Origin of the sequence: Pseudomonas sp. PSPC3-2 (genome assembly GCF_049897085.1) — a bacterium.
GTDB lineage: Bacteria > Pseudomonadota > Gammaproteobacteria > Pseudomonadales > Pseudomonadaceae > Aquipseudomonas > Aquipseudomonas paraveronii.
Genome location: NZ_JAFCVO010000008.1, coordinates 226692 through 281282, shown reverse-complemented (window position 1 = coordinate 281282; position 54591 = coordinate 226692). Strand labels below are relative to the sequence as shown.

The following is a 54591-nucleotide window of genomic DNA, read 5'->3' as shown; positions in this document are numbered from 1 at the left end:
GGGCAAGCCCCCTCCCACATTTGGCTACGCGTACAGCTTAGCGAACACCGTCCTGGCGCAGGGCCGCTGGGGTGAAGTCGCTGGTGGTGGCGGTGAAGCCAAAGTCATACGCCTGCTTCTCTTCGTTCTTCATGCCCAGGGCCAGGTAACGGCCAGACTGCAGGTCGTAAAGGGTTTCCAGGGCGTACCACGGCACTTGCTTGTCGTAGTAGTTCTCGGCATGGGCTTCGGCGACGCGCCACAGTTGGCCGCGACCGTCGTAGTGATCGATCACCGCCGCTTGCCAGGTGTCTTCGTCGATGAAGAAATCACGCTTGGCGTAGATGTGGCGCTGGCCTTCCTTCAGGGTCGCGACCACGTGCCACACGCGGCGCAGCTCGTAGCGTGCGAGGTCCTGGTTGATGTGGCCGGCCTTGATGATGTCGGCGTACTTGAGTTTCGGATCGTCGATCTTGTAGCTGTTGGAGGCGATGTAGATTTCTTTCTTGCCTTCCAGTTTCCAGTCGTAGCGGTCCGGCGCACCGTTGTACATGTCGAGGTTGTCGGAGGTACGCAGGCCGTCGGCGGCGGTGCCCGGCCCGTCATAAGACACTTGCGGCGCCCGGCGCACACGGCGCTGGCCGGCGTTGTAGACCCACGCCGAGCGCGGTTCCTTGACCTGGTCGAGGGTTTCGTGGACCAGCAGCACACCACCGGCCAGGCGCGCCGGCGCGGTCACTTGCTGCTTGAAGTAGAACAGCACGTTGCCGGGGTTTTTCGGGTCGAAGTCCTTCATCTTGTCGCGAAACACGAACTGGTCTTTGAAATACACCAGGCTGAACGAACCGTTGGTTTGCGGCGTGGCTTGGGTCACCAGACGGGTCACGCTGCCGCCACGGTAGCGGGTGATGTGGTTCCAGATGACTTCAACGCCGCTTTTCGGAATCGGGAACGGCACGGCGGTTTCGAAGTTTTCCAGGCCGTTGCCGCCGGACACCAGGTTGGTGGTGGTGGCGTTCTTCTTGATCGAGGCGAACACCTCGGCCGGTACGGTGGCGCCGCGATGGGTCGGGTAGACCGGCATCTTGAAGGTTTCCGGGTAGCGCTTGAACATCGCGTACTGCCCCGGCGCCAGCTTGTCTTTGTATTGCTCGACGTTTTGCGCGGTGATGGTGAATTGCGGTTGCTCACTGGCGTAAGGGTTGGCCAGGAAACCACGGGCGTCGACGGCGCCAGCATTCGTTGCCAGTGGCGACCATTTAGGAATGGTGCCTGCCGCGTTACCGGCCATTTCGGCGCCCATCGGGGTCAGGGTCGTGCCCAACTTGGCGGCCTCATCCGCCGATACCGCCGCCATGACGTTGCTCGCCAGGATCGACAGCCCAAGCACACCAACGTGCAACAGACTTTTAGTTATTTTCATGTTCTGGTTCTTCCTGAAATGCAGTGTGCTTAGAAGTTGGCGCCGACGCTCAGGGCGATGAAATCACGGTCGTCTACAGTGGAATACTTACCGCCGAAGAAGTTGGTGTAGGCCAGGCTCGCGGTGTAGGTATTCTGGTATTCAGCATCCAGGCCGAGACTGACAGCCTTGCGACCTTCTTCGAAGTTGCCGCCTGGGCCTGGCGAATAACCGCTGACGTCGTGGGACCAGGCCACGTTGGGCTTGAGGTTCACGCCAGCAAACACATCCGGGTATTCCCAGATTGCCCGGCCGCGATAGCCCCAGGAGTTGGCGGTGGTAAAGCCGTCATTGTTGCAGTTGGCCGTCAGATTACTGCGGTCAGTACCTGCGCCTGCTCCCGCAATGGTTCCCGCGTTAAGCGTCGCACACAGTGGGCCTTCCCCAGGGCCAAATACCGGATCACGCCCGTAGCGGGCTTTCGAGCTGCTTTCCAGGCCACCGACGTGGGTCATCCCCACTTCGCCCACCAGCGTCAGCCGGCTGGCGCCCATGACCTGATCAAAGAAGTGCGTAAAGGTTGTCTGGATCTGGGTAATTTCCTTGCGGCGGTAGCCATTCAGATCCTGACCTGCGGCGCCCTTGAGCGGGGAGGCGCCATTCAAGCCAATCAGCGGTGTAACGCCCGCGTACAAGATGTCGGTGGTGTTGAGCTGAACCGGTGCGTTCGGCCGGTAGCTGATCTCGCCGCTCCACGCTGTGCCGGTAGGCAAGGTCGTCGAGAAGCTCAAACCGTACAGGCGAATGTCTTCTGGATATTCGACGAAGTAGCTGGAGTTACCGGCCACGATGAGTGGACGCAGACTACTGGCTGGCGTGGACGTCAATGCGTTAGCTGCGGCGTAAGTCGCCGCCGATGCGCCCTTGGCGCTGAAAATCGGCGCACGGCTATGGTAGTTCATGAAATAAGCGCCGAACTCAGTGTCCAGCGGCTCGAAGTTGTAGTGCATGGCTACGCCGAACTGCCCGCTATCGCGTGCGTCACGATCAGCGCCGCGCTTGACCAGTACACCTTCTTCGTTAATGTCGACGCCAAACCGATTCATCAGCGGCAAACCACCGCCCGCGGTTATGACAGAGCGCTTGCTGAGCAACCGCAGGTTGTCATTGCACCCGCCCGTAATGACGTCCGCCTGGGAGAAAAATGTTCCGCAGTTATCGGTGACTGTCTTCTCCCAATCCAACTGATAGAAGCCTTCCGCCGACAAGTTTTCGGTCAGAGTCTGTGACACATAGAACATGTTGACCGGAATCAGGCCTTCCTTGATTTCGGCGCCAGGGCGACGGAACGCCGCCACGTCAATCGGGTTGACGGAGTTAATACCGCCGCCAATGAAGGTACTTTCGCCCCAGCTCACAACCTGCTTACCGAAACGCACGGAACCGGGCTCATCGGCAATCGAGTAGTTGTGATAAATGAATGCGTCGAGAATTTCCCCGCCAGAAGACCGGGCGCCCATAGGACGGCCGTTGTCACTGATGTCCTTGAACTCACGATTTTCGTCCTTGAGCTCAAAGTCATACCAGTACTTGCCCCGCACAAACACACCGGTGTCGCCGTATTTCAACTCCAGGTCGTGGATACCCTTGAAGATTTTCGAGAACGTTTCGCCGCGCTTGAAGTTCAAGTGGCCGTCATCGGAGGTCTGGGACAAGCCCTTGCCACCATTGTTGACGCCGATCAGGTCGCGGTTGGCGTTGGCTGTCGACCAACTGGCTCCCACGGAAAGGGACGAATCGAAGCTACCTTCGATTTCACCAATGTTGAAACTGACGCCGAATGCCGGCCCGGCGAGCGTAGAGGCGAGACTGACAGCCAGGGGCAATCTTGCCCGGCGCCAGAACTGGTTTACTGAGGTCATCGACGCTACTCCATGTGCATTATTGTTATGGCAGTGAGTTCTTTCTGTGATGCATGTAACGGCCGAAATACAACGATTCCAATGCCGCTCCGGCAACCGAGCCCCCGTGGCTCGAAGTGCAACATCCTTGAAAAACTCTGAGAGGGACTATAGCCAGCAGGGGGTACCGCTTGATCCCTCTAAAGTGTGATTTGCATCACCGACCCGTCTGCCACAGCCCTTTCGCCACGTCGACGAAGGCCGACGCGGCAAGGATGGCTGAAAATCGGCAAATCACAAGTGAAGCCGCGAGATAGAGCATTGCCGTGCCCGAACGAGCACGGCGAAGGGTATCAAAGGGTGGACAGGAACGTGCTGTTGTTGGCCTGCCATTCGATGATGTCGATGCGGATACGTTTTTTGTCGAGCTTGCCGACACTGGTCTTGGGAATTTCAGTAACAATGGCGATCTGGCTTGGAATTGCCCACTTGCTCAAGTGGCCCAATTCCACGAACGGCTTGAGGTGTTCCTTGAGCTCGCGAGCCCCTATCACATGGCCATCACGCACCACCAGCAAGGCAAACGGGCGCTCGCCCCACTGCGGGTCGGCGATGCCGACCACCGCTACTTCGCGTACCGCCGGGTGGCGGCTGACCAGGTCTTCGAGGGCCAGGGACGAGACCCACTCGCCACCGGTCTTGATCACGTCCTTGATGCGGTCGCGGATATCGATCACCCCAAACGCGTCGAGAGTCGCCACGTCGCCGGTGTGCATCCAGCCACCTTCCCACAGCTCCGCGCCCTTTTGCGGCTCGTTGTAGTAGCCCTCGGTCAACCACGGCGCACGCAACACCAACTCGCCCTGGGACTCGCCATCAGCGGGCAGGAAATGGCCGTCGCTGTCGATGATCGCCGCTTCCACCAAGGGCCCGGGCACACCGGCCTTGATGCGGTAAGTGGTGCGCTCGTCTTCGGTGCCGGCCATCAGCTCATCGTTAAGATGGGCGCAGGACACCAGCGGCCCGGTCTCGGACATGCCATACGCAGCCGTCAGTTGAATCCCACGGGCCTTGGCCGCTTCATACAGCGTGCGGTTGAGGGCGCTGCCGCCGATGACGATCTTCCAGCCGCCAAAGTCCACGCCCTGGGCGGCCTTGGCATTGAGCACCATCTGCAGGATGGTCGGCACACAGTGGGAGAAGGTGACCTTCTCCTTGCGCCACAGCTCCACCAGGTATTCCGGATCATAACGGCCGGGGTAGACCTGTTTCAGGCCCAGCATGGTAGCCACATACGGCAGGCCCCAGGCATGCACATGGAACATCGGCGTGATCGGCATGTACACGTCGTTGGTGCCCAGCAGGCGCACGCTGTCGACACTGCCCATGATGGTCGCCACGCCGATGGTGTGCAGCACCAATTGGCGATGGGTGAAGTACACGCCCTTGGGGTTGCCGGTGGTACCGGTGGTATAGAAGGTGGTGGCGACAGAATTTTCGTCAAAATCCTCGAAATCGTACTTCGGGCTGGCGGCGGCCAGCAAGGTTTCGTACTCCCCCACCAGATTGGGCAGCTCGGCGGTTTTCTCCGCCGCATCGGTCAGCAATAACGTTTTGTCGACGGTGGTGAGCTGCCCGGCAATGACCTGGTAGAGCCCCACGAACTCGCTGTTGACCAGCACAAAGCGGTCCTCGGCGTGGTTCATGGTGTAGAGAATCTGTTCGGGCGACAGGCGCACGTTGATGGTGTGGATCACCGCGCCGATCATCGGGATGGCGAACATGCATTCCAGGTAACGGTGGCTGTCCCAGTCCATCACAGCGACGGTATCACCGGCCTTGACCCCGGCGTCAGTGAGCACATTGGCCAGGCGAGCAACCCGCTCGATCAGGGTCGGGTAGGTGTAGCGCAGTTTGTCGCGGTAGATGATTTCCCGGGTCTTCTCGTAACGGGCCCCGGACATCAGCAGGCGTTTGATCAACAGCGGATATTGGTACGCACCTTCGGCGGGCGGGATAACACGGGTCTGCAACATACGAATCCCTTTTTATGACTGCACGGTCTTGGCTTGAAGACCTGCACTGTAGAGACGTTATGTGCTGGCCAAATCAGCCAAAGGAATGATTTGCAGCCTCCTGTGAATGCTAGCTTTGAGCCAGCATCCGCTTCGGGACATAAGCAAATAAGATCAGGAAGCACCCTTCGCTGAAAGGCGAACCTTCCGACATTCGTCACGGATAGCAACTCTTTACGCTTTGGACTTTCGTCGCACCCATCGCTAAAGGACCGCTATGCACAACGATCCCATGCACCGCACGGACACACTCAACCCGAACAAGGACTTCATCGGCGGCAAACAGAAACGGCATTGGATAGAGTTCCAATTGCTGGATGAACAGGGCGAGCCCCTGGCGAACCTGCCTTACCGTGCGATGAATGAGGCCACTCGTGAGCGTGTTGTGCCGGAGTTTCTTGGCCGCAGCGATGCCGAGGGGGTGATTCGCATCGAGGGCTTGCATCCGCTGTCTATCACGTTGTTGATGGAGGCCAACCCTTTGGCCGATCAACTGCAAACGCGTCGTTTGCGTGCTGAACGCGCAGAGCCCCCTCGGCCGGTTATCGGGGATCGTACACCGCTGTATGGCCCGCAACGCTCAGGCTTTTCGCCGATTGAGAAGCAGGCGTTGGCTGCGGGGCGCTGTTACCACTATCTGCGAATCGGTCAATTATGTGACCGACAACCAACCTTCCAGCCCCCCTTGAATGATTCGAATCAGCTACCGACGTTTCATTTCCCGGAACGAAAGTTCAACGGCTTCACCGTCAGTGGCGATGAACTGGACCGTCGTCATGTGCTGGAAGTCTGCCCATTTCGCGCCTGGTCTCTGATGTTGCATCACCAGCCTGGGTACAGCCTGGTCAATGCCTACAACCTGGGTTTGATGAGTATTCTGGCGTATAGCACGCGGGATGAACGCGAACTGGGTTCCGTCAACGAGTTTTTCGAGCAGCAATGCCTGGATTTGTCACGTACACCTCGGGTTTGGGATAACGGCCAGGCATGGCCCTGTGTGGTGGTTGATGTGCCTTTTAGTGATCGTTATTTGACGATCAAAGTCTTGGATACCGCTAAGGCAGACGTGCCGGAAGGTCACACCCAGCTGTTTTACGCTATCAATGCATCCAAGGTGTTGGTGGCGTGGCGCGGTACTGAGATGGAAGGGCTTGCTGACCTCATCACCGATGCGACCTTTCGTCCTGTGAAACCGGAGATCGCTGCGATTTGCGAGCCCAAGGTTCCTTGCCCTGACCTTACTGCTGTGGGCAATGTGCATCTTGGCTTTCGCGATGCCTTTGAGGTGGCGAGAAGAGTTTTTGATACTGATTTTGGCAAGACGATTCTTGGTGGTGCTCGCGATAAAAAATTGTTCATCTGCGGCCATAGCCTGGGCGGCGCCCTCGGCCTCATCCACGCGGCCTCGCTGAAAAACCATAACCCCCTGCTCTACACCTACGGCATGCCCCGCACCTTTACCCTCCACGCCGTACAGTTTTTGGGCGACCTATGGCACTTTCGCCATGTCAACGACATGGACGCCATTCCTCGCGTGCCCCCCGAGGCCGCGTTGGACAATTACCTATATGACGCCTATGGCCCTGTCGGCCTGCTCGCTGGGTTTAGTTGGTCGCTACGTCAAGCCGTCTCCAGCGCAGTATTCAAACATGAAGACCCGTTCAGCCATCACGGTGAGATCGCCATGTTTTTCCGTGCCGAGCAACACCAGCAACAGGAGATCACTCCATACCCTGCTTACCGAAAACCCGATGGCACGCCCTATCGCAGCACTATCGCCTACGAACTGCCGGAAAAAGCCAAGCTGTATTTGGTCCCCAGCCTGAGCGAGGACGGTGACCTGCAGGTCGAGCAGGCCACGCAGTGCCTGAACACGTCGTTGAACGCCGAAAGCCGGGCCCGGTTCTTCCCTCGTTACAGCAACCCGGCGACGGGTCGAATGCTGCGTATTGGCGATCACTTCATGTCGCAATACCAACCCTATATCCATAACCAATTACTGGAATCGATTGACGCCGAGCGCGATCCGTTGCTGGAGCGACAGGTCCAACGGCGCAAGTTCGAACAACAGCTAAAGGATTACTACGGGAGCATTCACGAGGAAGAACTGGCCCGCAATCGCGTGTTCCTCGACTTACAGCGCCTGGTAGACCACGCCCTGCATATCACCCAGCAAGTAGCAGGTGGCGCCGAGGCGCTGCGGCGCTTTAACGCCATTGCCGACCCAAAAGCTTATTACGAGAAAACCTATGGTTAAGCCGATCAACACGCGAAAGAACAAAATCCGGTTTCTGCGCCTGCTCACTGTTGTGTGCGCGATGTTTTTTAGTCTCAGTGGATGCCGTCAGGACCACAGCCTGGCCCCGCCTGCTAACAGCGAAAAAATAACCGTCACCGTAAAACTGCCCAAGGAGCTGAAAACCGAAACCATGTGGGTGATGTATCGCTCGCCCATTTGTAAGCGTGTCGACTACGGCGCCAGCGGCCAGCGCACTGAACGGGATGGTCATCACTCGGTTTACAAGGAACTGGAGCGCCAGGGGCAGAGTGATCTCTACCAAGTGGAACTTCCGAAAGATGGCGGTGGCGCGTGCCGCTGGCATCTGGCGAATGTGACATTTGGTGTGGTTTATGCTGATCCAACGCGTTTTGGCGAGAATGTGACCTCTGGGGGAGGCGGGGGCGTGGTTGTGATATTTGACTACAACGACTCGCCACGGGGAGGAGCTGATATCAAGGTTGAAGGCGATCTGACGATCAAGAAGGATTACTACCCTTGGGTGGATGAAGAGTTTTTGGGGCCTTATAAAAAAACTGTGGGCTTGGCCGGCGAGGGCAGCATTTACCTCAGTTACCAAGCATTACAGGCGCGGCAGGTATATTTCGAACCAGTCATACATTCCGATTTCATAGTTTATTCGGCGGGGCCAAAGGAAAAAAAAGAGGGAAACCACACCGTTTTCACCTATCCCGACGGCAATGTCGTGGCAGATGGTCAATCGACGCCAGACTTCTGGAAACTACAAAGCCTGCGCACAGGACGTGCCCCCGAGTGCTTTTCACGCTGGCGTTATGCCGATTGTCGGGACCCCCGCCCGCAGCTGTTACCCGACTGGCTCCCAGAACCGGATAAGCCAGGGTTTGGGCGCTACCTCATTGTGGACGAATGGGGGAAAAGACTGCCTTCGTATAGCTATAGGCTGGTCGGTAACAACGGTCAAATATTCGAGGAGAAGACGGATGTCGAGGGGCTTACCGACCCCTTACCGGAGAGCGCCCATCCAGTACGTGAAGTTGATTTCCCCAACAAGAGATGGTGATGCCGCCTATACAAAAATTGGCTTTCGAACCCGCTGGTTCCGCCAAGGACAAAACCATATTCCATCTTGGTGCCGGTCGTAAGAGAGTTCGACTCATTTCATACTGGTAAACGCCAACTTCACCCCAATCGCAATCAACACCGCTCCCATCGTCCGATCGAACCAATGCCCCATCCGCGCAAACCCTGCACGCACCCGCTGCTGGCTGAACAACATCGCCACCAGGCAGAACCACAGCGCCGTGGCCACCGCCAGGTACACGCCATAACCCGCCTGCACCGCCAGCGGTGTGTGCGGGTTGATCACCACGGTAAACAGCGACAGAAAGAACAACGTCGCCTTGGGGTTCAAACCGTTAGTAACAAAGCCTGCGGTAAACGCCCCGCGCGGAGTGCGCTCGCCAACTTCGCGGTGCAACTCGCCTGCGGCGGCAGGTTTGGCCGGTTGTGCGCGCAGGGCCTTGAAGCCGATGTACAGCAGGTACGCCGCCGCCGCCCATTTCAGTGCGTTGAATAGCACGATGGACTGGGACACGATCAAGCCGATGCCGAGCAACGAGTACCCCACGTGCAGGAAAATCGCCGAGCCCACGCCCAATGCAGTCCAGGTCCCGGCGCGACGGCCGTGGGTCACACTTTCACGGACCACCACCGCGAAATCCGGGCCGGGGCTGGCTACCGCCAACAGGTGAATCAGGGCCACGGTCAAAAACTCGGCGACGTACATACTCACTCCATTAAGTAACAGATTATTTCATCTGATAGGCTCGGTAGATTACGCCTTCGAACCCTGTCGCAAAAGGTACAGTTGATGACGAACAATCGCCGCGCCGTCTTCCTTGATCACACGTCCCTGGACCTGGGGGACCTCGACCTCAGGGAGTTGCGAAACTGCTTCAGCGACCTGCAGTTGTTTGAGCAGACTACGCCGCAGAATGTGCTCGAACGCCTGCAAGGCGCCCAAGTTGCCATCAGCAACAAGATTGCGCTCAACAGCGAAACCCTGGCGGCCTGCCCCGAGCTCAAGCTGATCCTGGTGTCGGCCACCGGCACCAATAACGTCGACCTTGAAGCCGCCCGTACCCATGGCGTCACCGTGAGTAACTGCCAGGGCTACGGCACGCCGTCGGTGGCGCAGCATACGATCATGCTGCTGCTGAACCTGGCGACGCGTTTGAACGACTATCAGCGGGACGTGAAGGCCGGCAAATGGCAACAGGCCAAGCAGTTTTGCCTGCTGGATCACCCGATCGTCGAACTCGAAGGCAAAACCCTCGGCTTGCTCGGGCATGGCGAACTGGGCAGCGCCGTCGCGCGGCTGGCCGAAGCCTTCGGGATGCGCGTCATACTCGGCGCTATTCCCGGGCGCCCTGCCCGCGCCGATCGCGTGCCGCTGGATGAACTGCTGGCGCAGGTCGACGCATTGACGTTGCACTGCCCGCTCAACGAACACACCCGCGACTTGATCGGCGCCCGCGAGCTGGCGCTACTCAAGCCCGGCGCGTTTATCGTCAACACCGCGCGCGGTGGCTTGATCAACGAACAGGCCCTGGCCGATGCCTTGCGCAATGGGCACCTGGGCGGCGCGGCGACCGATGTGCTGAGCGTCGAACCCCCGGTGCATGGCAACCCGCTGCTGGCCGGCGACATCCCGCGCTTCATCGTCACGCCCCACAATGCCTGGGGCAGTCGCGAAGCGCGGCAGCGGATCGTCGGTCAACTGGCAGAAAACGCCCGCGGCTTTTTCAGCGGCGCCCCGCTGCGCGTCGTCAGTTGATAAACTGCGCCCCTTTTCAAGGAGCAGACCATGGATCCGCGCAGTGAAGTACTGCTTCGTCAGGCCGAACTTTTTCAAGGCAACCTGCTGCTGGTGGGGTTGCCCGCCGACGATTTGCTCGGCCGCCTGCCCAATGCGCATGGCTGGTGCTGGCATGCCGGTGACCAGGCTGCGCTCGACGCACGTTTCCCCGAGCGCAGCCAGTTCGGCGTGAATGTGCCGCAGCGCGCATTTGATGCGGCAGTGATCTTCCTGCCCAAGTCCAAGGACCTGACCGACTACCTGCTCAACGCCGTGGCCGCACGCCTGCCCGACGCCGAGCTGTTTCTGGTGGGGGAGAAAAAAGGCGGTATCGAAAGCGCCGCCAAGCAGATGATCCCCTTCGGCAAGCCGCGCAAACTCGATAACGCGCGCCACTGCCAGTTGTGGCAAATCACCGTGACCAACGCGCCGCAAGCGGTGGAGCTGGAGAGCCTGGCGCAGGTCTTCGAAGTGCCGCTGGCCGAAGGGCCGCTGAAGGTGGTGAGCTTGCCGGGCGTATTCAGCCATGGCCGCCTGGATCGCGGTACCGAATTGTTGCTGGAGCACTTGGACAAACTGCCCAGTGGCCACCTGCTGGACTTCGGTTGCGGCGCTGGAGTGTTGGGCGCGGCGGTCAAACGTCGCTACCCGCACAATACAGTGACGATGCTGGATGTGGATGCCTTCGCCACCGCCAGCAGCCGCCTGACCCTGGCCGCCAACGGTCTGGAAGCCGAGGTGCTGACGGCGGATGGCATCGACGCCGCGCCGATGGGCTTGAACGCGATCCTGAGCAACCCGCCGTTCCATGTGGGAGTCCACACCGACTACTTCGCCACGGAGAACTTGCTGCGAAAAGCTGCGAAACACCTGGCAAAAGGCGGCGAACTTCGGCTGGTTGCCAACAGTTTCCTGAAGTACCAGCCACTGATCGAAGAGCACTTGGGCGTGTGTGCGATCAAGGCCGAAGGCAACGGTTTTCGCATCTATCGCGCCAAGCGCGGCTGACAGGCGTTTGAAAAAGAACACTTGCCGAATGGATTTCGCCTAGGCAGAATCCGCTCCGTCCTAGGGGAGTAGTCTCCCACGAGCGCCACGCTCGTCCGGCATACGTCAACATACTTGGTCAACAGACCATGGCGTATGCGACCCAGGAGTCCGCTCAGACGGACCGGGGTTTGACAAGACCTATGACACGCACACCTTACCCGGGGCGGGAAGGCTGTACGTGTCATAGCCGTGTCGACCCGCCCCTGGAAACCTACCTGATGCTCGATTCATTGCTCGTACCTACCGCAATCGTTGCCTTGGCCGAAATCGGCGACAAGACCCAACTGCTCGCGCTCATCCTTGCCGCACGCTTTCGCAAACCCTGGCCGATCATCGCCGGCATCATCGCCGCGACCCTGGCAAACCATGCCGCCGCCGGTGCAGTGGGTGCCTGGTTCGGTAGTTTCTTCTCGGATGCGGTGCTGCACTGGATTCTCGCGGCGAGCTTCTGCGCCACGGCGCTGTGGACCCTGGTACCGGACAAACTCGACGATGACGAAGCCAGCACCTCGCGCAAGTTCGGGCCGTTCCTGACCACCCTGATTGCGTTCTTCATCGCCGAAATCGGCGACAAGACGCAGATCGCCACGGTGATGCTGGCAGCGCAATACCCTGAGCTGTGGCTGGTGATTATCGGCACCACCCTGGGCATGTTGATTGCCAACGTACCGGTGGTTCTGGCGGGGAATTTTGCCGCAGAGAAATTGCCGTTGACCTTGATTCGTCGACTGGCGGCTACGGCGTTTTTCGTCCTGGCGATCGTGGCGGTGTACAAGGCCATGCAAAGCAGCGGCTGGATCTAAGGGTCTAAGCCTGCAAACCCAATCCAATGTGGGAGGGGGGGGCCCCCCCGATAGCGGTGATCAGTCAATGCATGCGCTAACTGACCCAACGCCATCGGGGGCAAGCCCCCTCCCACATTTGGATCTTCATAAGGCTTGGATTATCAGGACTTCTTGGCCTGTTGGTAGAGCGGCATCACCTTCGGAATCGCCGCCTGCAACGAGGCGATCCGGCTGTCGGAGGCCGGGTGAGTGCTCATGAACTCCGGTGGCGCGCCTTCCGAAGCCTTGGCCATTTTGTTCCACAACGTGATGGCCGCGTTCGGGTTGTAACCGGCGCGGGCCGCCAGCTCCAGGCCGATCAGGTCCGCTTCGTTTTCATTGCTGCGGCTGTTGGGCAAGGTCATGCCGTAGTTGGCCACGGTATCGGCCAGCGCCAGGCTGTCCTGGCCCAGGCCGAACAACGCGCCGGCGCCTTGCTTGGCCATCTCGATGCCGTAGGCTTTGGACATGGCTTCACGGCCATGTTCACGCAAGGCGTGGGCGATTTCATGGCCCATCACCGCAGCCAGTTCGTCATCGGTGAGCTTGAGGTTATCGATCAACGCGCTGTACACGAAGATCTTGCCGCCCGGCCCGCAGTTGGCGTTCATCTCATCGCTCTTGATCAGGTTCACTTCCCACTTCCACTGCGCCGCATCCGGACGGAAGGTAGGCGCCTGGGCGATCAGGCGGTTGGCGATGGCCTGCACGCGTTTGGCGTTGGCGCTGGTCTTGTCCACCAGGCCTTTGCCGCCAGCCTCACCCAGGGTCTGCTGGTAGGACTGCGCATACATCTGGTCGACTTCCTGGCTCGACAGCATGCTGAACATGTACTGCTTGCGCTCCACCCCAACGGCACCGCCGCTAGTGGTGTTGACCGACTGACACCCGGCCAGCAGCACCGCCGCCGCCAATACACTTACGGCCAATGATTTCTTCATCAACACACTCTCCCTGAAAGACGCCTTGAAAACATGGCGAGTATCCTAGGCGGTGATTTGTATCGACGCTAGATACATCAGACGTGTAGACGCTAAATTTCGGATACATCCCACATTCCCGCCACAGCAACAGGCTGGATCAATCCGATCAAAATTCAAGCCGGGGTCAGGCACTCAGGCCCATTGAGCTTGGGATCGTTGACCATGTTGGCCAAAACCCGCTCGCGCAAAGGGACAGGCTCACTGGCCAGCAACCCCTGTAATACGTGCAAGGGCGTTTCGGGGTTCAGCCACGCCTCCTGCCCCGCCGCGTCCAGAATCAACGGCCGCCGCTGACTCTGCGCCGCCTGCGTCACCACCGCTGTGCTCAACCACACTTGTTCCTGCACTGGATAGGCTTCCCAGATAGCCGCGAAAAACAGCGTCGAACCTTCCCCTGGCGTCAGCCAGTACGGCCGCTTGCGCTGGGTGCCACGCCATTCGTAGAAACCGTTAGCCGGTAGCAGGCAACGGCGTTGACGAAACGCTTCGCGAAACATCGGTTGCTCAGCCAGGGTTTCGGCACGGGCATGCGCCGGAGTACGGGAAAGATCCGTCAGCCATGGCGGCGTCAGGCCCCAACGGGCGCGCGCCAGGGTGCGCTGGCCGTCGGCGGCGCGCTGGATCAGCACCGAATCATTGGGAGAAATATTCCACTGGGCCTGCTGATCCGCCGGAAAGCCCGGCAAAGCAGCAAACGTGGGATTCCAGCGAAACAGGGCATAACGTCCACACATGGGGCAACACGACTCTTGGGTAAACCGACCGACAGCCTAACAGACCAATACATCAGGGAAGCTGTCGGGTTCATCGCTGGGCAACGGTTGCGCACAGTTATAGGTGGTGATCAGCTCGCGGGCGTAGGCAGCCTGGTCATTGTCCACCTCCAGCCCCAGCAGCCCGAAAATCGGCAACTCACCCGTACCGCCGAGCAAATGGCGCCCCACCAAGTGCGCCTCGATCCCTTCGCTGGCGAGCATCTGCTGCAGTAACTCGCCTTCCATCAGGTTTTCCGGTTCATAGATTCGCTGCATGGGCGCACCTGCTATTCGTTTTCGCTGCGCGTTTCGAGCATCCACTCTTCACCATGGACCTGCAGACTGAAAATGATCGGTCGGCAACACACATGACAGTCTTCTATATAAGTCTGGTCACCGCCGGATAAATCCACCGTGGTTTCCACCACCTCGCCACAATAAGGACAATCGTACAGCGCAGTTTCCAGCATCGCAGCCTCCCAGGTGACTTGTGCGTATAATCGCCGGTCTATTTACAGGGTTATATTTCGGCCGAGCCCATTACTCAGGCCGCACCCTGGTATTTTCTCTACTTACCCTAGCCGTTTCTAACAAGAGAGCATGATGGGCGAATTCGATACCATCCGACCTTACAACGACAGCGAAGTCCCGGCAGTGCTGGAGCGGCTGTTCAGTGACAAGGCCTTTCTGGACATCCTGACCCACTTCCGCTTCCCGCGCTTTGCCGGCGCCTTGGGCTGGCTGCTCAAGCCAATGATCGCCCGCAAGCTACGCCGTGAATTCGCCGATGTCACCACCGTGGCCACGCTGCAGGACAAAGTCGAGTATTACGTCGACCACACCATTGATCGAGCGACCGACGGCGTGACCTATACGGGCGTGGAACAGCTCAAATCGGGCACCGCCTACATTTTTTTGGCCAACCATCGCGATATCGTAATGGACCCGGCCTTCGTCAATTATGCCGTGTATCACGCCGGCCTGCCGACGCCCCGTATCGCCATTGGCGACAACCTGCTGCAAAAACCGTTTGTCAGCGACCTGATGCGCCTGAACAAGAGTTTCATCGTGCATCGCTCGATCACCGGGCGAAAGGAAAAGATGGCGGCCTACCAACTGCTGTCGGCTTACATCAACCATTCGATACGCCACGACTGTCAGTCGATCTGGATCGCCCAGGCCGAAGGCCGCGCCAAGGATGGAGATGACCGCACCGAATCGGCGATCCTCAAGATGTTTCACGTCAGCCGCAAGGACGAGCCGTTTGCCGAGGTGATCCAGTCACTGAACCTGACGCCGGTATCCATCAGCTACGAGTACGACCCGTGCGATGCCGCCAAGGCCCGCGAGTTGTACATCCGCGCCACCACCGGCACCTACACCAAGGCGCAGGGCGAAGACGATGTGAGCATTGCCCTCGGCATTACCGGCTACAAGGGCCGGGTGCATGTGAACTTTGCGCCGCCGATCACCGAGCGTTTCGAAGACACCAAACTGCTCGCCGTGGAAATGGACCGGCAGATTCTCGGGGGTTATCGCTTATTCCCGGTTCACTACCTGGCATATGCCCAGTGGAGCGACGCCGACCCGCAATTGCAGGTGCCCAAGGCAGTGGATATCTTCCCGGCCGACGAGCTGGCCAAGGCCAAAGCGGAGTGGGAGCGGCGCTTGAACGAGTGCCCGATCGAACACCGGCCGTTTCTGGTGGTGCAATATGCAACGCCAGTGCGCAATCAATATCGGGTCAAAGCGGGCATCCCGCTGTAATACACCTATCCAAACCTGTGGGAGCGGGCTTGCCCGCGATTCGGTGGTTCAGTCACAGATGTGCCGACTGTTACTCCGCTATCGCGAGCAAGCCCGCTCCCGCAGTCGTTTCAGGGCGCAACTAAAAACGTGTACTGATCCATGAGCTCAGCAGCGCGAGCCCCAGGCAGGCGAAACCAATACGATAAGCCAGGCGATGCGCCCGTTCGGTGCGCACATCCAGAAACAGCATGGGCTGGTCGATGGCGCGCTCTTCGCTTTGCGCGGCGAGCCTGGCCATGGCGCGCTGTTCCTTCAAACGGGTAATGGATAGCAGCGCAGCCCCAGGGCAAGCCACTAATAGAGCAACAACATTGATCAGCAGTCCGGGCAGCGCCATCACAAACCTCGTTGAAACAGTGCCTTGGTATCAATTCAGATACAAACCTGAACGATAGTCGCCTCCTGCGCCTAAAGCTCCCTTCCCCATTGACGGCTAATGTATCCAGTAATTTCCGGCGTCACCTGAACGTCACCTTAACCGTTCACTCTATGGCCCTTCGAACACTCGGGAGCTTGTCATGTTGCACGCGCAAAACCAGGATCGGCTGTATTTGATTGCCCCAAGCGATGAGCAAGAGGCGCTGATCGGCGGCCTCGCGTTCAACGTCCAGGACCGCCACTGGCTGGTGTATTGCGCCCTCGGCGGGCACCAGCATGCGGACCTGCCGGAGACGGATCTGCTGACCGGGATAAGCATGCTCGACTTCGCTATCGACACCGCAGCATGAAACGCCAGGCAAAAAAAACCGGGCTCAGCGCTGAGCCCGGTCTTTTGTCAACCGCTATTGCGAGCTGAGCAATTGGCCGATGCTCGGGTCCTTGAACAGACGGGTCAGGGCGTCGCTCAGGACATCACTGACCAGCTTGGTGTTGGTCTCCTGGTTAGGCGACATGCCGAAACGCTGGTTGAGGGACGCACCGTAACGGCCACTGTAGCGACGGGTACCGGCGCTGACGTCGGATTTGAACGTCGCGCCGATAGAGGCCTCGGTCACGTACAGGCCTTCTTTGGGCGACTGGTATTTCAGCTCGGCCAGTGTGATGGTCAACTGCGGAGCGCCCGGCGAGTTCGCCGGGGTAAAACCGAGCAGACGCACCGCCGCCTCAGCCTGGGCTTGCAGCTTGGGGAGCACGTCGGCGGCGCTTACCGACACCAGGGCGGTCTCCGGGTACAGGCCACCACGGGAGCCCAGGGTAGGCGAAGGACGACCATCCACCACACGCACCGACACCGGCTGACCGTGACCCACCGGAGCCAACTGCGTGGTGAGCTTAGGTTGCGGGCTGAGTTGTTGCGGGCTATTGGCGCAGCCAACCAGGGTCAAACTGGTCACAGTGATCAAACCGAACAACAGGCGTTGCAACATGCTCTTCTCTCCAGAAATCGAGTACCGACAGGCCAGCAGTATAGCGGGCGGCCCTTGCCGGGAACTAGCGTCAGTTACAACCTATGACTCACGGGCATTGCAGGGGTTCGATGTCACCAATATGTCACAGTCGATACATGCGCTCGTCATCCCCCGCAGGCATGCTTGGTCTCAATTTCAGGAGGCCGATCCCATGTCTTTTCTCTGGTCGCTGTTTACGCGCAAGCCCGTCCTTCGCCAATTTGCCCTGCTCGATGCGCAAGGCCGCTGCCAAGCCTTCAAAGAGTGCAGCCAGCCTCCGGTCGGCGAAGGCTGGGTGGAAATCGAAGAAATTCGCTTGAGCTGGATGCACCACCCACTGCCCGCCAGCGCCCGCATCAGCGCGCGCTCGGCGCAGTCGGCGCATCACCAGCCGTTGACCGCCTGACCAAACGCCTAATAAAAGTCATAAAACACGCCCTTTTCCTTAGCGTTCTTCGCTACAATCTCCCCCCGATTATAAGGACGTCTCCTGATCGGGCCTCGCAACATCGTTAATGCCTCGGCATTAGCCCCCCCAGATCGCCCACAGAGAGCCGCCCACACAGATCGTGTGAAGCTGGCGCGCTTGCTGTTTTCTTTGCAAACCACCCGCCTTTACCGAATCTGCCAGAGCTGCCATTGCGCTCGGCCACTTGAGTTGTTTGCCCGTTTTGCCGCATGCCGGCAAGGTTTTCCGGGCCAGGTGCCAGGCTGGGCAGCCCTTTTTTGAGGTTCACGTCTTCAAAAGAGCGTGAAAAAAACGGGTTTTCACAACTTCACAAGAGTGTGGCGAGCAAATGAATAGTTTGGCGTTAGTACAAGCACCATCAGCGTCTGGAACAGCCCAATCACACAGGACCGAGTACTCCTTAAAAACCGGAGCTTGAGCCTGTCCGCTACGGATTGATTGCATGAATCGCACGCCGTTGACCATAAGTCGAATTGCCACAGTCGCCCATGAATGCGTTCATAGGCAGATTAGCCCGGCAGGAAGCGTGCGCTGAACTTGCAAAGAATTGCGAAACGGACATGGCGATCCTGGCCATGGGTAACCTGGGGCAACACGTGAACCGCCCCGTCACTCCTGGCAGCCATGCCGTCAATTTGGTGCTGCAGATTTTGGAGACGCGTTAAATGGCGCATAACGAAGCAGTCGACGTAGTACTGGTAGGGGCCGGCATCATGAGTGCCACCCTGGCCGTACTGCTCAAAGAGCTCGACCCCGGCCTCAAGCTGGAAGTCGTTGAGCTGATGGACTCGGGTGCCGCGGAGAGTTCCAACCCGTGGAACAACGCCGGTACCGGCCATGCCGGGCTGTGTGAGCTGAATTACACACCCCAGGCCGCCGACGGTTCCATCGACATCAAGAAAGCCGTCCACATCAACACCCAGTTCGAGGTGTCGAAGCAGTTCTGGGCGTACCTGACCAAAAAAGGCACCTTTGGCTCGTCCAAGTCCTTTATCACCCCAGTGCCGCACCTGAGCTTCGTGCAGGGCGACAAAGGCGTGGCATTCCTCAGGAAACGCTTTGAAACCCTCAGCCAGCACCACGCATTTTCGGATATGCGCTATACCGAAGACCGCAACGATATGGCCGAGTGGATGCCACTGATGATGCCGGGCCGCCCGCTCGACGAAAAAATCGCCGCAACCCGCGTGCAGAACGGCACCGACGTCAACTTCGGCGCCCTGACCAACCAGTTGCTGGGCCACCTGACCAGCTCGCCTGATGCGCAGGTCAAGTACAGCAAACGCGTGACCGGCCTCAAGCGCAATGGCGCAGGCTGGACCGTGAGCATCAAGGATGTCAACAGCGGCAACAGCCGCGACGTGGACGCCAAGTTCGTGTTCCTCGGCGCCGGTGGTGCAGCCCTGCCGCTGCTACAAGCCTCGGGTATCGAAGAAAGCAAAGGCTTCGGCGGCTTCCCGGTCAGTGGCCAGTGGCTGCGTTGCGATAACCCGGAAGTGGTCAAGCACCACCAGGCCAAGGTCTACAGCCAGGCCGCCGTTGGTTCGCCGCCGATGTCCGTGCCGCACCTGGACACCCGCGTGGTCGACGGCAAGACGTCCCTGCTGTTCGGGCCTTACGCCGGTTTCACCACCAAGTTCCTCAAGCACGGCTCGTTCCTTGACCTGCCGATGTCGGTACGCGCCGGTAACATCGGCCCGATGCTGGCCGTGGCCCGGGACAACATGGACCTGACCAAGTACCTGGTCAGCGAAGTGATGCAGTCCATGGAACAGCGCCTGGAATCCCTGCGCCGCTTCTACCCGCAAGCAAAAGCCGAAGACTGGCGCCTGGAAGTGGCCGGCCAACGGGTGCAGATCATCAAGAAAGACCCGAAAAAAGGCGGTGTGCTGCAATTCGGCACCGAGTTGGTCGCGGCCAAAGACGGCTCGCTGGCGGCGCTGCTGGGCGCGTCCCCGGGCGCTTCGGTGACGGTGTCGATCATGCTCGAACTGATCGAGCGTTGCTTCCCGGCCAAAACTGCGGGCGAGTGGGCGGCCAAGCTGCACGAGATCTTCCCGGCCCGTGAAAAGGTCCTGGAGACTGACGCCGAGCTGTACCGCAAGATCAACGCGCAGAACAACATCAGCCTGGAACTGGTTGAGCACAACAACGAAGCTGAAAGCTACGCTTAAGGCCTCGAGATAAAAAAGCCCCGCTTCTCGATCTGAGAAGCGGGGCTTTTTTTCGCCTGCGATCAGCCGCGGGCGTTATCGATCAGCTCAATGTACTCGGCGGCGTTGCGCTGGTCCTTGATCAGGTCGACAAAGGTCTGGCCATGCTCGTCCTTGCCGTCGAGGTCCAGGCCGGCTTCCTTGAAGAAGCCCAGGAAGCGCTCGAAGTCGTCGATGCGCAGGCCACGGTAGGCCTTGGTCAGCTTGTGCAGGGACGGTGAAGTCGCGTCGACCGGCTCGAAGTTCAGGAACAACTTGATTTGATCGTCGCCGATCTCGTCACCAATCACCTGTTTCTTATCTTTACGCATTACCGACTCCAGCCTGCAGACATTTACACGGGGGGGTTAAAGTCTACCTGCGAGGCGCCGGCTTCGAAAGCACTGAGAACCACTGTGGGAGGGGGCTTGCTCCCTCCCACAGTGGTTCTTCAGTGATCTCGCTACTTGGAGCGAACGGCGCCGGTGTGCAAATCCGCCCAGATATGCCCGTTGGCATAACTGAGGAACTGCACATACACCGTGTCATTGCGCAGCAGGTCGACGATCATGCGGTATTGGACCGCAGGGTAGGACAGGGTCAGGGTTCTGGTCTTGTCGTCGAACACCGGCTTTTTCAGGCTTTTACTTTCGGCGTCAAAATTGAGGATCACCTGAGCGATGGTCGCGCCTTTGTTCAAGGACTTACCCTTGAGGCGAATCATCAACGGCGACGTCACGGGGATCGGCTGTTGCGTGGATTGACGCTGGTTACCCACCACCACCGCGTACTCGGTGACTTGCAACAGTTGCTGCTGATCGGGCGCTGCGGCGCGCAGGGCCAGGTCGTCCGGCGGCAGGAATTGGCTGTGCATCGGCGCCGGGGCGGCGGCCAGCGGCAGGCTGAGGCTCAGCGCCAGGGCGGCGCAGGTGCGAATCAATAGGCTCATAGGCCGCTCCGGGAAAGATAGCCCAGCACTGTAGCTCAATCGAACTGGGCAAGCATCCAGCGTTGATACTCGGCCACATCGGCATCGCCTTCGCGAGGTGCCCAGTCGGCCAATTCGCCCTCGCCCACCGGTCGATACGGCCCGGCCTTGCACTCGAACATCACCGTGTCAGGCGCCAGCACGACCAAGCCGTGGAATACCCCCGGCGGCAGATCGATGCCCGAACACTCGCCGCCCGCCTGCATCACACGCTTGGCGATCACTTCACCGCTGTCGCCGAACACCAGCACACCCAGGCGCCCCTGGAGCACCAGCAGGGTTTCTGCCTTGTCCGCGCTCAGGTGCCGATGAGGCGGCACGTAGGTGCTGGGTTGCAAGCCCACGGCGAGGCGATGGCAGGGCTCTTCCATTTCGTGGAAGTTGTGGTGGTGTCGGCCACGAGGGCTGGCGGCCGCTTTCTCGGCCAATTCAGCAAACAGCGTCTGATCAAGAAAGCGAGTCATGCATTACATCCCTTTAACGGCGTAAATCCCATTGGCATTACGCCAGTAACCTTTGTAGTCCATGCCATAACCGAAGATGTAGCGGTCGATGCACGGCAGGCCGACGAAATCGGCTTTCATCTCAGGCCGAGCCTTACGGTCGTGGTCTTTGTCGATCAGCACGGCGGTGTGGACTTTGCGGGCACCGGAGTGTTTGCAGAAGTCGATGATCGCGCCCAGGGTGTGCCCTTCATCGAGGATGTCGTCGATGATCAGCACGTCGCGGTCCATGAACGAGACTTCCGGCTTGGCTTTCCAGAACAGGTCGCCGCCGCTGGTTTCGTTGCGATAACGCGTGGCGTGCAAGTAGGACGCTTCCAGCGGAAAGTGCAGATGGGTCAGCAATTTTCCAGCGAAGATCAGACCACCATTCATCACGCAGAAGACCACCGGGTTGGTGTCGGCCATTTCGCGGTTGATCTGTGCGCCGACCTTGGCGATCGCCTCTTCGACTTGCGCTTCGGTGTACAGGCAGTCAGCCTCGCGCATGATTTGACGGATATGCTCGAGATCAGCGGACATGGCGCTCTCCAGGGGGTGCTGTGGCAAGAAAAGCGGGCAAAGGTACGCATGTGAAGCGCAACGTTCAAGCCTTAATGGACTAACGTGCTAGATGTCTATAGGACAACACCCTCGGATAGATTAATCTAGGCCGTTTTTTTTGCCCGCCGCCGGAGCCTTTCCCATGCCCACTCGCGAGATCCGCCATCCGCTGATCCGACACAAGCTCGGCCTCATGCGCCGCGCCGACATTAGCACGAAGAACTTCCGTGAGCTTGCTCAGGAAGTCGGAGCGTTGCTCACCTACGAAGCCACCAAAGACCTGCCCCTGGAAAGCTACGAGATCTGCGGTTGGGCCGGTCCCGTCCAGGTCGAGAAAATCGCCGGCAAGAAAATCACCGTAGTGCCGATCCTGCGCGCCGGCATTGGCATGCTCGAAGGCGTACTCAGCCTGATCCCGGGCGCAAAAGTCAGCGCCGTGGGCGTCGCCCGCAATGAACAAACACTGCAGGCCCACACCTACCTGGAAAAACTCGTACCGGAAATCAACGAGCGCCTGGCGATGATCATCGACCCGATGCTCGCCACCGGCAGTTCCATGGTTGCCACCATCGACCTGCTGAAGAAGGCCGGTTGCAAGGACATCCGCGCCATGGTGCTGGTCGCCGCGCCCGAAGGTATCGCCGCCGTCGAGAAGGCTCATCCGGACGTGCAGATCTACACCGCGTCCATCGATGAGCGCTTGAACGAACACGGCTACATCATCCCAGGCCTGGGCGACGCCGGTGACAAGATCTTCGGTACCAAGCAGAAGGACGCGTGAGCATGCAGGATGAATTCAACGACCCGCTTTGGCGCCAGATCCTGTCTGGCGCACAAATGCTCTTCGTAGCATTTGGCGCGTTGGTGTTGATGCCGCTGATCACAGGTCTCGATCCAAACGTCGCACTGTTCACCGCAGGCCTGGGCACGTTGCTGTTCCAGGTGGTGACCGGACGGCAGGTGCCGGTGTTTCTGGCGTCGAGCTTTGCCTTTATCACCCCGATCATTCTCGCCAAGGGCCAGTTCGGCCTGGCGGCGACCATGGGCGGGGTGATGGCGGCCGGTTTCGTTTATACCTTCATGGGCCTGGCGGTGAAGATCAAGGGCACCGGTTTCATCGACCGGCTGCTGCCGCCGGTGGTGATCGGCCCGGTGATCATTTCCATCGGCCTGGCGATGGCGCCGATTGCCGCCAATATGGCGATGGGTAAATCCGGCGACGGCGCCGAGTTGATCCATTACCAGACGGCGATGCTGATCTCGATGCCGGCGCTGCTGACCACAGTGATCGTGGCCGTGTTCGGCAAGGGCATTTTCCGCCTGGTGCCGATCATCTCCGGCGTGCTGGTGGGCTTTGCCATGGCGTTCTACTTTGGCGTGGTCGATACGGCCAAAATTGCCGCCGCACCGTGGTTCGCCCTGCCCCACTTCACCGCGCCGGAATTCAACTGGCAGGCGATCCTGTTTATCGTCCCGGTGGCCCTGGCGCCGGCGATCGAGCATATCGGCGGTGTGATCGCGGTGGGCAGCGTGACCGGTCGCGACTACCTGAAGAAGCCCGGCCTGCACCGCACCCTGCTGGGTGACGGCATTGCCACCACAGCCGCCGGCCTATTTGGCGGCCCGCCGAACACCACCTACGCCGAAGTGACCGGCGCAGTGATGCTGACCAAGAACTACAACCCGAAAATCATGACCTGGGCGGCGGTGTTTGCCATCAGCCTGGCGTTTATCGGCAAGTTCGGCGCACTGCTGCAGAGCATTCCGGTACCGGTGATGGGCGGGATTCTGTGCCTGCTGTTCGGCTCGATTGCTGCCGTGGGCATGAACACGCTGATTCGCCACAAGATCGACCTGGGCGAAGCGCGCAATCTGGTGATTGTGTCGGTGACGCTGGTGTTCGGGATTGGCGGTGTGCTGGTCGGCACCGGCAACGGCCCGGACGATTTCGGCCTGAAGGGCATCGCCCTGTGTGCGGTGGTGGCGATTGGTTTGAACCTGCTGCTGCCGGGCAATGACGGCTGGAAGCACAAGAAGCCGGATGACCCGCTGATCTAACCAGCACTGCAAAACTGAATGTGGGAGGGGGCTTGCCCCCGATGACGGAATGTCAGTCGACATCTAAACGACTGATCTACCGCTATCGGGGGCAAGCCCCCTCCCACATTTTTAGATCTTCAGTGTGACTTAGAGCTCGCCTAGGCCATCGATCAGCGCCTGGTTCTGCTCCGGCGTACCGATGCTGATCCGCAGGAACTGGTCAATCCGCGCCTGCTTGAAGTGCCGCACAATCACCCCTTGCTCACGCAACTTGGCCGCCAGGCCGGCGGCGTCGTGCCGTGGGTGACGAGCAAAGATGAAGTTGGCCGCCGACGGCAGCACTTCAAAACCTTTCTCCTCCAACTGCCCGACGACCTTTTCACGGCTGTCGATCACCCACCGGCACGTCTTCTCGACGTACTCACGGTCATCGAACGCCGCCGCCGCGCCGACAATCGCCAGGCGATCGAGCGGATAGGAGTTGAAGCTGTTCTTGACCCGCTCCAGCGCCTCGATCAGGTCCGGGTGGCCCACGGCCAGGCCCACGCGCAAACCGGCCAGTGAGCGCGATTTGGACAAGGTCTGGGTGACCAGCAGGTTCGGGTAGCGATCCACCAGACCGATGGCGGTTTCGCCGCCGAAGTCGACGTAGGCTTCATCCACCACCACCACCGAATCCGGGCTGGCCTTGAGGATCTGCTCCACCGCGTCCAGCGTCAGTACGCAGCCGGTCGGCGCATTCGGGTTAGGGAAGATGATCCCGCCGTTCGGCCTGGCGTAGTCCGCTACGCGGATCTGGAACTGCTCATCCAGCGGCACCGGGTCGGACTTGATGCCGTAGAGGCCGCAGTACACCGGATAGAAGCTGTAGCTGATATCCGGAAACAACAGCGGCAGGTCGTGCTGGAACAGCGCGTGGAAGATGTGTGCCAGGACTTCATCGGAACCATTGCCGAGGAACACTTTGCCGGCGTCGATCGCGTAAAAGCGGGCCACGGCCTGCTTGAGCAGGTCGCTGTTAGGGTCCGGATACAGGCGCAGGTTGTCGTTCAACTCGGCCTGCATGGCCGCCAGCGCCTTGGGCGACGGGCCGTAGGGGTTTTCATTGGTGTTGAGCTTGACCAGCTTGCTCAGCTTGGGCTGCTCACCGGGTACGTAAGGCACGAGGTCCTTGACGAAGGGGCTCCAGAATTTGCTCATGTCTCAGTTCCCCTTATTGTCTTCAAGGATGCGGTATTCGGCGCTACGTGCGTGGGCGCTCAAGGATTCGCCACGGGCCAGTACCGAGGCGGTCTTGCCCAGCTCGGAAGCGCCTTGTGGCGAGCAGAAGATGATCGACGAACGCTTCTGGAAGTCATACACCCCCAGTGGCGACGAGAAGCGCGCGGTGCCGGAGGTCGGCAACACGTGGTTGGGACCTGCGCAGTAGTCGCCCAGGGCTTCGCTGGTGTGGCGGCCCATGAAGATCGCCCCGGCGTGACGAATCGACGGCAGCCAGGCTTGCGGGTCGGCCACGGACAACTCCAAGTGCTCCGGTGCGATGCGATTGGCCACTTCGATGGCCTGCTCCATGTCGCGCACCAGGATCAGCGCACCACGGCCATTGATCGACTTCTCGATGATCTCGGCGCGGTCCATGCTCGGCATCAGCTTGTTGATGCTGGCGGCGACCTGGTCGAGGAACTCGGCGTCAGGGCTGACCAGAATCGCTTGGGCGTCTTCGTCATGTTCGGCCTGGGAGAACAGGTCCATGGCGATCCAGTCCGGGTCGGTCTGGCCGTCACACACCACGAGGATTTCCGAAGGGCCGGCGATCATGTCGATACCGACCTGGCCAAACACGTGGCGCTTGGCGGTGGCGACATAGATGTTGCCGGGGCCGACCACTTTGTCGACCTTCGGCACGCTTTCAGTGCCGTAGGCCAACGCCGCGACAGCCTGGGCGCCGCCGATGGTGAACACGCGGTCGACACCGGCGATGCAGGCTGCCGCGAGGACCAGCTCGTTGATTTCACCGCGCGGCGTCGGCACCACCATGACCACTTCGGTCACACCGGCGACCTTGGCCGGAATCGCGTTCATCAATACCGACGACGGGTACGAGGCTTTACCGCCCGGCACGTACAGCCCGGCGCGATCCAGCGGCGTGACCTTCTGGCCCAGCACGGTGCCGTCGGCCTCGGTGTAGCTCCAGGAATCCTGTTTCTGCTTCTCGTGGTAACTGCGCACCCGCGCCGCCGCGAGTTCCAGGGCTTCGCGCTGCGGCACGGTAATGCGCGTCAGGGCCAGCTCCAGGCGTTCGCGGGGCAGGATCAGGTCCGACATGGACTTGACGTCCAAACCGTCGAACTGGCGGGTGAAGTCCACCAACGCGGCGTCACCGCGCTCGCGCACGGCCTTGATGATGTCGAGCACCCGCTGGTTGACCGAGTCGTCGGACACACTTTCCCAACTCAGCAGATGATCCAGATGATGGGCGAAATCCGGGTCGGCAGCGTTGAGTCGGGCAATTGCAGTGGACGTGGTCATAGCGAGGGCCTCATAGGATTGGCAAAAACTCAGGCGCCCGAAGGTGCGCTGACATTCAATAACGAATCGCGTTGGTGCTGCGGTCGTGCCAGGCAAGGCGCGGGACGCCGGTAAGGGTTGTTTCCTTACCAAGTCCCGCAACGCAGCATGGCGCGGCCACAGTACCAACCCGTAGGGCCTTGCCTCAAAAGGCAGGCTGCTACGCGTGGCTAGGTATTGAAAAAGAATCTTCTACTAACATAACTTGCCTTTTGGGGTAAGGCGCGATTCGTTATTGAACGTCAGCGCACCTTCCCAGCAGTCGTTTTCCGCTTGGGCACCTGAGAATTCTGGCTATGAGGCGGATAGACGGGCGCAGCCGTTTGGCTACGCGGGTGAGTCAACCGCGGTGTCGAGACTCCACTGCGTTGCGCAGGGTGTCGATCAACGCCTGGATACGCGCGTGCTGCATCTTCATCGATGCCTTGTTGACGATCAGGCGAGAGCTGATGTCAGCAATGAAATCCTGGGGCTCCAGGCCGTTGGCGCGCAGGGTGTTGCCGGTGTCGACCACGTCGATGATCTTGTCGGCCAGGCCGATCAGCGGTGCCAGCTCCATCGAGCCGTACAGCTTGATGATATCGACCTGGCGGCCTTGCTCCGCGTAGTAACGCTTGGCGATATTGACGAACTTGGTGGCCACCCGCAGGCGCCCCTTGGGCTCGACGTCACCGACCCGGCCAGCGGTCATCAGCTTGCACAGGGCAATACGCAGGTCCAGTGGTTCGTACAGGCCCTGGCCACCGTATTCCATCAATACGTCTTTACCGGCGACACCCAGGTCGGCGGCACCGTGTTCAACGTAGGTCGGCACATCGGTAGCCCGCACGATCAGCAGGCGAACGTCGTCCTGGGTCGTAGGGATGATCAACTTGCGGCTCTTGTCCGGATTCTCGGTCGGCACGATGCCCGCTTCAGCCAGAAGCGGCAAAGTGTCGTCAAGGATACGGCCCTTGGACAGTGCGATGGTCAACATGGGAAACGTCAGTCCTTCATCAGGCTATTGCGGTCTGGTCGCAAACGGCGCCAGACACAGATCGAGGCCATTACAGCCTCGATTTGAAACAAATCAGCTAACCGCAAACTGTGGCGAGGGCGCTTGCTCCCGTTGGACTGCGTAGCAGTCCCGCTCTTGGGGCCGCTTCGCGACCCAGCGGGAGCAAGCTCCCTCGCCACAATTGCAGTCCTTGGACTAGCCCGGTACCCGGCGGATCTTCGCGCCGAGCATCTGCAGTTTTTCTTCGATGCACTCGTAGCCACGGTCTATGTGGTAGATGCGGTCGATCAGCGTGTCGCCCTCTGCGCACAGTGCGGAGATCACCAGGCTGGCCGAGGCCCGCAGGTCGGTGGCCATGACGGGCGCGCCTTTGAGCTTGTCGATGCCGGTCACAATGGCCGTGTTGCCTTCGACCTGGATCTTCGCGCCCATGCGGTGCAGTTCATACACGTGCATGAAGCGGTTTTCAAAGATGGTCTCGATCACGGCACCGGTGCCTTCGGCAATCGCGTTCAGGGAGATGAACTGCGCTTGCATGTCGGTCGGGAACGCCGGGTACGGGGCGGTCCGCACGTTGACGGCTTTTGGCCGCTTGCCGTGCATGTTCAGCTCGATCCAATCTTCACCGGTGGTGATTTCAGCGCCGGCTTCCTTAAGTTTTTCCAGTACGGACTCAAGGATGGTCGGATCAGTGTCCTTGACCTTGACGCGACCACCGGTGACGGCGGCGGCGACCAGGTAGGTCCCGGTCTCGATGCGGTCCGGCATCACCTTGTAGGTGGCCGAATGCAGGCGTTTTACACCTTCAATGGTGATGGTGTCGGTGCCGGCGCCGCGGATGTTGGCGCCCATGGCGATCAGGAAGTTGGCCAGGTCGACCACTTCCGGCTCGCGCGCGGCGTTTTGCAACACACTGCGACCGTTAGCCAGGGCCGCGGCCATCATGATGTTCTCGGTACCGGTCACGCTCACGGTATCAAAGAAGAAGCTGGCGCCACGCAGGCCGCCTTCCGGCGCCTTGGCCTTGATGTAGCCGCCTTCGACGTCAATGGTAGCACCCATGGCTTCAAGACCACGGATGTGCAGGTCCACCGGACGCGAACCGATCGCGCAACCGCCAGGCAGGGCCACTTCGGCTTCGCCGAAACGGGCGACCATCGGGCCAAGCACCAGGATCGACGCGCGCATGGTTTTCACCAGCTCATACGGGGCGATCAGGGTCTTGATGGTGCGCGGGTCGATTTCAACCGACAGTTTTTCGTCGATCACCGGCTCAATGCCCATGCGACCGAACAGCTCGATCATGGTGGTGATGTCGTGCAGGTGCGGCAGGTTGGCCACGGTCACAGGGCCATCGCACAGCAGGGTCGCTGCCAGGATCGGCAAGGCGGAGTTTTTCGCACCGGAAATGCGGATCTCGCCATCAAGGCGGGCACCGCCGGTAATAATCAATTTATCCATAAGAATCTCGACGCCTTGGGGGCTCAGGTGCGCTCGGCCCAGGCCGCGCGGCTGAAAAATTTCATAGTGACCGCATGGATGCTGCCATCGGTGATCCACGGGTTCAAATGGGCATAGACCTGCTGTTGACGCTTGACCGGGCTCAGCGCCGCCAGTTCATCGCTAATCAAATTCAGCTGGAAGTTGCAGCCTTCGCCTTCAACTTCTACGTTCGTTTCCGGCAGCTTTCCTTCAAGGAAGCTCTTAACTTCTAGGGCCTGCATGCTCAACCTCTATCGGCGCCCAGTGCGCACGGGTCGCACATCATACAAAAAAGCCCCGCGCCTGCGAACCCCGCATAGCAGGACTCTGACGGGGGGCTTCCTTGAAAATGTGTATTAAGGATGCGCCAACAGCTCGGTCAGACCGTAAACCTCGGCAATTTCACGCATGTCATCGGGCAGCGCACTTATGCTGACCGGTTTTTTGGCTGCCTCGGCATCACGTATAAAGCACAGCAGTAACGACAAACCGACGCTGCTGGACTTGCTCACCGCCGAGCAATCGAGCACCAGCGACGGCGCGGTGCTCGCTTTGATCAGCGCCTGCCCCTGCTTGCGCAAGTCCGGCCCGGTGCGGTAATCCAGCACACCGCTGAGGAACAACTCGCCGGCGTCGCCGATACGAACAGCCGCCTCGGTCATTGCGCGGGCTTCCCAGCAGCTTTATCGGTCTCTTCCTTGGCCTTGGCCACTTCACCAGCCCAACCATTGATGGTCTTGTCCAGGTCGTTGCCATTGCGCTGCATCGCATCAGCGAACTGGTCACGGAACAGCTTGCCGATGTTGATACCGTTGATGATCACGTTACGCAGCTTCCACTCGCCGCTGACCTTTTCCAACGTGTACTGCACAGGATAGATCGCGCCGTTGCTGCCCTTGACGGTCATGCCGACACTGGTGCGATCGCCCGACTCATCCTTGGCGGGATCGACAGTGATCCCCTGGTTGTTGTATTCGAGCAGGGCGTTACCGTAGAACTGGAACAGGCCCTTCTTGAAGTTTTCCTGGAATGTCTGCATCTGCGCGGGCGTGGCCTTGCGCGAATACTTGACCGTCATGATGCTGCGCGAAATACCTTCGGCGTCCACGACCGGGCCGACAATGGTATTGAGCGAGTCGTAAAACTTAGTCGGGTCTTGCTTGTACTGTTCTTTATTGGCGGTCAGGTCAGCCAACATTTTGCTGGTCGTGTCCTGCACCAGTTCGTGCGCAGAACCCGCCGCGTTGGCCATCAACGGCAGTGCTGCAAGCAGTACCAGCAGACCACGTCGCAAGGTAGAGATCATGAACAGAGTCCTCATTTGGCGTCTTTATTGACCGTATTGAGCAGGAATTTACCGATCAGGTCCTCAAGCACCAGCGACGACTGTGTGTCGTGGATGGTCGAGCCATCCTTGAGCAGAGCAGTTTCACCACCCACGCTGATCCCGATGTATTTCTCGCCCAGCAAGCCCGCAGTGAGGATAGACGCAGTAGAGTCGGTTGGTAGGTTATCTACCTTCTTGTCCAACTGCATCGTCACTCGCCCGGTGAAGCTGTCGCGATCCAGATCGATTGCCGAGACCTTGCCGATGGTCACACCGGCCATGGTCACTTTAGCTCTGACAGTCAAACCGGCGATATTGTCGAAGTACGCGTAAAGTTTATAAGTATCGGCGGTGGGGCTGGCCGAAAGGCCACTGACTCGCAGGGCCAGCAACAGTAAAGCCAGGATGCCAGCCAGCAAGAAAAGGCCGACACCGATTTCCACAGTGCGGTTTTGCATCAGAAGTCTCCAAACATCAAGGCGGTCATAATGAAGTCAAGGCCCAGTACCGCCAGCGAGGCGTACACAACGGTCTTGGTGGTGGCGCGACTGATCCCTTCTGAAGTGGGCTCACAGTCATAGCCTTGGAATACGGCGATCCAGGTCACGACAAAGGCGAAGACAATGCTCTTTATAATGCCATTGAGCACGTCGCCGTTGAAGGTCACGCTGTTTTGCATGTTGGCCCAGTAGGAGCCGTCGTAGACCCCCAGCCAGTCCACCGCAACCCATGAACCGCCCCAGATACCCACCACGCTGAAGATCATCGCCAGCAGCGGCAGGGAAATGAAGCCGGCCCACAGGCGCGGTGCAACAATGTACTTGAGCGGGTCCACACCGATCATCTCCAGGCTGGACAACTGCTCGGTGGACTTCATGTTGCCGATTTCGGCGGTCAGCGCAGAACCGGCGCGCCCGGCGAACAACAGGGCCGCGACGACCGGGCCGAGTTCACGCAACAGCGTCAGGGCGACCATCTGCCCCACCGCCTGTTCCGAGCCGTAGCTGGACAGGATATTGAAGCCTTGCAACGCCAGCACCATGCCGATGAAGAGCCCGGAGACCACGATGATCACCAGGGACATCACACCGACGGCGTGCAGTTGCTTGATTAGCAGACCGAAGCTGCCGCCAATGCCACCACGGCCGAGCAAGGCGTGGAACAGGAAAATCGTCGAACGGCCGAGCACTTCGATGATGTCGATGCCGGAACGACCGAAAAGGCGCACCTTCTCGATAAGAGATGTCTTGCGCATCAGCGCTTCCCCAGAAGATCTGAGCGGTAGTCCGCTGCCGGAAAATGAAAAGGCACCGGGCCATCGGGATCGCCGGTCATGAATTGGCGAATGCGCGGGTTGTCAGCGTTCATCAGTTCTTCCGGCGTTCCCTGCCCCAGCACCTGGCCATCACCGACCACATAGAGGTAGTCGGCGATGCTCGCGGTCTCGGCCAGGTCGTGGGAGACCACGATACTGGTAATCCCCAGCGCATCGTTGAGCAGGCGGATCAGGCGCACCAGCACGCCCATGGCGATCGGGTCCTGCCCCACGAAGGGTTCGTCATACATGAGAATCTGCGGATCGAGGGCAATAGCACGCGCCAATGCGACACGACGCTTCATGCCGCCGGACAGTTCGTCCGGCATCAGGTCGAGGGCTCCGCGAAGGCCCACGGCTTGCAGTTTCAGCAGCACAATGTCACGAATCATTTCATCGGACAGCTGAGTATGCACCCGCAGCGGAAACGCGACGTTTTCGAACACATCGAGGTCGGTGAACAGCGCACCGCTTTGGAACAGGACCCCCATGTGCTTGCGCGCATCGAACAGATCGCTGCGCGACAGCGTCGGCAGGTTCTGGCCATTGACCCATACTTCGCCGGCGTTGGGGCGCAATTGCATGCCCATCAGGCGCAACAGGGTGGTCTTGCCGCAACCGGAAGGCCCCATGATGCCCGTGACCTTGCCGCGGGGAATGCGAATATCGACGTTATTGAAGATGCTGCGCGTCCCGCGCTTGAAGGTAAGGCCCTTCAGCTCGACCGCGTAGGCGTTATCGGCACTCATCTAAACTCCTTGGGATGCAGCCTTTCACTCAGACACCACGTTTGCGACAAACGTTTGCAACGGTTGCGCAATATATAGTTAGCCACATGGGCTGGGTGGACCGAGCTGGCGGCGAACTATATCACTGCTGGTGCAGAGCCCCCAAGGCCGGAACAGCGCTTGTTCAGATTGGGGACAGGGAAAAAACGTTGCTGGCTATGTTACCGAGGAAGGAGTCTGAAGCGCCTGACGACTAAAGGCTGACGAACTTGCGTGAGGGAATTGATCATTACCGTTATAATCGCCGACTTTTCGTCAGGCTATACGATTTCAGACATGAGCCAATCCAGCGACCTTATCCAATCCGCACAACGCACCATCCGCCTCGAGCTTGAAGCCGTAGAAGGCTTGTTGGCCCATATCGACGCAGATTTCGTGCGCGCCTGCGAGATGATTCTGGCCAGCAAAGGCCGCGTTGTCGTGGTCGGCATGGGCAAGTCCGGTCACGTCGGCAACAAGATCGCCGCCACCCTGGCAAGCACCGGGACCACAGCGTTTTTCGTCCACCCGGCCGAAGCCAGCCATGGCGACATGGGCATGATCACCAAGGATGACATCATCCTCGCACTGTCCAACTCCGGCACCACCAACGAAATCGTGACCCTGCTGCCGCTGATCAAACGCCTGGGCATCCAGATGATCAGCATCACCGGCAACCCGGAGTCGACACTGGCCAAGGCCGCCGAAGTAAACCTGAATGTTCACGTGACCGCTGAGGCCTGCCCGCTGAACCTGGCACCGACCTCCTCCACCACCGCCGCGCTGGTCATGGGCGATGCCTTGGCCGTGGCGCTGCTGGAAGCGCGCGGTTTTACGGCGGAAGACTTCGCGTTTTCCCATCCGGGCGGTGCGCTGGGCCGACGCCTGCTGTTGAAAGTGGAAAACGTCATGCATTCCGGCGATGAACTGCCCCAGGTACAGCGCGGTACCCTGCTGAAGGACGCGCTCATGGAGATGACCCGCAAGGGCCTGGGCATGACCGTGGTCCTGGAAGCCGACGGACGCCTGGCCGGCGTCTTCACCGACGGAGACCTGCGCCGCACCCTGGACCGCACTATCGATATCCACACCGCCACCATCGATGCGGTGATGACCCCCCACGGCAAGACTGCACGCGCGGAAATGCTGGCGGCCGAGGCCCTGAAGATCATGGAAGACCATAAGATCGGCGCGCTGGTGGTGGTCGATGGCGACGACCGCCCGATTGGCGCCCTGAACATGCACGACTTGCTGCGTGCGGGAGTGATGTAAATGACCAGCGACCTGTTGCAACGCGGCAAACACATCAAGTTGGCGATTTTCGACGTTGACGGCGTGCTGACCGATGGCCGCCTTTACTTCCTCGAAGACGGCAGCGAATTCAAGACGTTCAACACCCTCGACGGCCAGGGCATCAAGATGCTCATGGCGGCGGGCGTGCAAACAGCGATTATCAGCGGTCGAAAAACCCCGGTTGTGGAACGCCGCGCACAAAACCTGGGGATTCCTCACCTGTATCAGGGCCGGGAGGATAAACTAGTCGTCTTGGACGAGCTGCTTGGCCAACTCAACCTAAGCTATGAGCAGGTTGCCTATCTGGGCGACGACCTGCCCGACCTGCCGGTGATCCGCCGGGTGGGCTTGGGCATGGCTGTCGCCAATGCGGCGGCATTTGTTCGCGAGCATGCCCACGGCATCACCACGGCCCGTGGCGGCGAAGGCGCCGCCCGCGAGTTCTGCGAGTTGATCCTGCGTGCCCAGGGCAGCCTTGAAGCGGCCCACGCCGCCTACCTATAGAGCGTTTTATGCTGAGCAAAAAGATTCGCAACTTCCTGCTATTCGGGGTCATCGCCGCGCTGCTCCTGGCGGTTGGCTACTGGAATATCAGCCCGGAGCGCTTTCTCGACCAGCCTGTTGCGCAGGCTGACCAAGGCGCTATCGACTATTACGCCACCAATGCCTACAGCGTGCAGTTCCTACCTGACGGCAAAGTGCAGTACGAAATGACATCGGACAAAGTCGAACACTTGAAGGCATCCGAAGTCACCCTGCTGACCAACCCCGACCTGAATCTGTACCGCGGCACCGAATTCCCCTGGCACGTCACCAGCAAGCGTGGCGAAGTCAACCCGGACGGCACCGAAGTGGAACTGATCGACTCGGTACGCGTCGCACGGACTGACGCGCAGAACCGCGACACCATCATTACCAGCAGTCGCATGACCGTATTCCCACAGAAGCAATATGCGCAGACCGAGCAAGACGTTAGAATCGACGGCGCTGGCGGTGTATCGACTGGCAAGGGAATGAAAGCGTATTTGAAAGAAAGCAGGATACACCTGCTATCGAACGTAAGAGGACAGTATGAGGCTCGTTAAAACCCTCCCTATTTTGCTCGGTCTGGGCGCAGCACTGGGAAGCGTGAGCGCCTGGGCTCTGCCGAACGATAGCCAGCAACCGATCCACATTTCGGCCGACGATGCACAGCTCGATGACAAACAAGGCGTCGCGACCTACACCGGTGGCGTGATCATTACCCAGGGCTCGATGAAGATCACCGGCAACACGGTGACGCTAACTCGCACCCCTGCTGGCGACATCGACGTTGTGACTTCCGTGGGCAACCTGGCTTACTTCGAACAGAAGCAGGCGCCCGCCGATACCGCACCAATGAAGGGCTACGGCAAAACCATCCAGTATCACGCCCAGCAAAACCGCATCGTGCTGATCGACCAGGCCAAGGTACTGAGCCCCGACGGCAACTCCACGGAAGGTGAAAAGATCACCTATGACACCGTGAAGCAGATCGCCAACGCCGGTCGCGCCAACGGCAGCAAGGTCACCGCACCACGCCCACGTATCGACATGGTTATCCAGCCGAAGAAGAAGGCCGAGTAATGGCAACCCTGAAAGCCCAGCATCTGGCCAAGGCCTATAAAGGCCGTCAGGTCGTGCGCGACGTCAGCCTGTCGATCGACAGCGGCCAGATCGTCGGCCTGCTTGGCCCCAACGGTGCCGGCAAAACCACTTGCTTCTATATGATCGTCGGCCTGGTTCAGGCAGACCAGGGTCGCGTGTTGATCGACGACCTGGACGTCAGCCACCAGCCGATGCACGGCCGCGCGCGCGCCGGTATCGGCTATCTCCCCCAGGAGGCGTCGATCTTCCGCAAACTGTCGGTCGCCGATAACATCATGGCGATCCTCGAGACCCGTAAGGAACTCGACCGCGACGGCCGCCGCAAGGAGCTGGAAAGCCTGCTGCAGGAGTTCCACATCAACCACATCCGCGACAACCTCGGCATGAGCTTGTCCGGTGGTGAACGTCGCCGCGTGGAGATTGCCCGCGCACTGGCCACTGCGCCGAAGTTCATCCTGCTGGACGAACCTTTTGCCGGTGTCGACCCGATCTCGGTTGGCGACATCAAGCAGATCATCCATCACCTCAAGGCCAAGGGCATCGGTGTACTGATCACCGACCACAATGTCCGCGAGACCCTCGATATCTGCGAAACTGCATATATCGTCAATGATGGGCAACTGATCGCAGAAGGCGATTCGGCCACTATTCTGGCCAACGAACTGGTCAAGGAAGTGTATCTGGGCCACGAGTTCCGCCTGTAAGCCTGCCGGTAGAAAATGGCGGTGGCAGGCCGTTCGCCAAGGTGCGCGGGAGTCAATGAAAACCTCCGGATTTTTATTGTTACCGCGCTCTAGGCAAAGCCCCCGATATCAGGCATATAATTTGCTTATGTTTGGCGCTCACGCGCCCTGTCGTGGATGGCGCATTGCGCCGGCGAATAAGGTGTTAAGCCCCTGCCATGAAACCATCGCTAGTCCTGAGAATGGGCCAGCAGCTGACGATGACACCGCAGCTGCAACAGGCCATCCGCCTGCTCCAATTGTCGACACTGGACCTACAACAGGAAATCCAGGAAGCCTTGGAGTCCAATCCGATGCTCGAACGCCAGGAAGAAGGCGACGACTTCGATAATGCAGACCCACTGGCCGACAACGTCGAGCAAAAACCCAATTCCGACGTGCAGGAACCCTCTTACCAGGAAACCGCCCCTACGGTGGATAACCTGGAGGAAGGCGAATGGAACGAACGCATCCCCAACGAACTTCCCGTGGACACCGCCTGGGAGGACGTCTACCAGACCAGCGCCAGCAGCCTGCCGAGCAATGATGACGACGAGTGGGATTTCACCACCCGCACCTCAGCCGGCGAGAGCCTGCAGAGCCACTTGCTGTGGCAATTGAACCTGGCGCCGATGTCCGACACCGATCGCCTGATCGCCGTGACCCTGATCGACTGCATCAATAACCAGGGTTATCTGGACGAGACGCTCGAAGAGATTCTTGAAGCCTTCGACCCGGAACTGGACATCGAGCTGGACGAAATCGAAGCCGTCCTGCACCGCATCCAGCAGTTCGAGCCCGCCGGCATTGGCGCACGCAACCTTAGCGAGTGCCTGTTGCTGCAATTGCGCCAACTGCCCGCCAAGACCCCTTGGCTCGCTGAAGCCCAGCGCCTGGTCACCGACTACATCGACCTGCTGGGCAGCCGCGACTACAGCCAACTGATGCGCCGCATGAAGCTCAAGGAAGACGACCTGCGCCACGTCATCGAGCTGGTGCAAAGCCTCAACCCGCGTCCGGGCTCGCAGATCGAGTCCAGCGAAGCCGAATACGTCGTCCCCGATGTAATCGTGCGCAAGGACAACGAGCGCTGGCTGGTGGAACTGAACCAGGAATCGGTGCCGCGCCTGCGGGTCAACCCGCAATATGCCGGTTTCGTGCGTCGTGCCGACACCAGTGCCGACAACACCTTCATGCGCAACCAGTTGCAGGAAGCGCGCTGGTTCATCAAGAGCCTGCAAAGCCGCAACGAAACCCTGATGAAAGTGGCCACCCAGATCGTCGAGCACCAGCGCGGCTTCCTGGAATACGGCGACGAAGCGATGAAACCCCTGGTTCTGCACGACATCGCAGAAGCGGTGGGCATGCACGAATCGACGATTTCCCGGGTAACGACGCAAAAATTCATGCATACCCCGCGGGGTATATATGAGCTGAAGTACTTTTTCTCCAGCCATGTCAGCACCTCCGAAGGCGGCGAATGCTCGTCCACGGCGATCCGCGCGATCATCAAAAAACTGGTTGCCGCGGAAAATCAGAAAAAGCCGTTGAGTGACAGCAAGATCGCTGGTTTACTGGAGGCACAAGGCATTCAGGTCGCCCGTCGAACCGTCGCCAAGTACCGCGAGTCCCTTGGGATTGCGCCTTCCAGCGAGCGTAAGCGTTTGATGTGACGGGCAGGCCACAGCGTTCCAGTGGCGGGTATTCCTACCCGTCGCTTTATGCACTGGCAACGAAGGAGAAGCTGTATGCAAGTCAATATCAGTGGACACCAACTGGAAGTGACCGAAGCGCTGCGCACTTATATCGGCGAAAAACTCAAACGAATTGAGGGGCATTTCGACAAGATCACCAACGTGCAAGTCATTATGACTGTCGAAAAGCTGAAGCAGAAAATCGAAGCCACCTTGCGTATACCCGGCGGGGAAGTCGTCGCCAATGCTGAGCATTCTGATATGTATGCCGCCATTGACGACCTGACCGACAAGCTGGATCGCCAAATCAAAAAGCATAAGGAAAAGCAGCAGAGCCTCCTTCAGGGCACCGGCCGCTAACACTCCCCACCCATGATCCGACTTGAAACCATCCTGACTCCCGGCCGTTCCGTTGTGAACGCGCCGGGGGGCAGCAAGAAGAAAGCCCTCGAACAGATTGCCAACCTGATCAGCAAACAAGTGCCTGAATTGGAGATGCAAGATGTCTACGAGGCTCTGATTGCCCGTGAAAAACTCGGCTCGACCGGTTTTGGTAACGGCATCGCCATTCCTCACTGCCGCCTCAAAGGCTGCGAGACACCTGTCAGCGCCCTGCTGCACCTGGACGCTCCCATCGATTTCGACGCCATCGACGGTGCGCCGGTCGACCTGCTGTTTGTGTTGCTGGTCCCGCAAGCCGCCACCGATGCACACCTGGAACTGCTCCGGCAGATTGCAAGCATGCTCGACCGCAAGGAAGTACGCGACAAACTGCGCAGCGCCAGCAGCAATGAGGCGTTGTATCAGGTTGTCCTGGATGAACAAAACGGGCATTAATCATGCGTTTGATCATCGTCAGCGGCCGCTCCGGCTCAGGTAAAAGCACCGCCCTCAATGTTCTTGAGGACAACGGTTTCTATTGCATCGACAACTTGCCCGCAGGCCTGCTGCCGGAGTTGGCGGAGCGCGCACTGATCCACACCGAACTGGCACAGCCGTTGGTGGCCGTTTCGATTGATGCCCGCAATCTGCCCAGCCACCTCTCGCGCTTCCCGGAACTGCTCGAGGAAGTCCGTGCCAAGCACATTCACTGCGATGTGCTGTACCTGGATGCCGACGAAGAAACCCTGCTCAAACGCTTCTCCGAGACTCGTCGACGCCACCCCCTCAGCAGCCCACACCGTTCGCTGGCCGAAGCCATCGAGGACGAGACCACGCTGCTGGGGCCGATCATTGACCTCGCCGACCTCAAGATCAACACCACCAGCCTCAACCTGTACCAACTACGCGATGCGATCAAGCTACGCCTGCTGAACCAGCCTGAACCCGGCACGGCCTTTCTGGTCGAGTCGTTTGGCTTCAAGCGCGGTATGCCGGTGGATGCCGACCTGGTATTCGATGTGCGCTGCCTGCCCAATCCTTACTGGAAGCCTGAGTTGCGTGATCAATCAGGGCTGGACCAGCCTGTGGCGGACTATCTGGCCGCGCAACCGGATGTCGAGGAGATGTTCCAGGACATCTCCAGCTACCTGCTCAAATGGTTGCCGCGCTTTGCCGCGAGCAATCGGGCCTATGTCACCATTGCCATCGGCTGCACCGGCGGCCACCACCGTTCCGTCTATCTGACCGAACGCCTGGGCCAGACGCTGCAACAAACCCTCAAGAACGTCCAGGTTCGCCACCGAGACCTTAGCTGAAAGGAACACCCCCGCGATGCCCGCTCTGGAAATTGAAATCATCAACAAGCTGGGCCTGCACGCCCGGGCCTCAGCCAAGTTCGTCGGCATCGCCGGGCAGTTCCCCTGCCAGGTCCGCGCTGGGCGCACCCCAGAATCCATGGTCGACGGCAAAAGCATCATGGCGATGATGATGCTGGCCGCCGGCAAGGGCACCAAGATTCATTTGAAGACGGAAGGCGAGCAAGAGCAGGAAGCGATGGACGCCCTGGTCAAGCTGATCAATAACTTCTTTGATGAGGGTGAATAAGCCCACCCTTTGAGACAGCGGCTGAAGCCGCAACAGCTTCAGCCCAGCGCGGTATCCATCACCATCATCAAACAGAACCCAATGCACAATCCCAGGCTGGCGAGCTGTTCATGGCCATTGCGCCGCGACTCGGGGATCACCTCGTGAGTGACCACCAGCAGCATCGCGCCGGAAGCCAACGCCAAGCCTAGCGGTAGCAACACTTCTGCCAGGCTCACCAACCAGGCGCAAAGCACGGCAAATATCGGCTCGACCAGACCCGAGGCCGCACCGATCAGGAACGCCTTGACCCGCGACATCCCTGCCCCGGCCAACACCAACGCAATCACTAGGCCTTCGGGCACATCCTGCAAGGCAATGCCCATGGCCAGGCTGTCGGCATCCGGCATACCGCCGCCCGCCGAAACGCCCACGGCCATACCCTCCGGGATGTTGTGCGCAATGATGGCAAATACGAACAGCCAGATGCGTGGCGGGATCACCGGGTGCTCCGGCGTGCCGACCAGCATTTCCGGGCTGGCACCGGAGACCTTGCGGTCGACCAGGTACAACCCGAACGCCCCCAGCAGGATGCCAACGCTGATCAAGCCACTCGCGCCCCACGGGGTGAGCCCCAGGCCTTCAGCCGCCGCAATGCCCGGTACGATCAGTGAAAACGCTGTCGCCGCGAGCATCACTCCGGCACCGAAACCCAGCAAGGTATCGCTCAACGCTGCCGGCATGCGCCGGATAACCAACACAGGCACGGCGCCCAACGCGGTGCCGAGCGCGCAGATCGCCCCACCCTGCAGGGCTCGCAGGATGCGCGGCTCCAAGTCCAGCCAGGCGAATCCTTGAGCCACCAGCAATGCAGTACCTGCCAATAGCAGCAGCGAGCCAAACGTATAACGAAACATTCGCACGCCGCTGATCGCCAGTGTTTCAGTGCCCATAGTCAGCCTTAAGTCTTGGTAGAGAGGGTGATATCAGGCCAGGGCGGCCTGGTAGCGGGCAGCAACTTCCGGCCAGTTGATAACCCTGTAGAAAGCATTGATGTATTCAGGCCGACGGTTCTGGTAGAGCAGGTAGTAGGCGTGTTCCCACACATCCAGGCCGAGGATCGGAGTGTTGCCGTTCATGAGCGGGCTGTCCTGGTTGCCGCTGCTCTCCACCACTAAGGTCTTTTGCGGGGTGACGCTCAGCCAGGCCCAGCCGCTGCCGAAGCGCGTCAACGCGGCTTTGGTGAAGGCGTCCTTGAAACTGTCGAAGCCGTCCAGTTGCTCATCGATCGCCTGGCCCAGCGCGCCCTCGGGTTTGCCGCCACCTTTGGGCGACATTACCGCCCAGAACAACGAGTGGTTGGCATGACCACCGCCTTGATTGATCACCGCAGCGCGCAGTTTCTCGGGCAGTTGCTGGACGCTCGATACCAGCTTATCTACCGGCCAGCCCGCAAACTCGGTGCCCTCCACGGCGGCATTGAGGTTGTTGATATAAGCCTGGTGGTGCTTGGTGTAGTGAATTTCCATGGTTTGCGCATCGATATGCGGCTCCAGGGCATCGTAGGCGTAAGGCAAGGCAGGCAAGGTGTAGGACATATCAGTGTGCTCCGTATTGAGGAGGGGTCGGTTGCGCCGCAGTACCGCCCAGCAAGCGATGGGTACGGGGGTATTCGCCGTAATCGCTGATGAAGTTCAACAGCTCGACGTAGGTTTTGCTGCTCTGGCGCAGCGCCGCATCACGCAGTTGCGGGCTCAGACGCCGGTCCTGCAGGGTCTGTAACAGGCGCTGGTGGATGGCGCAGAGGTATTCTGCGCTTTCTTCCGGCTGGTTCAGGCGCAAGTGCAGGTCCGCCAGGTTGTGATGGGAAATGACACAGGCGGCCACTGCTTCGTCGGCGTTCGCCCAGCGTTCGAACAACACTTGAGCCAGGGCCAGGGCCTGCAAATAGGCTTCGCGAGCGTCGACCAGTTCGCCCTGCATAAAGCAGCGATTGGCCCGTTCGATCGTGCGTTTCCAATGCTCCATGGTGAGCCTCCAAAGCAGGGTCGATGATTACACGCCGCCAGCCGTGAGCTTTTCCGGGTCCAGCAGGACCTCCAGTTGGCTGCGCGGCAAGTCCGTGTGTTCGAGGGCGACATCAATCACCGGACGACCTTGCTGATAGGCTTGCTTGGCGATTTCAGCGGCCTTTTGGTAACCAATGATCGGGTTGAGTGCGGTGACCAGGATCGGGTTGCGCGACAGCGCCTCCTTGAGCTTTGCCTCATTGACCTTGAAGCTGGCGATGGCCTTGTCCGCCAGCAGGCGGCTGGAATTGGCCAGCAGTTCGAGGCTGCTGAGCAGGTTCTGGGCGATGATCGGCAGCATCACGTTCAGCTCGAAGTTGCCGGATTGGCCGGCAATGGTGATCACCGTGTCATTGCCGATGACTTGCGCGGCGACCATGGCCGTCGCCTCCGGGATCACCGGGTTGACCTTGCCGGGCATGATCGAAGAGCCAGGCTGCAACCCCTCCAGTTCGATTTCACCCAGGCCTGCCAGCGGGCCGGAGTTCATCCAGCGCAAGTCGTTGGCGATTTTCATCAACGACACAGCGATAGCTTTCAACTGGCCGGAGACGGCGACGGCGGTGTCCTGGGAGCCGATCAACGCGAACAGGTTCTTGCCCGGGGTGAATTGCACGCCGGTCAAGCTGCTCAGTTGCTGGCTGAAACGCACTGCGAACTCCGGGTGCGCGTTGATCCCAGTGCCGACAGCCGTACCGCCCTGGGCCAGGGCTTGCAGGCTCGGCAGCAAGTCCTGTAGATGAGCGATATTGGCCTTGAGCTGCTGCGCCCAGCCATTGAGCACCTGACTCATGCGCACCGGCATGGCGTCCATCAGGTGCGTGCGGCCGGTCTTGATGAATGGGTGGACCTCTTCGGCCTTCTGTTCGATGACTTGCACCAGGTGCTGCAACGCCGGCAACGTTTGCTCATGCAGCACCAGCGCCGCGCTGACGTGGATAGTGGTTGGGATGACGTCGTTGCTGCTTTGGCCGCAGTTCACGTGATCGTTGGGGTTGACCGCCTCGCCGAGCAAACGGCTGGCCAGGGTCGCGATCACTTCATTGGCGTTCATATTGGAACTGGTGCCGGAACCGGTCTGGAAAATATCCACCGGGAAGTGCGGCATGAAATCGCCTTCCAGCAAGCCTTGAGCGGCATCGACGATAGCCTTGCCCTGCCCTTCGCTGATTTGCTTGAGGTCGACGTTGACCTTGGCCGCTGCAACTTTGGCCAGGATCAGCGCACGAATGAATGGCGCCGGCATGCGCTGGTGGCTGATCGGAAAGTTGTTCACCGCGCGCTGGGTTTGCGCGCCGTAGAAGGCCTCGGCGGGGACTTGCAGTTCGCCCATGCTGTCACGTTCGATACGGCTATTACTCATCGGAAGATCCTTGCACCCAGTCAGAAACGGAAATCGAAGGCAGCAATTCGCACGTCGCCAATTGCCAGGCAAAGCTCTGCCAGCGCTTGAGGCGGCAGGCACAGCGGGAGAGTTTTTCCAGGTCGCGCAGCGGGCGCCAGGCCTGGTCCAGGCACTGGGATCGCCAATGCCACGGCAAGGCGATGTCGGTGGCGGTGTCGATCAGCAGACGGAAGGCCGTTTCAGCGATCGTCCACGGATGGGTCGCGGTGCAACACGCGAGGTATCGACCTTCATTGAGGTAGTGTTCGATCAGGCGCGGCTCATTGGGATCGAGGCAGCAGCGAATCCGACGACTCATCCAACGCCAGCTTTCCAGGTAGGGGTCCTCATGCAGGACAGCACTCATGATCCGCACTCACTTGATAATGATATTTATTATTAAATGATATTGAGAATCAAAACAAGAGCGCCAAGCCAATCAACCTGAAACGCAGCCACAAAAAAGGCGCGCCATCTGCAAGATGGCGCGCCTTTTGGTGAAACGTCGGAAGGATTAGCTACCGGCGACCGTCATCCGCTCGATCAGGACCGAACCTGTACGGATATTGCTGCGCAGCTCCAAGTCGTTACCCACGGCAACGATCTGCTTGAACATGTCGCGCATATTGCCGGCAATGGTCACTTCCTGGACGGCAAACTGGATCTCACCGTTTTCTACCCAGAAACCCGCCGCACCGCGGGAATAATCCCCCGTGACCATGTTCAAGCCCTGGCCCATCAATTCGGTCACCAACAGGCCGCGCCCCATGCGCCGCAAAAGCGCCGCCTGGTCCTCTTCGCCGTGGGTCACGAACAGGTTGTGCACACCGCCAGAGTTCGCAGTGCTCGGCAGGCCGAGTTTTCGCCCGGCATAAGTGCCCAGCACGTAGGAGACCAACTCACCGTTTTCGACGAACGGCTTGGCATAGGTCGCCAGGCCATCGCCGTCGAACGACGAGCTGCCCATGGCACGCATCAGGTGCGGACGCTCATCGATGGTCAGCCACTCCGGAAACAGCTTCTGGCCAATCGCACCTTCGAGGAACGACGATTTGCGGTACAGGTTGCCGCCGGAAATCGCCCCCAGGAAACTGCCGAACAGGCCACCGGCCAGTTCGGCCGAGAACAGCACTGGCACTTCACAGGTCGGTACCGGGCGCGCGCCCAGGCGGCTTGCGGCACGTTGCGCAGCACGCCGGCCGATGCTGACCGGGTCGGCCAGCAAGTCACCCTGGCGGTTCACGTCGTACCAGTAATCACGCTGCATCTGGCCGTTGGCTTCGGCGATCATCACGCAGCTCAGGCTGTGGCGCGTCGAGGCATAACCGCCGATAAAGCCATGGCTGTTGCCATACACGCGGCAGCCCTGATGGGTGCTCAAGGTGGTGCCGTCGGCGTTCTTGATCCGGGGATCGGCATCAAACGCCGCCGCTTCGCAGGTCAGCGCCTGCTCGATGGCTTGTTCCGGGGTGATGTCCCAGGCATGGAACAGGTCGAAATCCTGCAGATCCTTGGCCATCAACGCCTTGTCGGCCAGACCCGAGCTTTCATCCTCAGACGTGTGCTTGGCAATCGCCAATGCGGCGGCCACCGTCTCGCGAATCGCCTCCGGCCCACTCGCCGACGTGCTGGCCGAGCCTTTGCGCTGGCCTACATACAAGGTGATGCCAAACCCCTGGTCGCGGTTGAATTCGACGGTTTCGACTTCCCGCTGACGCACCGACGTCGACAGCCCCTGCTCCAGGGACACAGCCACCTCGCAGGCACTGGCCCCCTGGCGCTTGGCCTCGGCAAGGATCTGCTCGACTTGTTCCTGCAGTGCCGGTAACGCTTGCGGACCGACGCTTTGGGCTGCACTCATGGTTTTCTCCACTCAAATTCTGCTTTCGGTTACGGCCATCGAGCGACCGGGCCGGACAAGCGGCCCCCGACTGGTTATCATGGCGGCGTTTCTTTGCGGACTGCCACCATGGTTGATTCTTACGACGACTCCCTCGATGGGGAGAAAAGCAAAACCCAGGTCAAACGCGAGCTGCATGCTCTGGTTGACCTCGGCGAGCGCCTTACAACGCTCAAGCCTGACTTGATTGCAAAACTGCCGCTGACCGACGAAATGCGGCGGGCTCTGCAGGATGCACCCAAGCACACCGCGAATATCGCGCGTAAACGGCACATCATGTTTATCGGCAAGCTGATGCGCGATCAGGACACTGACGCGATTCTGACCCTGCTCGATCAACTCGATGCCTCCACTCGCCAGTACAACGAACGCTTCCATAACCTGGAACGTTGGCGTGACCGCCTGATCTCGGGCGATGACGCGGTGCTGGAGAAATTCGTACTGGACTACCCGGACGCGGATCGCCAGCAACTGCGCTCCCTGATCCGTCAGGCCCAGCACGAACTGGCGCAAAACAAGGCGCCGGCCACCAGCCGTAAAATGTTCAAGTACATCCGTGAGCTGGACGAGACTCAACGCGGCCTGCGTTGATCCTCTTCCCCGGGTGGCGGTCTTCGCCACCCGAAGCTCCCGCTCTTACGACCCCGTGCCACCCACGGTGATCGCATCAATTTTCAAGGTTGGCTGACCCACGCCCACCGGCACCGACTGCCCATCCTTGCCGCACGTGCCCACGCCGCTGTCCAGCGACAGGTCGTTACCGACCATCGACACCTTGCTCATGGCTTCCGGCCCGTTACCAATCAACGTCGCCCCTTTGACCGGCGCGGTAATCTTGCCGTCTTCGATCAGGTACGCCTCGCTGGTGGAGAACACGAACTTGCCGCTGGTGATGTCGACCTGACCGCCGCCGAGGTTGGCGCAGTAGATCCCGCGTTTCACCGAGGCGATGATTTCCGCCGGGTCGCTTTCGCCTGCAAGCATGTAGGTGTTGGTCATGCGCGGCATCGGCAGGTGCGCGTAGGATTCGCGGCGACCGTTACCGGTACGTGCCACGCCCATCAGGCGGGCGTTGAGCTTGTCTTGCATGTAGCCCTTGAGCACGCCGTTTTCGATCAATGTAGTGCATTCAGTCGGGGTGCCTTCGTCGTCGATGCTCAACGAGCCACGGCGACCGGCCAGGGTGCCGTCATCGACAATGGTGCATAGCTTGGAGGCGACCATCTCGCCCATGCGCCCGCTATAGGCCGAACTGCCCTTGCGGTTGAAGTCGCCTTCCAGGCCATGCCCCACGGCTTCATGGAGCAATACGCCGGACCAGCCCGAGCCCAACACCACCGGCAAGGTGCCGGCAGGTGCAGGGATGGCTTCCAGGTTGACCAACGCCTGGCGCAGCGCTTCGCGGGCATAGCCCATGGCGCGGTCCTCGGCGAGGAAATAACGGTAGTCGGTACGCCCGCCACCGCCGTGGCCTCCGCGCTCGCGGCGGCCGTTCTGTTCGACGATCACGCTGACGTTAAAACGCACCAGCGGCCGCACATCTGCCGCCAGACCACCGTCGGTGGACGCCACCAGGATGCGTTCCCACACCCCGGCCATGCTCACGGTGACTTGCTGGATACGCGGGTCGAGGGCGCGGGTCGCGGCGTCGATACGCTTGAGCAGATCGACTTTTTCTGCACGGCTGATCACTTCCAGGGGGTTATCCGGCGCGTACAACTGAGCCACGTCCTGGGTGCTGAATGCCTGCACCGTGCCGTTCTGGCCAGCGCGGGAAATCGAACGGGCGGCACGGGCAGCCAGGCCCAGGGCTTCCAGGGTGATCGCGTTGCTATAGGCGAAACCGGTTTTTTCACCGGATTGCGCACGCACGCCGACGCCCTGATCGAGGTTGAAACTGCCTTCCTTGACGATCCCATCTTCTAGGGCCCACGACTCGGAAATCTGCCCCTGGAAATACAGGTCGGCCGCGTCGATGCCCGGCCCGGCGAGATCGCCCAGCACGGTTTGCAGGCTTTCGATGGTCACGCCACCGGGTGCCAGGAGGTGTTCACTGACTGAGGACAACAACTCGCTCATAGGTTTGGCCTTAAATTCATCGTTCTGAAGCAGGCCGCTGCGCGCCCCGCGAGAAAAAACGCCGGTGGTTGACCACCGGCATGCGCGCCCGTATCGACGCCTGTTCACTGCTGTCGCGTTCGGCCAGCAACACCGCTTCGCCTTGATCCTGTTGCGTCAACACGCGGCCCCATGGATCGACAATCGCCGCATGCCCATAGGTTTCCCGTGGCCCCGGATGAACCCCGCCCTGGGCGGCCGCCAGCAGATAGCACTGGGTCTCGATGGCCCGCGCACGAATCAGCACATCCCAATGTGCGGCGCCGGTCACCGCAGTGAAGGCCGAGGGCGCGGTAATCAGTTCAGCCCCCGCTGCGCGCAACTCGCTGTACAGCTCCGGAAAGCGCAGGTCGTAACACACCGTCAGGCCCAAGCGGCCGACCGGTGTATCCGCCACGACGACGTTGCTCCCGAAAGCATAGTCATCGGACTCACGATAGCGACCGCGCGCATCCGCCACGTCGACATCGAACAAATGCAGCTTGTCGTAGCGGGCGACGATCTCGCCATGGTCATCGATCAACAACGAGCAGGCGTTGGCCTTGGCGTTCGGTTGGTCCTTGGGCGGCAGCGGCAAAGTGCCGGCGACTATCCATAAGGTGAGGTCGCGGGCGGTCTGTTTCAACCATGGCAGGATCGGCCCTTCGCCCAGCGCCTCGGCGCGACCGATGTCAGCCACATCACGGCGGCCCATGGCGGCGAAGTTTTCCGGCAGCACCACCAGCCGCGCTCCCTGGGCCGCCGCTTGCTCCAGCAGGCGCCGGGCCTGGGCCAGGTTGGCCAGCACATCGCTCTGGCTGACCATTTGAATTACCGCAAAGGACATCGGCCGACACTCCATAAATGGCATGCAGCCATGCTACTCCACAGGCTCTCAGTTTGGCTTTTCAAATGGCTTGTCGAAGGTGATTTTCGGGTCTTTCCATGGCCCTTCCACTTTGTACTGCACGCTGGCAAAACGCGAAACACGGTCGCCAATCAGCTTGTCGATCAGGAACAGCGCGCCACCAATGGCCGGTGCACCGACAATCAGCGCGGCGATCGGCAGGTTATTGGTCACCGGCAGGGTCACCAGCAGTTTGGCATCTACGCGATCAGCCACCAGGTCCAAGGTGCCATTGAGTTCCAGATTGCTCGACGGCCCCGTCAGGGTGATCGGCTCGCGCGTCACAAACACCCCGTTGCTGGCCGCGAGCAAGCCTTTGACCCGGTCATAGCTCAAGCCTTTGCCGAGTAGGTCGGAGAAGTCCAGGCGCAGCCGGCGGCCGATCGAGTTGAAGTTAAGCAGGCCGAACACCCGCAACGCCTGGGCGCCGCCTTCCACTTCAACGAACTGACCTTTGCGGAACGTTGCATCCAGGCTGCCGGAAAAACGCTTGGGTCCGACCCAAGCGGGCGAGCCCGCCCAACGGCCGTCCACATCCAGGTGAAAGTCTTCACTGGTCACGGTAGGTGCATAGCCCCACCCCTTGAGGACATCGGCAATGTTCTTGCCATCCAGGCGCCCTTTGTACCAACTACTGCTGTCACCCGCAGCCCCCTCCCAACCGCCTGCCCCCTTGAGCTGCATGCCCTTGAGGCCCAGGTCCAGGTTGTTGAAGGCCAGGCCCTTGGCGGTCGGCCGGATCTTCAACGACCAGGCGCCGATCAGGTCCGGCCCCTGGAACAGTTGATCGATGCTGATATCCAGCGCTGGAATAACCTTGGGATCGATGTCGGCCAATGGGTCGGGCGCATTCTCATCCGCCTGTACCGTTGGGTCCAAGGCCGGCAATTTCACGTACTGCAGGTTGACCGCAATCGGCGCGCCTTTGGCGTCCAGCAGGTTGACCGTGCCCTTGGCCTGCTGGCTGTCAAACTGCAGGCCCCAGGCCGCGGGTTTGCGGTCCAGTTGGAGGTTGACCTGGTCGAACTGCTGCCCAAAGCCGGTCAACTTGCCCACCTTGAAGTCGGCACCGCTCAATAGCTGTTTCGCGCTGCCTCCCGGGTCGTTGCCCGCGTAGCGATCGACGAGTTTCTTCCACGGTTCGATGTCCAACTCCGACAACACACCGCGAATGCGTAGGCCTTTGCCACCGGGCAGCAGCGCATCGCCATTACCCAGAAACAACTCGCCGCGGCCTTCGCTGAACTTGTCCGGCGGCGCCGCAAAGGTGAAGTTCGCCAGATCGCCGTAATCGAACCAGTAGCGGCGTTCGGCGCCCTGCAAGGTCATGCGGAACACGCTGTCACGGCCCTGGCTGGCCGGCATGCCGAACGGCGCCGGCAGGTCCACCGCCACACCTTTGAGGTTGGAGCTGACCATCAACTGGCTGTCAGCACCGTCCAAATTGAGCTGCAACTGGTACGGAATATCGCCGGACACTGGCAGCGACTGGCTGACTTTCAACCAGTCCGTCAGGCGCTTGACCGTGACCTGGCCTCTGGCGGTGACGCGGGTACTGATCTTGCCCGGCTTGCCATCCGCAAAGATCTGCGCGCTGATCGGCCGATCGAAGGCTTGCGCCGTGATGTTCTGCCCGCTCAGGCCCTTGGCGCTGTCGAAGCGGAAATCGCCCTTGAGCTGGTTCAGGTCCAGGGTCGGCTCGGCCAATTGCAGGCGCGCCTTGTCGGTCTGGAAATCCACCACGATCTTCGGCTCGGTGCCCTTGGCCAACGGGACATCCAGATCCAGCTTGCCCTGCAGATCGCCCTCGCCTTTCCAACCGGCAAAGGTCGCAGCGGTGCCTATCGGCGCTTCCTGGAGGATTTTCAGGCCATCACCCAGGCCGCCGGCAAAACCACCGGTGAGCAGCAGGTGGCTATCCTTGCCCGCAGGCGCGTGAGGAATATTGACGTAGACGTCCTTGACGCCGGTGTCGAGCAGTTGGCCCTTGCTGGCCAGGATGCGGACACCGCTTTCCTCGACAAACACTTCGCCGTTGACCTTGCTCACATGGGGCCAACCCGGCTGGAACGCCAATTCAGCATCATGCACTTTGAAAAACAGGCTGATATTGCGCGAGGCGGGCAATGCGTCGTGATTCAACGAGCCTTGATACTGGAAGAAGCCTTCATCGACCGCGCCCTTGAGAATCGCAGTGCGCAGCCATTCATCCAGCGCCGGGCTCAGCACCGCCGGCAGGTATTTAGGCGTGAAACGCCCGTCGCCGTCGACCATGCCGACCCGCAGGTCCATGTAGTCTTCCTGGCTATTGTCGAAATGCAGGCGAATCAGGAAGTCGGCGGCGACCTTGCCCTCCTCGCCCAGCACCTTGATATACGGTGCGATCAAGGTGAAGCCTTGCTGGTCGAGCTTCCAGGTCAGGCGCGCATTGGCCTGGATGTACTGCCAGGGCTTGGCAAAGATCGGGTCGAGATGCAGAGAAAAGTCCTTGCTGTCCATGCGCAACTCGCCCTGTCCCAGGTCGCCGCTGATGCTGCCGGAAATGTTACGTGCGGCAGGGGCACCGAAGTAGGCGTCAAAGCCTATCCGGTCGAGGTTGGCGGCAAAGCTGACTTTCTGATCGGTCGTGTCCTGTGGGCGAAAATCCACCAACACATTGCGCAGCACGCCGGTGGCCTTAAGGTGTTCGATCGTCTTGGCGAATCCTTCCGGCAATGGCGCCAGAGCATTCAGCAGCGGGGTGATCGGGGTCAGGTCGAGGCGGTCGGCCTGCAGCTTCCAGACTTCCTGCTCCTTGTCGGTGGCCAGGCGTTGCTGCAATTGCAGGCGCGATTCCCAGCGGGTATCACCGAGGTTCATCGCCAACGAATCGAACAGCACCTTGAGGCCGCTCTCACTGCGTTGCAGGTAAGCGGTCAGGGCGAGGTTTTCAATGTGTACCGGCTTGCGATCCGCGTAGCTGCCCTTCACTTGCGGCGAGTTGAGGCGCACCACCGCGCTTTGCACGGTGCCTTTGGCCCAGGTCAGCCAGAATTCGCCGCCAGCCTTGAACTGCGTGAGTTTCCATTGCTGGGTCAACCTGGCCGGAATCCATGTGGCCCAATCGCTCTGGGGCAAGCTCAGGTAGGCCTGAACCTCAGCGTCTTTCCAGGCACTGGCGCGGATTTGCGTGCGCAGGCTCAGGGCCAGGGGCTGGCCATCCGGCAGGGTCAGGCGGGCGTCCAGGCGTTGGCGGGTGGTGCCGGTTTGCAGGCTCAGGCCCACATACGTGAAGGTCAGCGGCGCCTGGTCGAACGGCTGCAACGTGACCTGGCTATCCAGCAACGAGACCCGCTGGACGCTCTGCATGCGGTTGAGCAACTGCTCCGGGGCCAGCGGCTGGTCGTCCTGCACCGGCAGGCCTTGCAGCGCCCAGTGGCCATCCTTGTCCTCCTTGACGCTCAGTTGCAGGCCGCTGACTTCCAGGTGGGCGATGCGCACGTCGCGCGCCATCAGGCTGGCCCAGATGTCCGGTACCACTTGGACCTGGTCCAGGCGCAAGGCATTGCTGCCCTCGCCCACCATTACGTCGTGGGCCAGCAACACAGGCGCGAAACCGCTCCAGCGGCCTTCAAGACGACCGATCTGCAGCGGCATGTCCAACGCGGCCTGGGCCTTGGCTTCGATTTCGGCGCGGTATTCGGCGACCAACGGGGTCAATTCACGCCCAAGGCTCACGTACACCGCCGCCAATACCAGCAGCAAGGCGCACAGGCCCAGGCCCCAGCGGGTCAAAGCGGCAAAAAAGCGTATCAGACGCTCCATGTCAGGCGACCCTCAAGGCAGTAGTCGGACCACAGATCAAGGTCTGTCGGAATCAGGGAAAACAAATGAATGAGGATCAGAGCAGCACCACGTCGTATTGTTCCTGGGAATACATGGTTTCGACCTGGAACCGAATAGTACGACCGATAAACCCCTCCAGTTCGGCCACGTTACCGGACTCTTCATCCAGCAGACGGTCGACCACTTTCTGGTTGGCAAGCACTCTATAACCTTCAGCCTGGTAGGCTCGCGCCTCTCGTAGGATTTCCCGGAAAATCTCGTAGCAAACCGTTTCAGGCGTCTTCAATTTACCGCGTCCCTGGCAACTGCTGCATGGCTCGCACAGCACTTGCTCCAGGCTTTCGCGGGTGCGCTTGCGGGTCATTTGCACCAGGCCCAACTCGGTGATGCCGATGATGTTGGTCTTGGCGTGATCACGCTCCAGTTGTTTCTCGAGGGTGCGCAGCACCTGACGCTGGTGTTCTTCATCTTCCATGTCGATGAAGTCGATGATGATGATCCCGCCCAGGTTGCGCAGGCGCAATTGGCGGGCGATCGCAGTGGCCGCTTCGAGGTTGGTCTTGAAGATGGTCTCTTCAAGGTTGCGATGCCCCACGAACGCACCGGTGTTGACGTCGATGGTGGTCATGGCTTCGGCCGGATCCACCACCAGGTAGCCACCGGACTTGAGCGGCACCTTGCGTTCGAGGGCCTTCTGAATTTCGTCTTCGACGCCGTACAGGTCGAAGATCGGCCGCTCGCCTGGGTAATGCTCCAGGCGGTCAGCAATTTCCGGCATCAGCTCGGCAACGAACTGCGTGGTGCGTTGGAAGGTTTCCCGCGAGTCGATGCGAATCTTCTCGATCTTGGGGCTGACCAGGTCACGCAAGGTACGCAAGGCCAGGCCCAGGTCTTCATAGATGACACTGGGGGCGCCGACGGTCTTGATCTGTGCGCCGATCTGGTCCCACAACCGCCGCAGATAGCGGATATCCATGAGGATTTCATCGGCACCGGCGCCTTCAGCGGCGGTGCGTAGAATAAACCCACCCGCTTCCTTGATGCCCTCGGCGGCAACGCAGTCGCTGACCACTTTTTTCAGGCGCTCGCGCTCTGCTTCGTCCTCAATCTTCAGCGAAATGCCGACATGCGCGGTGCGCGGCATGTACACCAGGTAGCGCGAAGGAATCGACAGTTGGGTGGTCAGCCGCGCACCTTTGGAGCCGATGGGGTCCTTGGTGACTTGCACCACCAGGCTCTGCCCTTCATGCACCAGGGCGCTGATGCTTTCCACCGCCGGGCCTTCACGCAGGGAAATTTCCGAAGCATGGATAAACGCGGCACGGTCCAGGCCGATGTCGACGAAGGCGGCCTGCATGCCCGGCAATACGCGCACGACCTTGCCTTTATAGATGTTGCCGACGATCCCGCGTTTCTGGGTGCGTTCGACGTGAACTTCCTGCAGAACACCGTTCTCTACCACCGCCACGCGCGATTCCATCGGCGTGATATTGATCAGAATCTCTTCACTCATGGCTGGGTCTCGTTCAGGCGTTTTCACAATAGTGACCGGTCGCTTAAGGCTGGGCGCTGTGTACGAGGCTCAGCGCACGGTAAGGTTTTGCCAACAGGGTATGCCGAATTGGCCAAGCAACTGAGCGGTTTCGCACACCGGCAGGCCTACCACGGCGGAATAACTGCCAGTGAGCCCGGCCACGAACACCGAGCCTAGCCCTTGGATAGCATAGCCTCCGGCTTTGTCCTGGGGTTCTCCACTGTGCCAGTAGGTTGTAGCCTCCTCGACAGAAATCCCCCGAAAAAGTACCCGACTGCTTACACATCGGGTTACACAGCGCTGACCGTCCGTGAGGGCAATGGCCGTCAGCACTTCATGTTCACGCCCTGCCAGAGCCAGCAACATGGCCAGGCCGTCGGCCAGATCCACTGGTTTGCCAAGGATCTGGCCATCAACGATCACCGCCGTGTCGGCGCCCAGCACGCAGCCCCCCGAGGTTTCCCCTAGGGCAGCAAAACCCGCCGCCGCCTTGGCACGCGCCAGGCGCTCGACGTAGGAAACGGGAGATTCGTCCGTAAGAGGCGTTTCATCAATCGCGGCGCTGACCACGGTGAAGGGCACACCGATCTGGGTCAGCAGTTCACGCCGCCTTGGGGAGCCCGAGGCCAGATAAAGCGAATTCATTGCAGACTCTCCCTGTGGGGTTCGATAACCAGGCAGAGCCTCGCAATCCATTCAATTGATTTTATAGCGACGACATAACCCGCGCAGACCGAAACTGACCCACGGCCACAGCAACGCACTGACCAGGGCCGGCAACACCAGCGCCAAGGTCGGCTGCCGGTTACCGGTCAAGGCACTGAGCCATAGCTGCACCAACTGCGCCAAGCCGAAGATCACCAGGATCACCAGGCACTGTTGCCACATGGGGAACATGCGCAGACGCTGCTGCAACGAAAGCACCAGAAAAGTGATCAGGGTCAGGATCAACGCGTTCTGCCCCAGCAAGGTGCCATAGAGCACATCTTCCGCCAAGCCCAGAAACATCGCCGTGACCATGCCCACTTTATCCGGCAGGTTCAGCGACCAGAATGCCAGCAGCAAAGCCAGCCAGAGCGGGCGCAGGATTTCCATGAACTG

At 60.0% G+C, this 54591-nt stretch carries 58 protein-coding genes and 1 riboswitch (1 of these 59 cut by a window edge); of the genes, 22 read left to right on the top strand and 36 right to left on the bottom strand.

Going from position 1 to position 54591, the window contains the following annotated elements; genetic code table 11:
- Nucleotides 1-37: 37 nt before the first annotated feature.
- From ACP7CJ_RS15960 to ACP7CJ_RS15950, 3 genes are all read right to left on the bottom strand, one after another.
- Nucleotides 38-1402, bottom strand: coding sequence for a DUF1329 domain-containing protein (locus ACP7CJ_RS15960; RefSeq protein WP_276196559.1), 1365 nt, complete (start codon nt 1400-1402; stop codon nt 38-40).
- 29 nt (nt 1403-1431) lie between these two features.
- Nucleotides 1432-3303 carry a DUF1302 domain-containing protein gene (locus tag ACP7CJ_RS15955; RefSeq protein ID WP_276196558.1) on the bottom strand — a complete coding sequence of 624 codons (1872 nt, stop codon included), beginning with the start codon at nt 3301-3303 and terminating at the stop codon, nt 1432-1434.
- 332 nt (nt 3304-3635) lie between these two features.
- On the bottom strand, nt 3636-5318 hold the full coding sequence (locus ACP7CJ_RS15950) for a fatty acid--CoA ligase (protein WP_276196557.1): 1683 nt from the start codon (nt 5316-5318) through the stop codon (nt 3636-3638).
- Between the two features lie 256 nt (nt 5319-5574).
- Here ACP7CJ_RS15950 and ACP7CJ_RS15945 point away from each other — a divergent pair, with 256 nt between their 5' ends.
- On the top strand, nt 5575-7614 hold the full coding sequence (locus tag ACP7CJ_RS15945; protein ID WP_426100691.1) for a lipase family protein: 2040 nt from the start codon (nt 5575-5577) through the stop codon (nt 7612-7614).
- Nucleotides 7607-8677, top strand: coding sequence for a hypothetical protein (locus tag ACP7CJ_RS15940; protein WP_426100693.1), 1071 nt, complete (start codon nt 7607-7609; stop codon nt 8675-8677). The genes ACP7CJ_RS15945 and ACP7CJ_RS15940 overlap by 8 nt, the downstream gene beginning before the upstream one ends.
- Before the next feature lie 93 nt (nt 8678-8770).
- Here the strand turns inward: ACP7CJ_RS15940 and ACP7CJ_RS15935 are convergent, their stop codons facing one another.
- A complete protein-coding gene (locus ACP7CJ_RS15935; protein ID WP_247404134.1) occupies nt 8771-9403 on the bottom strand; it encodes a LysE family translocator in 633 nt (210 codons plus the stop codon).
- An 84-nt stretch (nt 9404-9487) separates the two neighbouring features.
- Here ACP7CJ_RS15935 and ACP7CJ_RS15930 point away from each other — a divergent pair, with 84 nt between their 5' ends.
- The 3 genes from ACP7CJ_RS15930 to ACP7CJ_RS15920 all read left to right on the top strand — a co-directional run bounded on the left by ACP7CJ_RS15930 (nt 9488) and on the right by ACP7CJ_RS15920 (nt 12327).
- Nucleotides 9488-10453 (top strand): 2-hydroxyacid dehydrogenase, encoded by a 966-nt coding sequence (locus ACP7CJ_RS15930; protein ID WP_426100695.1) that lies wholly within the window; start codon nt 9488-9490, stop codon nt 10451-10453.
- A gap of 30 nt (nt 10454-10483) precedes the next feature.
- Entirely contained in the window at nt 10484-11482 is a 999-nt protein-coding gene (locus tag ACP7CJ_RS15925; protein ID WP_426100697.1) for a methyltransferase, read from the top strand.
- Nucleotides 11483-11532: 50 nt separating this feature from the next.
- Nucleotides 11533-11654, top strand: a riboswitch (yybP-ykoY riboswitch).
- Between the two features lie 88 nt (nt 11655-11742).
- Nucleotides 11743-12327, top strand: a complete 585-nt coding sequence (locus ACP7CJ_RS15920; RefSeq protein WP_276197899.1) for a TMEM165/GDT1 family protein — start codon at nt 11743-11745, stop codon at nt 12325-12327.
- A gap of 143 nt (nt 12328-12470) precedes the next feature.
- On the opposite strand, the gene ACP7CJ_RS15915 is transcribed toward ACP7CJ_RS15920, so the two are convergent.
- The 4 genes from ACP7CJ_RS15915 to ACP7CJ_RS15900 all read right to left on the bottom strand — a co-directional run bounded on the left by ACP7CJ_RS15915 (nt 12471) and on the right by ACP7CJ_RS15900 (nt 14556).
- Complete coding sequence (locus tag ACP7CJ_RS15915) at nt 12471-13289, bottom strand: M48 family metallopeptidase (RefSeq protein ID WP_276196551.1); 819 nt, start codon at nt 13287-13289, stop codon at nt 12471-12473.
- A 155-nt stretch (nt 13290-13444) separates the two neighbouring features.
- Nucleotides 13445-14065, bottom strand: coding sequence for an SOS response-associated peptidase (locus ACP7CJ_RS15910; protein ID WP_247395962.1), 621 nt, complete (start codon nt 14063-14065; stop codon nt 13445-13447).
- Nucleotides 14066-14101: 36 nt separating this feature from the next.
- Entirely contained in the window at nt 14102-14362 is a 261-nt protein-coding gene (locus ACP7CJ_RS15905) for a putative signal transducing protein (protein ID WP_276196550.1), read from the bottom strand.
- A gap of 11 nt (nt 14363-14373) precedes the next feature.
- The gene (locus tag ACP7CJ_RS15900; protein ID WP_276196549.1) at nt 14374-14556 is read right to left on the bottom strand and encodes a CPXCG motif-containing cysteine-rich protein; all 183 of its coding nucleotides are present in this window, start codon (nt 14554-14556) and stop codon (nt 14374-14376) included.
- Between the two features lie 133 nt (nt 14557-14689).
- Here ACP7CJ_RS15900 and ACP7CJ_RS15895 point away from each other — a divergent pair, with 133 nt between their 5' ends.
- Entirely contained in the window at nt 14690-15853 is a 1164-nt protein-coding gene (locus tag ACP7CJ_RS15895; protein ID WP_276196548.1) for a 1-acyl-sn-glycerol-3-phosphate acyltransferase, read from the top strand.
- Between the two features lie 121 nt (nt 15854-15974).
- On the opposite strand, the gene ACP7CJ_RS15890 is transcribed toward ACP7CJ_RS15895, so the two are convergent.
- On the bottom strand, nt 15975-16232 hold the full coding sequence (locus ACP7CJ_RS15890; RefSeq protein ID WP_276196547.1) for a hypothetical protein: 258 nt from the start codon (nt 16230-16232) through the stop codon (nt 15975-15977).
- A 181-nt stretch (nt 16233-16413) separates the two neighbouring features.
- Here ACP7CJ_RS15890 and ACP7CJ_RS15885 point away from each other — a divergent pair, with 181 nt between their 5' ends.
- On the top strand, nt 16414-16623 hold the full coding sequence (locus ACP7CJ_RS15885; protein ID WP_276196546.1) for a hypothetical protein: 210 nt from the start codon (nt 16414-16416) through the stop codon (nt 16621-16623).
- Nucleotides 16624-16677: 54 nt separating this feature from the next.
- Here the strand turns inward: ACP7CJ_RS15885 and ACP7CJ_RS15880 are convergent, their stop codons facing one another.
- On the bottom strand, nt 16678-17262 hold the full coding sequence (locus tag ACP7CJ_RS15880; protein WP_276196545.1) for a YajG family lipoprotein: 585 nt from the start codon (nt 17260-17262) through the stop codon (nt 16678-16680).
- A 193-nt stretch (nt 17263-17455) separates the two neighbouring features.
- Here ACP7CJ_RS15880 and ACP7CJ_RS15875 point away from each other — a divergent pair, with 193 nt between their 5' ends.
- Both ACP7CJ_RS15875 and mqo read left to right on the top strand, forming a co-directional pair.
- Nucleotides 17456-17689: a hypothetical protein gene (locus tag ACP7CJ_RS15875; protein ID WP_276196544.1), complete on the top strand. Its 234-nt coding sequence runs from the start codon at nt 17456-17458 to the stop codon at nt 17687-17689.
- Between the two features lie 728 nt (nt 17690-18417).
- Nucleotides 18418-19926 (top strand): malate dehydrogenase (quinone), encoded by a 1509-nt coding sequence (gene mqo / locus ACP7CJ_RS15870; RefSeq protein WP_426100699.1) that lies wholly within the window; start codon nt 18418-18420, stop codon nt 19924-19926.
- A 62-nt stretch (nt 19927-19988) separates the two neighbouring features.
- On the opposite strand, the gene ACP7CJ_RS15865 is transcribed toward mqo, so the two are convergent.
- The 4 genes from ACP7CJ_RS15865 to ACP7CJ_RS15850 form a co-directional block, all read right to left on the bottom strand.
- The gene (locus ACP7CJ_RS15865) at nt 19989-20276 is read right to left on the bottom strand and encodes a PA4642 family protein (RefSeq protein WP_276196542.1); all 288 of its coding nucleotides are present in this window, start codon (nt 20274-20276) and stop codon (nt 19989-19991) included.
- Nucleotides 20277-20407: 131 nt separating this feature from the next.
- Nucleotides 20408-20893 (bottom strand): hypothetical protein, encoded by a 486-nt coding sequence (locus tag ACP7CJ_RS15860; RefSeq protein ID WP_247395972.1) that lies wholly within the window; start codon nt 20891-20893, stop codon nt 20408-20410.
- A gap of 35 nt (nt 20894-20928) precedes the next feature.
- Entirely contained in the window at nt 20929-21396 is a 468-nt protein-coding gene (locus tag ACP7CJ_RS15855; protein ID WP_276196541.1) for a WbuC family cupin fold metalloprotein, read from the bottom strand.
- A gap of 3 nt (nt 21397-21399) precedes the next feature.
- Nucleotides 21400-21957, bottom strand: coding sequence for a hypoxanthine-guanine phosphoribosyltransferase (locus tag ACP7CJ_RS15850; protein ID WP_276196540.1), 558 nt, complete (start codon nt 21955-21957; stop codon nt 21400-21402).
- 163 nt (nt 21958-22120) lie between these two features.
- Between ACP7CJ_RS15850 and upp the strand changes: the two genes are divergently transcribed.
- Nucleotides 22121-22759, top strand: coding sequence for a uracil phosphoribosyltransferase (upp, locus tag ACP7CJ_RS15845; RefSeq protein ID WP_247395974.1), 639 nt, complete (start codon nt 22121-22123; stop codon nt 22757-22759).
- Between the two features lie 2 nt (nt 22760-22761).
- A complete protein-coding gene (locus tag ACP7CJ_RS15840; protein ID WP_247395975.1) occupies nt 22762-24036 on the top strand; it encodes a uracil-xanthine permease family protein in 1275 nt (424 codons plus the stop codon).
- A gap of 129 nt (nt 24037-24165) precedes the next feature.
- Here the strand turns inward: ACP7CJ_RS15840 and hisC are convergent, their stop codons facing one another.
- From hisC to ACP7CJ_RS15790, 10 genes are all read right to left on the bottom strand, one after another.
- Nucleotides 24166-25218, bottom strand: a complete 1053-nt coding sequence (gene hisC / locus ACP7CJ_RS15835) for a histidinol-phosphate transaminase (protein WP_276196539.1) — start codon at nt 25216-25218, stop codon at nt 24166-24168.
- Nucleotides 25219-25221: 3 nt separating this feature from the next.
- Entirely contained in the window at nt 25222-26547 is a 1326-nt protein-coding gene (gene hisD / locus ACP7CJ_RS15830) for a histidinol dehydrogenase (protein WP_276196538.1), read from the bottom strand.
- A 379-nt stretch (nt 26548-26926) separates the two neighbouring features.
- Nucleotides 26927-27562: an ATP phosphoribosyltransferase gene (gene hisG, locus ACP7CJ_RS15825; RefSeq protein ID WP_017845970.1), complete on the bottom strand. Its 636-nt coding sequence runs from the start codon at nt 27560-27562 to the stop codon at nt 26927-26929.
- Between the two features lie 216 nt (nt 27563-27778).
- Nucleotides 27779-29044 (bottom strand): UDP-N-acetylglucosamine 1-carboxyvinyltransferase, encoded by a 1266-nt coding sequence (gene murA, locus ACP7CJ_RS15820; RefSeq protein WP_247395978.1) that lies wholly within the window; start codon nt 29042-29044, stop codon nt 27779-27781.
- Nucleotides 29045-29067: 23 nt separating this feature from the next.
- Nucleotides 29068-29307, bottom strand: a complete 240-nt coding sequence (locus tag ACP7CJ_RS15815; RefSeq protein ID WP_247395979.1) for a BolA family protein — start codon at nt 29305-29307, stop codon at nt 29068-29070.
- A gap of 114 nt (nt 29308-29421) precedes the next feature.
- Nucleotides 29422-29727 (bottom strand): STAS domain-containing protein, encoded by a 306-nt coding sequence (locus ACP7CJ_RS15810; protein WP_276196537.1) that lies wholly within the window; start codon nt 29725-29727, stop codon nt 29422-29424.
- Entirely contained in the window at nt 29724-30371 is a 648-nt protein-coding gene (locus ACP7CJ_RS15805; protein WP_276196536.1) for an MlaC/ttg2D family ABC transporter substrate-binding protein, read from the bottom strand. Before ACP7CJ_RS15805 ends, ACP7CJ_RS15810 begins: the two co-directional genes overlap by 4 nt.
- Before the next feature lie 11 nt (nt 30372-30382).
- Nucleotides 30383-30850 carry an outer membrane lipid asymmetry maintenance protein MlaD gene (gene mlaD / locus ACP7CJ_RS15800; RefSeq protein ID WP_247395982.1) on the bottom strand — a complete coding sequence of 156 codons (468 nt, stop codon included), beginning with the start codon at nt 30848-30850 and terminating at the stop codon, nt 30383-30385.
- Nucleotides 30850-31647, bottom strand: a complete 798-nt coding sequence (gene mlaE / locus ACP7CJ_RS15795) for a lipid asymmetry maintenance ABC transporter permease subunit MlaE (protein ID WP_247395983.1) — start codon at nt 31645-31647, stop codon at nt 30850-30852. The genes mlaD and mlaE overlap by 1 nt, the downstream gene beginning before the upstream one ends.
- Nucleotides 31647-32456, bottom strand: coding sequence for an ATP-binding cassette domain-containing protein (locus ACP7CJ_RS15790; RefSeq protein ID WP_276196535.1), 810 nt, complete (start codon nt 32454-32456; stop codon nt 31647-31649). The genes mlaE and ACP7CJ_RS15790 overlap by 1 nt, the downstream gene beginning before the upstream one ends.
- A gap of 315 nt (nt 32457-32771) precedes the next feature.
- On the opposite strand from ACP7CJ_RS15790, the gene ACP7CJ_RS15785 reads away from it, so the two are divergent.
- From ACP7CJ_RS15785 to ACP7CJ_RS15740, 10 genes are all read left to right on the top strand, one after another.
- A complete protein-coding gene (locus ACP7CJ_RS15785; protein WP_276196534.1) occupies nt 32772-33746 on the top strand; it encodes a KpsF/GutQ family sugar-phosphate isomerase in 975 nt (324 codons plus the stop codon).
- On the top strand, nt 33747-34271 hold the full coding sequence (locus ACP7CJ_RS15780; RefSeq protein ID WP_017738753.1) for a KdsC family phosphatase: 525 nt from the start codon (nt 33747-33749) through the stop codon (nt 34269-34271).
- 8 nt (nt 34272-34279) lie between these two features.
- Nucleotides 34280-34852: an LPS export ABC transporter periplasmic protein LptC gene (lptC, locus tag ACP7CJ_RS15775; protein ID WP_276196533.1), complete on the top strand. Its 573-nt coding sequence runs from the start codon at nt 34280-34282 to the stop codon at nt 34850-34852.
- Nucleotides 34839-35372 (top strand): lipopolysaccharide transport periplasmic protein LptA, encoded by a 534-nt coding sequence (gene lptA, locus ACP7CJ_RS15770; RefSeq protein WP_247395988.1) that lies wholly within the window; start codon nt 34839-34841, stop codon nt 35370-35372. Before lptC ends, lptA begins: the two co-directional genes overlap by 14 nt.
- On the top strand, nt 35372-36097 hold the full coding sequence (lptB, locus tag ACP7CJ_RS15765; protein ID WP_049709979.1) for an LPS export ABC transporter ATP-binding protein: 726 nt from the start codon (nt 35372-35374) through the stop codon (nt 36095-36097). The genes lptA and lptB overlap by 1 nt, the downstream gene beginning before the upstream one ends.
- Before the next feature lie 197 nt (nt 36098-36294).
- Nucleotides 36295-37788, top strand: coding sequence for an RNA polymerase factor sigma-54 (locus ACP7CJ_RS15760; protein WP_247395989.1), 1494 nt, complete (start codon nt 36295-36297; stop codon nt 37786-37788).
- Nucleotides 37789-37863: 75 nt separating this feature from the next.
- Nucleotides 37864-38169: a ribosome hibernation-promoting factor, HPF/YfiA family gene (gene hpf, locus ACP7CJ_RS15755; RefSeq protein WP_247395991.1), complete on the top strand. Its 306-nt coding sequence runs from the start codon at nt 37864-37866 to the stop codon at nt 38167-38169.
- A 12-nt stretch (nt 38170-38181) separates the two neighbouring features.
- The gene (gene ptsN / locus ACP7CJ_RS15750; protein WP_247395993.1) at nt 38182-38646 is read left to right on the top strand and encodes a PTS IIA-like nitrogen regulatory protein PtsN; all 465 of its coding nucleotides are present in this window, start codon (nt 38182-38184) and stop codon (nt 38644-38646) included.
- Between the two features lie 2 nt (nt 38647-38648).
- Nucleotides 38649-39506, top strand: coding sequence for an RNase adapter RapZ (gene rapZ, locus ACP7CJ_RS15745; protein ID WP_276196532.1), 858 nt, complete (start codon nt 38649-38651; stop codon nt 39504-39506).
- A 16-nt stretch (nt 39507-39522) separates the two neighbouring features.
- A complete protein-coding gene (locus ACP7CJ_RS15740; RefSeq protein WP_276196531.1) occupies nt 39523-39795 on the top strand; it encodes an HPr family phosphocarrier protein in 273 nt (90 codons plus the stop codon).
- 38 nt (nt 39796-39833) lie between these two features.
- Here ACP7CJ_RS15740 and ACP7CJ_RS15735 read toward each other — a convergent pair whose 3' ends face one another.
- The 6 genes from ACP7CJ_RS15735 to pmbA all read right to left on the bottom strand — a co-directional run bounded on the left by ACP7CJ_RS15735 (nt 39834) and on the right by pmbA (nt 45088).
- Nucleotides 39834-40727: a ZIP family metal transporter gene (locus ACP7CJ_RS15735; protein ID WP_426100701.1), complete on the bottom strand. Its 894-nt coding sequence runs from the start codon at nt 40725-40727 to the stop codon at nt 39834-39836.
- Between the two features lie 33 nt (nt 40728-40760).
- Nucleotides 40761-41372: a superoxide dismutase gene (locus tag ACP7CJ_RS15730; protein WP_426100703.1), complete on the bottom strand. Its 612-nt coding sequence runs from the start codon at nt 41370-41372 to the stop codon at nt 40761-40763.
- 1 nt (nt 41373) lies between these two features.
- Nucleotides 41374-41802, bottom strand: coding sequence for a hypothetical protein (locus ACP7CJ_RS15725; protein ID WP_247395999.1), 429 nt, complete (start codon nt 41800-41802; stop codon nt 41374-41376).
- A gap of 27 nt (nt 41803-41829) precedes the next feature.
- Nucleotides 41830-43206, bottom strand: coding sequence for a class II fumarate hydratase (locus ACP7CJ_RS15720; protein WP_426100705.1), 1377 nt, complete (start codon nt 43204-43206; stop codon nt 41830-41832).
- Nucleotides 43199-43594 carry a FagA protein gene (locus tag ACP7CJ_RS15715; RefSeq protein WP_426100707.1) on the bottom strand — a complete coding sequence of 132 codons (396 nt, stop codon included), beginning with the start codon at nt 43592-43594 and terminating at the stop codon, nt 43199-43201. Before ACP7CJ_RS15715 ends, ACP7CJ_RS15720 begins: the two co-directional genes overlap by 8 nt.
- Nucleotides 43595-43741: 147 nt before the next feature.
- The gene (gene pmbA / locus ACP7CJ_RS15710; RefSeq protein ID WP_247396002.1) at nt 43742-45088 is read right to left on the bottom strand and encodes a metalloprotease PmbA; all 1347 of its coding nucleotides are present in this window, start codon (nt 45086-45088) and stop codon (nt 43742-43744) included.
- Between the two features lie 108 nt (nt 45089-45196).
- Between pmbA and yjgA the strand changes: the two genes are divergently transcribed.
- The gene (gene yjgA / locus ACP7CJ_RS15705; protein WP_247396003.1) at nt 45197-45718 is read left to right on the top strand and encodes a ribosome biogenesis factor YjgA; all 522 of its coding nucleotides are present in this window, start codon (nt 45197-45199) and stop codon (nt 45716-45718) included.
- Nucleotides 45719-45763: 45 nt separating this feature from the next.
- Here the strand turns inward: yjgA and tldD are convergent, their stop codons facing one another.
- From tldD to mreD, 6 genes are all read right to left on the bottom strand, one after another.
- Complete coding sequence (gene tldD, locus ACP7CJ_RS15700) at nt 45764-47206, bottom strand: metalloprotease TldD (protein ID WP_253393415.1); 1443 nt, start codon at nt 47204-47206, stop codon at nt 45764-45766.
- A 16-nt stretch (nt 47207-47222) separates the two neighbouring features.
- On the bottom strand, nt 47223-48071 hold the full coding sequence (locus ACP7CJ_RS15695; protein WP_276196527.1) for a carbon-nitrogen hydrolase family protein: 849 nt from the start codon (nt 48069-48071) through the stop codon (nt 47223-47225).
- A 48-nt stretch (nt 48072-48119) separates the two neighbouring features.
- Entirely contained in the window at nt 48120-51935 is a 3816-nt protein-coding gene (locus tag ACP7CJ_RS15690; RefSeq protein ID WP_426100709.1) for a YhdP family protein, read from the bottom strand.
- A 76-nt stretch (nt 51936-52011) separates the two neighbouring features.
- The gene (gene rng, locus ACP7CJ_RS15685; protein ID WP_010567681.1) at nt 52012-53469 is read right to left on the bottom strand and encodes a ribonuclease G; all 1458 of its coding nucleotides are present in this window, start codon (nt 53467-53469) and stop codon (nt 52012-52014) included.
- A gap of 69 nt (nt 53470-53538) precedes the next feature.
- Entirely contained in the window at nt 53539-54135 is a 597-nt protein-coding gene (locus ACP7CJ_RS15680) for a Maf family protein (RefSeq protein WP_276196525.1), read from the bottom strand.
- A gap of 51 nt (nt 54136-54186) precedes the next feature.
- On the bottom strand, nt 54187-54591 hold the 3' portion of the coding sequence (mreD, locus tag ACP7CJ_RS15675) for a rod shape-determining protein MreD (protein WP_276196524.1). The gene runs 84 nt beyond the window's last position; only the last 405 of its 489 coding nucleotides appear in the window; the start codon falls outside the window, past its right edge — the gene reads right to left on this strand; it ends in the stop codon at nt 54187-54189.

What these genes read in the sequence shown, in the direction of transcription:
- lptB (WP_049709979.1), top strand. Translation starts at nt 35,372, where the DNA reads ATGGCAACCCTGAAAGCCCAGCATCTGGCCAAGGCCTATAAAGGCCGT.
- mlaD (WP_247395982.1), bottom strand. Translation starts at nt 30,850, where the DNA reads ATGCAAAACCGCACTGTGGAAATCGGTGTCGGCCTTTTCTTGCTGGCT.
- hisD (WP_276196538.1), bottom strand. Translation starts at nt 26,547, where the DNA reads ATGACCACGTCCACTGCAATTGCCCGACTCAACGCTGCCGACCCGGAT.
- ACP7CJ_RS15735 (WP_426100701.1), bottom strand. Translation starts at nt 40,727, where the DNA reads ATGGGCACTGAAACACTGGCGATCAGCGGCGTGCGAATGTTTCGTTAT.
- ACP7CJ_RS15860 (WP_247395972.1), bottom strand. Translation starts at nt 20,893, where the DNA reads ATGAGCCTATTGATTCGCACCTGCGCCGCCCTGGCGCTGAGCCTCAGC.
- ACP7CJ_RS15815 (WP_247395979.1), bottom strand. Translation starts at nt 29,307, where the DNA reads ATGCAGGCCCTAGAAGTTAAGAGCTTCCTTGAAGGAAAGCTGCCGGAA.
- ACP7CJ_RS15890 (WP_276196547.1), bottom strand. Translation starts at nt 16,232, where the DNA reads ATGGCGCTGCCCGGACTGCTGATCAATGTTGTTGCTCTATTAGTGGCT.
- rapZ (WP_276196532.1), top strand. Translation starts at nt 38,649, where the DNA reads ATGCGTTTGATCATCGTCAGCGGCCGCTCCGGCTCAGGTAAAAGCACC.
- upp (WP_247395974.1), top strand. Translation starts at nt 22,121, where the DNA reads ATGCCCACTCGCGAGATCCGCCATCCGCTGATCCGACACAAGCTCGGC.
- ACP7CJ_RS15905 (WP_276196550.1), bottom strand. Translation starts at nt 14,362, where the DNA reads ATGCAGCGAATCTATGAACCGGAAAACCTGATGGAAGGCGAGTTACTG.
- ACP7CJ_RS15945 (WP_426100691.1), top strand. Translation starts at nt 5,575, where the DNA reads ATGCACAACGATCCCATGCACCGCACGGACACACTCAACCCGAACAAG.
- lptC (WP_276196533.1), top strand. Translation starts at nt 34,280, where the DNA reads ATGCTGAGCAAAAAGATTCGCAACTTCCTGCTATTCGGGGTCATCGCC.
- lptA (WP_247395988.1), top strand. Translation starts at nt 34,839, where the DNA reads ATGAGGCTCGTTAAAACCCTCCCTATTTTGCTCGGTCTGGGCGCAGCA.
- ACP7CJ_RS15960 (WP_276196559.1), bottom strand. Translation starts at nt 1,402, where the DNA reads ATGAAAATAACTAAAAGTCTGTTGCACGTTGGTGTGCTTGGGCTGTCG.
- ACP7CJ_RS15865 (WP_276196542.1), bottom strand. Translation starts at nt 20,276, where the DNA reads ATGCGTAAAGATAAGAAACAGGTGATTGGTGACGAGATCGGCGACGAT.
- ACP7CJ_RS15900 (WP_276196549.1), bottom strand. Translation starts at nt 14,556, where the DNA reads ATGCTGGAAACTGCGCTGTACGATTGTCCTTATTGTGGCGAGGTGGTG.
- ACP7CJ_RS15880 (WP_276196545.1), bottom strand. Translation starts at nt 17,262, where the DNA reads ATGTTGCAACGCCTGTTGTTCGGTTTGATCACTGTGACCAGTTTGACC.
- ACP7CJ_RS15840 (WP_247395975.1), top strand. Translation starts at nt 22,762, where the DNA reads ATGCAGGATGAATTCAACGACCCGCTTTGGCGCCAGATCCTGTCTGGC.
- murA (WP_247395978.1), bottom strand. Translation starts at nt 29,044, where the DNA reads ATGGATAAATTGATTATTACCGGCGGTGCCCGCCTTGATGGCGAGATC.
- hpf (WP_247395991.1), top strand. Translation starts at nt 37,864, where the DNA reads ATGCAAGTCAATATCAGTGGACACCAACTGGAAGTGACCGAAGCGCTG.
- ACP7CJ_RS15805 (WP_276196536.1), bottom strand. Translation starts at nt 30,371, where the DNA reads ATGATCTCTACCTTGCGACGTGGTCTGCTGGTACTGCTTGCAGCACTG.
- ACP7CJ_RS15695 (WP_276196527.1), bottom strand. Translation starts at nt 48,071, where the DNA reads ATGTCCTTTGCGGTAATTCAAATGGTCAGCCAGAGCGATGTGCTGGCC.
- ACP7CJ_RS15955 (WP_276196558.1), bottom strand. Translation starts at nt 3,303, where the DNA reads ATGACCTCAGTAAACCAGTTCTGGCGCCGGGCAAGATTGCCCCTGGCT.
- ACP7CJ_RS15950 (WP_276196557.1), bottom strand. Translation starts at nt 5,318, where the DNA reads ATGTTGCAGACCCGTGTTATCCCGCCCGCCGAAGGTGCGTACCAATAT.
- ACP7CJ_RS15780 (WP_017738753.1), top strand. Translation starts at nt 33,747, where the DNA reads ATGACCAGCGACCTGTTGCAACGCGGCAAACACATCAAGTTGGCGATT.
- ACP7CJ_RS15690 (WP_426100709.1), bottom strand. Translation starts at nt 51,935, where the DNA reads ATGGAGCGTCTGATACGCTTTTTTGCCGCTTTGACCCGCTGGGGCCTG.
- hisG (WP_017845970.1), bottom strand. Translation starts at nt 27,562, where the DNA reads ATGTTGACCATCGCACTGTCCAAGGGCCGTATCCTTGACGACACTTTG.
- ACP7CJ_RS15875 (WP_276196544.1), top strand. Translation starts at nt 17,456, where the DNA reads ATGTCTTTTCTCTGGTCGCTGTTTACGCGCAAGCCCGTCCTTCGCCAA.
- ACP7CJ_RS15810 (WP_276196537.1), bottom strand. Translation starts at nt 29,727, where the DNA reads ATGACCGAGGCGGCTGTTCGTATCGGCGACGCCGGCGAGTTGTTCCTC.
- ACP7CJ_RS15920 (WP_276197899.1), top strand. Translation starts at nt 11,743, where the DNA reads ATGCTCGATTCATTGCTCGTACCTACCGCAATCGTTGCCTTGGCCGAA.
- pmbA (WP_247396002.1), bottom strand. Translation starts at nt 45,088, where the DNA reads ATGAGTGCAGCCCAAAGCGTCGGTCCGCAAGCGTTACCGGCACTGCAG.
- hisC (WP_276196539.1), bottom strand. Translation starts at nt 25,218, where the DNA reads ATGAGCAAATTCTGGAGCCCCTTCGTCAAGGACCTCGTGCCTTACGTA.
- ACP7CJ_RS15730 (WP_426100703.1), bottom strand. Translation starts at nt 41,372, where the DNA reads ATGTCCTACACCTTGCCTGCCTTGCCTTACGCCTACGATGCCCTGGAG.
- ACP7CJ_RS15855 (WP_276196541.1), bottom strand. Translation starts at nt 21,396, where the DNA reads ATGACTCGCTTTCTTGATCAGACGCTGTTTGCTGAATTGGCCGAGAAA.
- ACP7CJ_RS15850 (WP_276196540.1), bottom strand. Translation starts at nt 21,957, where the DNA reads ATGTCCGCTGATCTCGAGCATATCCGTCAAATCATGCGCGAGGCTGAC.
- ACP7CJ_RS15715 (WP_426100707.1), bottom strand. Translation starts at nt 43,594, where the DNA reads ATGAGTGCTGTCCTGCATGAGGACCCCTACCTGGAAAGCTGGCGTTGG.
- ACP7CJ_RS15940 (WP_426100693.1), top strand. Translation starts at nt 7,607, where the DNA reads ATGGTTAAGCCGATCAACACGCGAAAGAACAAAATCCGGTTTCTGCGC.
- ACP7CJ_RS15885 (WP_276196546.1), top strand. Translation starts at nt 16,414, where the DNA reads ATGTTGCACGCGCAAAACCAGGATCGGCTGTATTTGATTGCCCCAAGC.
- ACP7CJ_RS15915 (WP_276196551.1), bottom strand. Translation starts at nt 13,289, where the DNA reads ATGAAGAAATCATTGGCCGTAAGTGTATTGGCGGCGGCGGTGCTGCTG.
- ACP7CJ_RS15725 (WP_247395999.1), bottom strand. Translation starts at nt 41,802, where the DNA reads ATGGAGCATTGGAAACGCACGATCGAACGGGCCAATCGCTGCTTTATG.
- ACP7CJ_RS15740 (WP_276196531.1), top strand. Translation starts at nt 39,523, where the DNA reads ATGCCCGCTCTGGAAATTGAAATCATCAACAAGCTGGGCCTGCACGCC.
- ptsN (WP_247395993.1), top strand. Translation starts at nt 38,182, where the DNA reads ATGATCCGACTTGAAACCATCCTGACTCCCGGCCGTTCCGTTGTGAAC.
- ACP7CJ_RS15785 (WP_276196534.1), top strand. Translation starts at nt 32,772, where the DNA reads ATGAGCCAATCCAGCGACCTTATCCAATCCGCACAACGCACCATCCGC.
- ACP7CJ_RS15790 (WP_276196535.1), bottom strand. Translation starts at nt 32,456, where the DNA reads ATGAGTGCCGATAACGCCTACGCGGTCGAGCTGAAGGGCCTTACCTTC.
- rng (WP_010567681.1), bottom strand. Translation starts at nt 53,469, where the DNA reads ATGAGTGAAGAGATTCTGATCAATATCACGCCGATGGAATCGCGCGTG.
- mlaE (WP_247395983.1), bottom strand. Translation starts at nt 31,647, where the DNA reads ATGCGCAAGACATCTCTTATCGAGAAGGTGCGCCTTTTCGGTCGTTCC.
- ACP7CJ_RS15760 (WP_247395989.1), top strand. Translation starts at nt 36,295, where the DNA reads ATGAAACCATCGCTAGTCCTGAGAATGGGCCAGCAGCTGACGATGACA.
- ACP7CJ_RS15935 (WP_247404134.1), bottom strand. Translation starts at nt 9,403, where the DNA reads ATGTACGTCGCCGAGTTTTTGACCGTGGCCCTGATTCACCTGTTGGCG.
- ACP7CJ_RS15895 (WP_276196548.1), top strand. Translation starts at nt 14,690, where the DNA reads ATGGGCGAATTCGATACCATCCGACCTTACAACGACAGCGAAGTCCCG.
- yjgA (WP_247396003.1), top strand. Translation starts at nt 45,197, where the DNA reads ATGGTTGATTCTTACGACGACTCCCTCGATGGGGAGAAAAGCAAAACC.
- tldD (WP_253393415.1), bottom strand. Translation starts at nt 47,206, where the DNA reads ATGAGCGAGTTGTTGTCCTCAGTCAGTGAACACCTCCTGGCACCCGGT.
- ACP7CJ_RS15910 (WP_247395962.1), bottom strand. Translation starts at nt 14,065, where the DNA reads ATGTGTGGACGTTATGCCCTGTTTCGCTGGAATCCCACGTTTGCTGCT.
- ACP7CJ_RS15680 (WP_276196525.1), bottom strand. Translation starts at nt 54,135, where the DNA reads ATGAATTCGCTTTATCTGGCCTCGGGCTCCCCAAGGCGGCGTGAACTG.
- ACP7CJ_RS15925 (WP_426100697.1), top strand. Translation starts at nt 10,484, where the DNA reads ATGGATCCGCGCAGTGAAGTACTGCTTCGTCAGGCCGAACTTTTTCAA.
- mqo (WP_426100699.1), top strand. Translation starts at nt 18,418, where the DNA reads ATGGCGCATAACGAAGCAGTCGACGTAGTACTGGTAGGGGCCGGCATC.
- ACP7CJ_RS15720 (WP_426100705.1), bottom strand. Translation starts at nt 43,206, where the DNA reads ATGAGTAATAGCCGTATCGAACGTGACAGCATGGGCGAACTGCAAGTC.
- ACP7CJ_RS15930 (WP_426100695.1), top strand. Translation starts at nt 9,488, where the DNA reads ATGACGAACAATCGCCGCGCCGTCTTCCTTGATCACACGTCCCTGGAC.